Genomic DNA, 54,368 nt, shown 5'->3' with positions numbered 1-54,368 from the left:
AGTCCTACCGCGTCCGCCATGCCCTCATGCAGGAGGGCTAGCCGCTCAGAAAGCGTGCGCACTTCCGATGCTCAGGCTGCTCAATTTCCGATGCTCTTTTTGCTCAAATCCTCTTGACGAAACACAACTGGCTGTTCGACAATGCCTCTCCCGTAAGGTGCCCGATCCTCAGGACGAATAAGCGAGGACAGGTCAACGACGCCAACCGACTGAACAGGAATTCGATAGACCACCTGAGAAACGGCCTTCGCGAGAACGCGACCGCAGACGACATCGTCTCGAACCTAACGCTGGGCTTCTGGGCCCACATGACGGACCGCAGCCATGAACGCGATTTGTGGATCCCAATCATCCATAAGGCATGGCCAAAGGGAGCAGACCGAAACGACGTCAACGAACGGATAGCGGGAATCAACAAGATCCGCAATCGCGCCGCTCACCACGAACACCTCTTCGCACATGCGGGATGCGAATGCGGGACTTTGCGATCGTGCCGAGACGCCGCTTTGCTGTTCGCCCAGCTTGAGCAAATTGCACACAGCTATGTTTACAAGGAAAGCATCAATAGGTGCTCGGTCGACAACTACCTGGAGGAGCACCCAGCTCCTTGCGACGTTGCGATTTGAGGAAACCACGCGCGCAAGATCCTGTCAGAATCACCCCTCTTCAAGCCACCCGCTACGAATCCCTACGGAAACCTGGGAGTGATTGAAAGGGCGACCTGCGGTTTCGCGAATCAATTGAGTCATTCCCGAAATCGCGAATCAGGGGCCTGATTCGCCCAAGTTGCGCGCGCACGAGGCAGGGAGGTCCGCATGGAGACGGTCAACGTCACCGTATGCATGGAGAGGCAGGCGAGGGACGACACGGCGAAGCTCTTCTCGGAGCTCGGCGTCAGCACCACCCAGGCGATCAACATGTTCCTCAAGCTTCCGTGTCCGAAAGAACGATACAGGTACTACCTTTCAGTATGAGCGGCTCCTTGTGATGGCGGGAAAAGGGGACTCCACTACGCTATCGCAGCGGACAAAAATGGAAAGCAACGATCGCTAGCATTGGCTTGATCTGGGGGAATTACTCTTTCATTATTGATCAAAATAGGTGAGCAGGCGCGAGGCAAATGCCTGGTAGTTCTCATAGAGGAAGCGGTTGTATACAGAGTTCTTTACTCGCTGGGGGTACAAAAGCTCTGCCGCTCGAAGAGTTTTCAAGTGTTCAGAAATGGAGCTGGGGCCATGTCTAGCGCTTCTGCTAGCTCTTTGGTGGTTTTCGGAGAGTTATACAGCTCCTTGAGGATTTGGAATTTGGTAGAGCTGGAAATAGATTTCAGGAATTCCGCCAGTTCCTCTAGGCCTATGTCATCGGATCCCAGGTCGCCCACAGCAATTCTTTTGAAAAGGGTGAGAATGCCGTCGAACTTGTTCACAATAAGGCTTGATCCGCTGAAGGCGGTGAGAAGTACATCGATAGCCTCCGCATCGCTCAGCTGCCAAGAGCATTCTGGCACATCTATAACAGTAAGGCTGCCATGCACCACTTTTAGTCCCGGATGGCAGGTTTCCAAGTAGCTGCTTTCGCTCATGGCGGACAGCACCTTTTTCTCGACGCCCATACAGCCTATCTCGGCAGCACCGATGTTGCGCCAAATTTCTTCGAAAACATTATCCCAGTACCACTTCAAAAACCGTGCCATCCGCTCATGGATTTGGGCAGATTCTGCAACAATGCGCTGAGCAAGATCGATTCCTATGAAGTTATCTATCGTGCTATTCGACCAGGAGGAAATGGTTTGCGGCTGCTTGAGCAGTTTGCTTTGTCGGCATGCTGCTGTTCGTTCTCTCATTGCAGAATCTTTTGCAGAAGGAGCCAGGGGGCGATGGCATGTTCTGCTATGCCCAAAAGCTCTTCGGTCCTTTGGGCGAGTTTATGAGCGCCTGGGGCTACTGGATTTCCGGCTGGGTAGGCAACATTGCCTTTGCCACCATGATGATGATCGCTTTGGGTACCTTCTTCCCTGTGCTAGGAGATACTGGCACTATCTGGGGTTCCATTGCTATTGCTTCTGCCTTTATGTGGCTCATGTTCTTGCTCATTAGCAAGGGCGTCGAAAACGCTATGATTCTGAACGCCGCTGTCACTGTGGTGAAGGTCATCCCGCTTGTGGTGTTTATTGGCGTGACCGTGTTCTTCTTCAATTTCGATATATTTGCTACCGACTTTTGGTCCAATTTTGCCGGCAATGTTGATCTGGGTCAGGGCTTTGACCTTGGCTCGGTGTTCGGTCAAGTCACAGACTCTATGCTCTCTATTATCTGGCTGTTCATGGGCGTCGAATCTGCTGCTCTCATGTCCAAGCGCGCAAAGAGCAAGGCCGTGGCTTCCAAGGCAAGCATTATTGGCCTGTTTATTGGCACCGCACTGCTGTTCATTTGCGCCATGATTCCTTATGGCCTCATGAGTGCCGAGGAGTTTGTTGCCCTGGGCGAGCCTTCTATCGGCAAAATTCTGGAGTTGTACGTAGGCCCCATTGCGGCTCAGCTCGTTGAGGCATGCATCATCATTTCCATTGCTGGCGCATGGCTTGCCTACACCATCATGCCCACTGAATCCACTCAAATTTTGGCCGACGACCATTTGCTGCCAGCTCGCTGGGGTAAGACCAATCAAAACGGCACTGCCATGTTCTCTCTGTTTGTCACCACGCTCCTGGCGCAGTTGCTGCTTATCACCATGCATTTCACCGAGGATGCCTACAACTTCGGCTTCTCGCTCTCCAGCTCGGCCATTCTGGTCACCTGAGTCATGATTACTGCCTACAACACGGTGCGTTCTATTAAGCACCCTGAGGAACAGGGTCGCGTGCGCAATATAATCATCGGCGCCGTTGGCACTCTGTACATGCTCTACGCTATGTTCGTCTCCGGCATCGAATACATCATGCTGCTGTCCATTCCGTTCCTCATCGGTGTCATATTCCTCTATCAAGCTCGCAAAGAAGCCGGCCTAGAGAAGGTGTTCAACACTAAAGAGATCATTGCCATCGTAGTGCTTGCCGTGTTCGCTGCAGTCAGCTTGACCATGTTTGTTATGGGAATGGTATAGCCACAATCAACTGACAAGTAAGGTCAATCAAAAAGGGGAGGTACTTCGTTTCCCCCGACCAAGGTGCGCTTTTCGGGGGAATGCTGTAGACAACCCCGTGTCTGCCCCAGGTTAGATGGGGCGAAAAGCGAAGTAAGAAACAAGAAAAAGCGACAAAAGAGAAGGAGGTTTGAGCATGAGTACCATCGATGTTTACTTGGAGGTGGGCAAGGTGAAAAAAATCCTTGTCTCGCGTCCGGAGCTGTACTTTGACGCGGTTCGTCCCGACTCGCGGGAGTTTCAGCTGGTAGACGATGTTGTGTGGGCCGAACAGGCTGGCAAAGACCACGATGTGTTCACTCAGCACCTGCGTGACAATGGGGCAGAGGTGGTATACCTGGAGGACCTGTTCGAGCGCTCGTTGGGAAATGAGGCGGATCGTCGCAAGTTCCTGGACGAGTACATGACTGAGGACTTCATATACGACGACGCCAAGCGCGAGCAAATTGCTAACTATCTTATGCCTATGTCGGCCCACGATTTCGCCAGAACGGTGATGGCGGGCATAGAGAAGAAGGACCTGGAGGCGGTGACCAAGCCGTGGAGTCTCTCCGATGCGCTGCCGGATGACACCCCTGACGACCCGTACGCCATGCACACCTCGTGCAACTTCGTGATGTGTCGCGACCCTGGCTGCTCAGTAGGTTCCAATTTCACGCTGAATCGTTTTGTGCAAAACACACGCAATCTGGAAACAGTGGTGTGGAAGCATGTGTTCGAGAACGTGAAGGACTTTGCCTCTGAAGATGTGAAGCTGTTGCACACCAACAACCCCTACGGCGAGACCATCGAGGGCGGTGACATTTGCATCCTCTCTCCGGAAGTCATTGCCATTGGTCACAGCTGTCGTACATTGCCGCAGGCCATTGAGCAGTTTGCCAAGGCAACGCTGGCTAGTGGTGACAGCTTCAAGAAGGTAGTGGTTTTCGAAATTCCGAAGGGCCGCGCCTACATGCATCTGGACACGGTGTTTACCCAGGTAGATGTGGATAAGTTCACCTTTTATCCTGGCATTATAGGGGGCTTGAAGCTCTACGAGCTAACCCTTGCTGGTGACGGCAGCCTGCGGGCCGACTACGTTCAGGAAAGCCTGGAGGAGTGCTTAAAGCGTCTGTTGCACCTGCCGGCGGTGGATCTTATTCCCTGCGCGGGCGGCGACCCCTTCTGGGCCGATTACGAGCAGTGGTCCGATGGCTCTAACACCTTGGCTATAGCGCCTGGCGTTGTGGTCACCTACGACCGCAACCACCGCACCAACGATTGCCTTAATAGGCACGACGTGAAGGTGCTGACCGTTCCCTCCGGCGAGCTGTGCCGCGCCCGTGGCGGCCCGCGCTGCATGAGCATGCCGCTTGTTCGCGAAAGCCTGTAACGGCTGTTCCTTTTACCGGCGCGGGCGGGCAATCCCCTACGCCCGCGCCCTGTTTCAATCCGCAACTGCCAAGAGAAAGGGCGACCTATGATTACCAAGAAGGACTTTGTCGTTTCCGCGGCGCGCGGCCCATTTGAGGTGCGTGTCGCTGAGCACTTCGTAGTTGCAGGCGGTGAAGGCATGGCGTGCTTCGAGCGCTTCCGACGTGCGGTTTACCATGCGGTTCGCGCGTGTCTGCATGGCGGTCCAGGCGGAAAGCTCGCTTTCGACCTGGCGCGCGGCCGCTTCGCGTTTTGCCACCTGAACGGCCTTGTCATGCTGTTTGATGGCCTCACGGTCGGCCTCGGGCAGCGCCGAGATGTTGCGGTCGTCCACATGGACGGGCTGGTCAACCGCGGCTCGGGCTTCGTTGACCGCGCCGCTGAGGCGACTGCAAGTTTCCTCGCACACGGCTTGAACCTCTTTCGCCGTGTTCATGACGCGGCTCAGCTGGATTTCCTGGAGGCTCTGGTCGCTGCGGGCGGAGCCCTCGAGCTTCGAGAGGAAGGGCGAGTTGCAAACGTGGTCGGAGGTTTTCTGCTTGACCTGTTTCGACCACAGGATGCCGCTAATGGCGGTGGTCCACTTCTTCGGCGAGAAGATTGCCCTGCTTGTGATGCGTATGTTGCGGTCGAGCTTGTCGAGCTCAAGGTCAATCCACTCCAGAGCTTCTTCGCACTCCTTGATTGTCGTGATCGACGTTGGTTTTTTGGCTTTGCTCATGGCGCGCTCCTTTCCGGCGGGTGCTTGTTGGGTGAGCCGCTTTCGCATTTCGCCTTCTACATGGAAAACGGCGGCTGGTCTTTCTGGAAAACCAACGCCGCCTTGGTCGGCGGGTAAAGCACGGTTGCGTTGTCGCGGGGCCGTGCTTCGCGCTCTATTCCGGCGAGGCGGCGTGGGGCAGGTGGGGCGAGTGGGAAGTATGCCGTCGGGTGCGTTGCAGGCTCGGCCTCGTTCATCTTCGGCGGCCGATGTGCGTTGCGTGCCTGGCTTTGGGCCGCTTCTGCTCGCCCCGTCTCATTGTGGCCTAGTACGGATATGCTCTGCCTCCGCAGTGGGGGCATTGGGTCCACAGCACCTCGGTGGTGTGTTCCTTGTTGAAAACCTCGTAGCAGTTGCTGCATTCAAATGTTTGCTCGACCATGGCGGGCTCCTTTTCCGGCGGGGGATGCGTTTCGGACGCGCCGCCGTTCGCGCGTCTTGCCCTCTACATGGAAAAGTGCGGCTGCTTTTTCTGGAAAATGCGAAAGGCCTGGTGGGAGAGGCATTGGAGGTTTGGTGGACATGGAGTTGGGTATGAGGTTAGCGGCTTGGTGGGCGTGGCGTCGGCGTGCCGCTTGCGGCCTGGTGGGCGATGTGGGAAATGCCTGGTGTTCGAAATGCTGGCTGTGCTGGCGCGGCCTCGCGGTCGAGATGCTTAGGGCTTGGGTGCGCGGAAACGTAGCTGTGCCGCTTGTGATTTGGCGCGCGGGTCGGCTCTGGTTGCGGTCTGGCGGGTGAAATGATGCGCGTGCCGTCTGTGGCCTGGTAAACGGATTGTCGACCTCCCGTTCAAACCTTGCGTTGCGTCTTGTTGGGTCATTTCTGCCAGGAAATGCCACAAGGGGGCCTCATTGCAGGCATGTTGTCCGGACGAAATGGGGAATTCGGCGTTGAAGATATTTGCGACCTGCGGTTTTACGGTCGCAGTATCGGATTGCTCGTCATGGGAAGCCTAAAAAGAGGCCCCCTTGCGGCGTTTTCTGACAATTCGGAACGATTTCTCTGCAGGGAGGCCCCATTGTGGCATTTTCTGCCGGTTTTGATTTCTTTGCCGGGCGTTTCTTCTGCGTTGTTTTCTGCTGGGTGGCGATGATGTGGAATCAGATTCCACGTGCCAAGCGGGGAAGGCCGTCCGTTTGATAGCTAAAATATCCCGGTGATCCGCGCCTTCTCGAAAGGGTTTTAAGGATGCTCGATAATCGGCGGCGATGCGCTCGTGGAATCGTTATTTGTATGCTTGTAAGGAGTATACTCATGCCCACACGAGGCTTGATGTTGCCGACACGTGAAATTGGGCCGCGTCTCTCGGGTAAGAGTAAAAGCCTGGCGAGCTCAATCGCTTGCGTAGCCGCCTGTGTAGCAGGGCGGTTTCGAATGGTCGTTCTGAATGGGCGCAGGCATGTTGGCGAAACAATACGCAGGGGATTCGCGCGATTGTCGGGTCCTGCTATTTGCATGGGCATTGCCTCGTTGGACATGCTATGGCCGAAATTGAGTAGAGTACGGCCGGGCTTGAAGCTGTCGATGCTTTTTGAACTCGAGGTTCTGCTGACGTGGGCGTGCGAATTGCGCTTGGAATACGAGGTGAGCTCATGAAAACGCTGGTTGTGGGCGATTTGCATTTGAAGCAGCAATTTGTGCTGCCCCGTATCGATGGGATGCTGGCTGGTGATGCAGAAATTGGGCGTGTCGTATTTTTGGGCGACGCGTGCGATGACTGGGGCGCGAACGAAGCCGATGAGCTAAACGCTATGGAGTTTTATGCGAAATGGGTTCGCGAGCATCGCGGGCGCGGCATGCGAGTCGACGTGCTGCTGGGCAACCACGATTTTTGCTATGTGCGTGGCAAGCGCGGCCCAGGCTCGATCATGTCCATCATGCGCAATCTGCGAACGATTCTGGAAGATGCCCTGCAGGCAAAGGTCGCTTGTGCGGTTGGGCCGTATTTGTGCTCGCATGCGGGTGTGACGGGAGTGTGGGCGAAGCGGTTTTTGGCCGACGTGCCTGCTGATGCGGCAGCGATTGCCCAGCGCTTGAATGAGATGCTCGCCGATTCGTCGCATTGGGGCGATTTGGACAGCTGTCCGCCGTCGCGTGGGGGCTGGTCGCTGCCGGGGCCTTTGTGGGCCGACTTGCGCGATATGCTCGACGATGCGTTGCCCGGCGTGCCGCAAATTGTGGGTCATTCGCCGGTCGAGCGCGTGGAGAACTATGCTAGCGGTTGGATGACGGCAGGTCGCGACCCCCTGTGGGTATGCGATACTATGTCGCTCATGAGCTATGGTGCGCCCATCGGCGATGGGTCGATGTTGCTTGTTGACGAGCCGGGTGCAATGGATGGGTCAACCGGGTTGTGTGGCTCGTGTGGCTCGGGCGCTCCCGACGAGCTGTGCGGCCTGGGCGCATCGAATGGGGCAGATGATGCCGCCGAAACGCTTGAAGCGTGCGCGGTGCCGTTCCCGGGTGAGGGCACATTCGCCGAAGCGTGCAAGCGATATTGGGAAGCACGCTAGCCGGCGACGTTTTGGGCTGGTCCCGGCGCCGGCGGCTTCCTCCTTATTTCTTGCGGTAAAACGTCATGCACACGAGGGAAATAATGCAGAACGCCGCCGCGCACAGCAGCATGTGGAAGAAGCCCTGTGCGCCCGGCGTGGCAGAAACAAAACCAAGCAGCAGCGCTGGTGCCACGGTGGTGCCCACTTGACGAACCAGCGCAATGGTTGCGATTGCGGCTCCGCTTTCTGTGGGGCTCGTGTTTTCGAGCACCATGTAGTTGGTGGGCGCGCCCATCGCAAAACCCATACCCAAGCCCATAATAGACAAACCGACGATGAGCAGAATTGCGTTTGCGCTGTTCAGGCTTACGAACGCGAGGAATAAAAAGCCTGCGGCCGCCACGGAGAGGCCGCCCATCATAACGGGCTTAGGACCGAATTTATCGATAAGCTTGCCGCCAATCGGCGGGCCGAACATGCTCACGATGCCTACGGGCAAAATATACAAGCCGCCCGAGCCGACCGGCGCGCTCATGATGAACTCGGCGACTTCGGGGATGATTGTCATGGTGATAATGACGCAGCCCACAAAGAAACTCACCACCATGGTGATGACGATAGGCTTATTGCCGAGGTATTCCAAATGGAACACGGGGCTTTCCGCGCGGTGTTCCGTCAGCACAAACGCAGCGAGCGCCACAACGAAGCCTAAGGCGGGCGCAAGCACTTCCGCCGACGCGATTGACTGGCCGACGTGCCGCACATCGATGTGCTGAACTGCGAACAGGAACAACAGCACCGTGACGACGAGCAGTACTGAGCCGGGGATGTCGAGTGGCGTTGAGTCTTCGACGTTGTGGTTCGGAAGAGCGTGCAGGCTCGCGACAATGAGCGCCAAGCATACGGGAATGGCGAAGAAGAACAGCGCCGACCAGTGATCGTTTCCTACGATGCCCACGACCAGGCTGCCTACGGCGGCACCAATGACGTTCGCGATACCGGCAACGGCGGCGGCTATGCCGAGCGCCATGCCCTTCTTTTCTTGAGGGAACGTCGCCCCTATTTCGGCGTTCGCTACGGGAATAATGCCGCAGGCGCCAACGGCTTGCACCAAGCGGCCGGCGAGCAGGACGGGGAAGCTATCAAGCGTTTGCGACAGGCCGCAAATAAGCGAGCCTGCCATGAACACGAGCAAGCAACCGATGAAGACCGGCTTGCGGCCGCGGATGTCGGCGAGCTTGCCGATAACGGGGATACATGCGGCGTAGAACAGCGTGTAGATGTTCACCATCCAAATGCCCGCGGTGTCGCCTAGACCGAAATCTTGCTGGATCACGAGACGTACGGGTGAAATCATGCCCACGTATAGCCCGCCGAGCAAAAGGCCCAAAAGATATATGGCGAAAATGGCGCCAACGCCGCTTTGCGTGTTCGATTCGATATTTCCGCGCATGAAAGTCCCCCGTGAAGCGTTTGCAAAACCCCTCTATGGTAGCACTGGGAAATCGGGTTCGTGGTTTCTGCACGAGAGCTTAATGTGGAGGGTGCAAGGTGCAGGGGGAATGCGACGCGTGGAGTGCGAAACGTCATCCGGCTCGAGGCTTTTCTCGCTTCGTCCGTGAATTTCTTGGCTGAAAATGGCATGCTTTTCATCAGGCATCTTATTGATATTTGCGGTGCTAATTTGCGGTTGCCACGGGTGTGGAAGCTCTTTTTCGTGTCTGTTTACGCTCGTTTTTGTTTCTTGTTTAACCCTCGCGTTCCCACTTCGTTTCTCGACGCGCGAGTCATGCGTATGGGACAATGAAGGCAACGAAGAACTCAGCGGAAATTCGGGCGAAACGGAGGCGACCGTGGCGAAGCATATGACGAGGCGAACGTTCGTGGCGGCGGCATGTGGCGTCGTAGCCGCAGCGGCGTGCGGCCCTGTGGCTGCGACGATGCTTGGTTGCGCAAAACAGAATACAGACGACTCTGCGTGGACGTGGGAAGAAGACGCCGACTTGCCCGTGTTGTGCATGGAGGTCTCTGGCGGCGCAATCGTTGCCATGCCGGGTAATGGCTGGAAGCCGCAAGGCGAGTGGATCCAGCTGCAGCTTTCGGGCGGCTCGATTCCAGGCAAGGAAATTGAAGCCATAACCCAGGAGGGCTCAACGTTGGTTGTGCGCTTGAAGAAACCGAATAGCGACATGGAGACCATGGACTTGTGCCTTACCGAATATCGTGTGGCTGGCGGCGATGTCTCGAGCGTCGAATCGGTCGTGGTCGAAGACAAGGGCGAGCGCCTCGAGGCCCAGCTCGGTGTCGACGGCGAGGCCCGCGCCGTGCAGTAGGAGAAACGTTACGCGCCGCTTTCTTCGCTGACCCTTTTCGTCTTAAGGGCAAAACGTGCAGTTGTCGCAAAAAGAGCGGCGGCTGCATGTTTTCGTTTGTGCCGCTATGGTATATTTGCGAACAGACGTTTGTAGATTGATTCGTGGCATGCGCGGTTTTCGCCGCTTGTCGCTTGTGAGAGGTTGCCGATGATTGCATTCCTGAAAGGCACAATGGCCGGCCGAAGCGCTGATATGGCCTTCGTCGACGTGAACGGCGTCGGCTTTGCCGTGTACATGCCTGCGACCGATATTGTGAAACTCCCCGAGGCGGGCGCCGATGTGGCGCTGTTCACGCATCTTGCTGTGCGCGAAGATGCTATGACGTTGTATGGCTTCTTGTCTCAGGAAGAACATGCGTTGTTCCTGCGTCTTATTGGTGTGTCGGGCATTGGCCCGAAGGCGGCGCTGGCGGCGCTTTCCACGTTCAAGCCGGCCGAACTTATTTCCGCTATTCAATCAGAAGACGTGAAGGCGGTGTCAACCATTCCGGGCGTGGGCAAGAAAACCGCGCAGCGCCTTATTCTGGAATTGAAGGGCAATTTGGCGCAGGCGGGCGAGCAAGACCTGTTCAGCGCCGCGACGGCAGCCGCCACTGAACGCTTGCAGGGCGCGCGCGACGGTCTGCTTGCTATGGGCTTCACGCTGGCCGAGGCCGATTTGGCGCTGAAGGGTGCTCCCGAAGAATTGAATACCGAGGGCGCGCTGTTGCAGTATGCTTTAAAGCGACTTGGCTCGGTGGGGTAAAGGAAGTAATTCGTGGCTGAAGGCATTCAAATAGAAGGAATGGTGTTCGAGGCACCTTCGGGCGGTTCGGCGTCGGGGGGCGCGGGCTTCGCGCAGCAAACGCCGCGCGAGCGCGTGGTTTCGAGCGACCTCACCGAAGACGATTTGGCGCTCGATCGCTCGCTTCGCCCGAAATACCTGGACGATTATCTGGGCCAAACGCGCGTGAAAGACAGCTTGTCCATTCTTATTCAGGCGGCCAAGCAGCGCGGCGAATGCATGGACCACGTGCTGTTCAGCGGGCCTCCGGGTTTGGGCAAAACCACGCTCGCCACCGTTGTCGCCAACGAGTTAGGCGCGAACATTCGCACCACGAGCGGTCCGGCTATTGCGCGTCCAGGCGATTTGGCGGCAATTCTTACGAATCTCGAAGAAGGCGACGTGCTGTTCATCGACGAGATTCATCGCTTGAATCGCCAGGTGGAAGAGGTGCTGTATCCCGCGCTGGAAGATTGCGTGCTCGATATTGTGGTGGGCAAGGGGCCGGCGGCGCGCAGCATCCGCCTCGATTTGCCGCACTTCACGCTTATCGGCGCGACCACGCGCACGGGTTTGCTTACCGGGCCTTTGCGCGATCGATTCGGTATCGTGTTCCGCTTGGATTATTACACCCCTGAAGAGCTTGCTGACATCGTGAAGCGCTCGGCGGGCATTTTGGATGTGGCGGTCGATGAAGAAGGCGCCATTGAAATCGCGCGCCGAAGCCGCGGAACGCCTCGCTTGGCAAATCGCCTGCTCAAGCGCGTGCGCGACTGGGCACAGGTACGCGGCAACGGCGATATCGACGAAGATACCGCGGCAGCGGCATTGAGCTTTTTCGAGGTCGATTCGCTGGGGCTCGATGGCCTTGACAACAAAATCCTTGAGCTTTTATGCGACTCGTTTGCGGGGCGTCCTGTGGGCCTTACCACGCTTGCATCGGCGCTTTCTGAAGATCCGGGCACGGTGGAAGACGTATATGAGCCGTTCCTTATTCAACAAGGGCTCATTATGCGCACACCGAAGGGCCGCCAAGCAACTGCCAGGGCGTTTGACCATCTGGGCCTGAAGATGCCTGGGACAGAAGCATAAGCGAGCCCGAGCAAGCTCGTGGCGAGTTTTGGGCATACGCCAAAAGTCAGCAAACGGGAATCTGACGAGGCGGGCTCGTTTGAAAGAGAAGCGAAGCGTAGCAGCGCTATGCGAGCGACGAATGAAAGCGAAATCGTCCACCAGATTCCCGCGCAGCGTCGAGCGGGAACCCCGTTCGACAGAACGGGGTTCCTAACATGTTTCAGCAAGATTATTTGATGCGTTTGATCTGGCAATTCGTCGAGGCGATGCGTCGCACGGTTGAGAAAGACGACGACCCCGATGCGAAAGCTGCGTCGGTGGAAGACGCCATCGCGAATGCGCTCGAAATGGATGCGAATGTGGTACTGGGGCTGGCGCCCGAAAGCTTCGCGGGCATTCTGAGCGTATCGGGAACCGATCCGCATGTGGTCGAGTATTTGGTGCGCGGCATGGCCCTTGAGTCGTATTACCTTGAACAGGCCGGCAAGCAACAGGCGGCTCAGCTGCGATTCGATCAGGCTTGTGCGCTCGCGGCAGCATATGGCATCGAAGCGCCTGCGGCGGGTGAGATTCCCGTGATGAACGATTTCGACGAAATGCTCGAGGCTGACGGCATTGCGGGTGAGGAGTAGCTTTCGCCTCCATTTGATCTTCGGCTTACGTTTCCTAAGGGCAATTGAGTGGAACTTGCGCTCGTAAAATTAAGATTGCAAGGCGCTCGGGATTGGGCGAAATGCGTTTAATCATTCAAGCGCGGGTACGTTCGAGGTGCGGCGTGCGACGCTCGAGGATTTATCCTTTGCCGTAAGCGTTGCTCATAAATACGACATTGCTTTTAACAAAATATGCTTTTATTTCTTTAGATATTCGCTTTGAACAGGCATAATGCATTCATTACTGTACTGTTTTGACAATAGTATTAATAAAAAATAAGCTCGTATCGTTCGCTTTGCAAGAAGGGATTGCGAAAGAAAGGGATTGATATGAGCGCAGAAACCGAGTTCGAAAATCGAGGCATGAACGTGTCTCGCCGTGGGTTTATCGGTGGTCTTGCCGCCGCCGGCGCGTTTGTTGCGGGTGGATTGTCCGGATGCGCCGCTGGGAATTCCACTGAATCCAAATCCTCCAAGGGAGATAGCGACGCATCTCAAAGCAAGCCCCAGGATATTTCCGAAACGGTCGATTGCGACATCGTCGTTGTTGGCGCTGGAATTTCGGGCCTCGCTGCTGCTGTTCAGGCGGGCCAGAATGGCGACAAGGTTCTTTTGCTCGAAAAGGCCAGTGCGGTTGGCGGCAACGGTATGGGAACCGAGTGCGTGTTTGCAATTGGATCCCACTATCAGCAAGAACAGGGCATCGAAATTAATCCTGTCGATGTCATTGCTAAGGAGCTTGAAGAGTCCCAGTATCGCGTTGATGGGTCGCTGTGGATGGATTTGATCGAGCACTCTGCCGACAATATCGACTGGCTCGAGGAATGCGGCGTTGGATTCAACGGCACAGTCGACACGTACTCGCCTGGTGGTTTGTATGCGACCGCGCATTGGTTCGAAGGCGAGTGTGGTGCTGTCGGGTATGTTCCTGCCATGCAAGCTGCTGCCGAGGCTGAGGGCGTTGAAATCAGGTTCTCTACTTCAGCATCGCAGCTCATTATGAGCGATGGCAAAATATCGGGGCTTTATGCCAAGGATGGTAGCGGTAACGATATCCAGATAAATTGTCGTGCGGTCATTCTTGCTTCTGGTGGCATTGGCGGTAATAAGGAATTGCTACTGAAAGAAGGGTGGTCGCAGGCCCAGCTCGACGAAATGCTGTTCCAGTGCGTTCCGACCGTCGAGGGTGACGGTTATCAGATGGCGACGGCAATTGGCGCAAAGGATTACATTTCGCAGTGCGCCGACCAGGTGTTTAACGCCATTGAGGCATTTGGTACAGATACTTCCGCCCCGTATAACAGCCCGCTCAATGGAGGTTTCGGACTTACCTCGATGGGTCCGTGCCTTTGGGTCAATCAGGAAGGCGATCGATTTACGCCTGAAGATCTCGGTTATATCAACATGGCCGCGCAGGCAACCGCGTGCAAGGGTAACAGCGCGAGCTATGCCATTTTTGATCAGTCATTGCTCGACGCATGCACTCAAGATCCTGCTGACGCGGAAGTGGCGGCGGCGGCATTTGCGTCAGAAAATTCGAAATCGATTGTGAAGGCTGATACCGTTGCCGAACTCGCCGAGAATTTTGGAATTGATCCAAGTGTGTTGCAGATGACCGTTGACCGTTATAACGAGTTGTGCAGAAAGGGCTCCGACACCGACTTTGGCAAGAGAGCTGAGTTTATGACCCCTCTTGAAAATGGGCCATTCTATATGGGCAAGATGGTCAACCTTCTGGTGGTCATCGATGGCGGCCTCATGACTAATAAGCGCGCCGAGGTTCTCGATAGCGAGCATGCGCCGATTCCCGGACTGTATGCCGTTGGTCTTGACGGAGCGATGTTGTGGCGCAATGTCTACACTCAAAATATGCCAGGCACCCAAATGGGCAATAACATTAATTCGGGCCGCAATGCCGCGAATGCCGCCTCGAAGTATATAAAGGCGTAGCTTCGGTCTCTTTGTTGGCAATAATGCGGGTCGCGTCCCCTCCAGCGGCCCGCATTTTGCTATTGTGTTCGTGTCTTGCAAGGAGGGTCGAATGCATAAGGCGGATTCGATAGGGTATAGCACAGACCTTTGCGTATTCTTCTCGGTGCAGGGGCGGGTGTTGTCTGCGTATTTGAAAAGCACGGGCGAAGCGACGATGGGCGAATTGGCCTTGCTATTGGCGATTCGCGAAGCCGAAAGTCCCGTATCGGCGGAACAGCTCGCCGATTTTCTTTTTTACGGCATACGCACCGTTCGCAACATGCTGCTGTCTTTCGAAGATACTGGGCTCGTGCATAAAGATTCCAATCGACATGACGCGAGGGCATTTACGGTTGCTTTGACTGATGAAGGACTTGCGGTAACCGATCGCCTTGCTTCCGGTGTGTATGAAGTTCTTAAACGCTGCTTTTGGAAAGCCTTGCCCGAAGAAGATTTCCAGGAAGTTATGAAATCGGATATGCGGTTGTGCTTGAACTGCGTGCGAGGTTGCGCGGTCAATCCATTTGGCGATCACTCGAAAACCGTACTTCCAATTGAAGTGGACCACCTTGTTTTTTGGCGCGTCGTAAAGGATCGATGGGAAGCGATCGCTCGGGATAGGGCGGAAATATCTCTCATGGAGGCAAATATTCTTCATTATGTTTGCAAGCACGACGCATCAATCATAAGCGATATCGCCCAGGCGCTCATATCGCCAAAAAGCGCTATTTCTCTTGGCGTGAAGCGTTTGCGCGAGATTGGGCTTCTCGATAAAGCCGTCTGTGCGGGCGACCAAAGAAGCAACGAAATTTTCCCAACTGAACGCGGGGTGTCGATTGATCGCTCCTTATTCGCCTTGCTTGATGACGAAACGCGCGCCTTCCACATGGGCGTTAAAGATAGCGACCTTGGGGTTATCAAGGCGTGGTATGTACGCATGTTTGCAAACATGCGTAGAAACGACTGCTTGAGTTAGGTGCGTTTTGGGCTGCGTGGTCCATATGTGGCCGTTGTAGTCGTGTTTGCGAGTACGATGCTGGCCGAGTGCGCGTATTTTCTTGATGCACACTATTGCGGCGTCCGCGCTTTTTTAACCGCATGTCAACAGTTCGTCGGCGAATTGCAAGTTTTCAAAATTCATAAAGAAATGCCGCGCAATCTTACTAAAATGATAACAATCGCCGAAGTAAGACCGAATGGCACCCGTGCCGTCGTGGACGATGGAAGCGTTTTGTTCCATCGTAAACGGTGGGGCAGGTTTTGGTGGACCCAGAGCAATCTGGGCAGATTACATCCCCGGTAATTCGGGGAGAGAAAGAGGCCGAAAATGGCTGAAGGAACTGTCAAATGGTTCAACCCCGAGAAGGGCTACGGATTCATCTCCCAGGCCGATGGCGAAGATCTTTTCGTTCACTTCTCCGAGATCAAGATGGACGGTTATAAGACCCTCGACGAAGGCCAGCGTGTGTCCTTTGAGGTTACCACGGGTCAGAACGGCAAGCTGCAGGCCAGCGACGTTCATAAACTCTAAAGCGCAAAGCACCAAGCGCTCGCTCTAACAGAACCACGAATCGAAGGAGGCCGTCCTACGGGGCGGCCTCCTTGCATTGTGGGCCTCCGTTAGTGGGTGCGATTGGCGGGAATCACTCGGATAAAATCTTTTATCCGAGTGATTAAAAAAATGACACCAGAACAGGGCGTATAATTAAGCAATACAATGCAAAAGTTCTCAAAGGGGACAAGGGGCGGTGCGTTGTGGCCGATTTCAAAAACGATCGCACAAAGGGGAGCAGTTATTTGGATGTCTCGTCGAAAGAACTCTACGATATTCATATGGCGTTGCGCGACGACCCAAGCGTTGGGAGCGATCCTCTGAGGGCTGTTGTTGCCGATGATGACAGCATTTTTGTCGAAGGCATTGCCGCGCTCGTGCACGAATGGGATGAATTCGACCTGGTGGGCAAAGCGACGACGCTCGAAGGCGTGCGCGCGCAATGCCGCGAGAAAAAGCCCGCCGTTGTTATGATGGGCGCCACATTCCACGGCTCAGGCAGCGCCGATACTATTCGCAGCATTCTTGCCGATGATCCTAACATTCGCATTATGGTCGTGGCGTCGATGGGCGAGAGCGGCTTCGTGCTCGATGCGCTGCGCGCCGGCGCGAGCGGTTTTGGATCGCGCGACGAAATGACGGCCGATAGGCTCCGATCGCTGTTTTGGGCTTTGGCTTGCGGCGATATCGCCTTTTCCGGGTCGCTCGGCACGGTTCTTCAAGGTGCCCTAATGAACGATATGGCTGGTAAGGCGGCCGATTCCGTGGCAAGCGAACGCTTTGATTCCCTCGATGAACGCGAACGCACGGTGCTTGCGGCACTTGAAGAGGGGCTTTCGAATGCGGAAATTAGCGCACGTCTTTTTTTGAGCGAGCCAACGGTGAAGAAATGCATCGGCAGCATTATCCAAAAGCTCCACGTGAACAATCGCGTGCAGGCGGCGGTGCTTTCGGCAAAACGCGGCTTGTAGGCAATTTGGTCAAACGCGCTCGGTACCTGCATTCATGCGGGCTTAAGTGGCATTTTCCAGGCAGTAGTTTCTGCTCAGTGACGCTCTAATCTTATAAACGAACCTTATGGATTCCGTTCTATGCGGAATCCATTTTTTATTCTTTCAAGGTGTCGGTCGTATATTCGCCTGGTTCGAAATGCTTATTTTTACGAGCCAATGGCTACTCCTCATTATCCCCACAGAACGCGCCAACCCAGCAACAATAGCGGTGTCAAAGCGCGTTGATTTCGTTGCCAGTCATGCTGCTCAAGGGCGAGTTTGCAGCATTGGCGTTCCATAACGTGGCGCGCACGTCAAACGAAAGGGGATTCGTTATGAAAGCTCAACTGAATCGTATTGCCCTGCGCGCGGCAGATGCCGATAAGGCTGTCGCCGACCTGCATGCCCTTCTGGGCGTGACCTTCTATGGGCCGTATGACGATGAGCACATGGGCCTGCGCGTCGCTCTGCCCAAGACCGGCGGCATTGAGGTTATGGCTCCCATGCACGATCACGACGCCATTGGCGCGTACCAGCGCCTGCAGACCGAGGGTGAGGGTGTGAGCGGCATTGCCGTGCGCGTTGACGACTTTGAGGAAGCTCGCGCCGCATTTGCCGCAAAGGGACTTACGCCGATTTCCGAGTTCTGGCATGGCAAGTTCCACGAGATGATTTTCGCTCCCTGCCCCGAAACCCACGGCCTCGAGATTGCCGTGAATGAGTTCCCCGACGCCAATGGCGCGGCTATCCAGGTTGCCTTGGACATGGGCGCCGATTGGAAAGACGTTTGCGACGTGGACGCTGAGTAGAAGAACGGTTGGGGATATATGACAACGATTGCAATTTTCAAGTGGGCGATGGATCCGCATGACGAGAGGGTTGGTGTCGACGGCAACGTGAAGTGGTCCGCCAACAAGCCCGTCGCCGGTGACGACGATCATGAAGTCGTGAAGGTTGCGCTCGGCATTGCTGGTGAAGGCGAAGTCGTGGGCATGACGATGGCGGGTGGCGATACCGCTTTCGCGGCTGCTCGTGGCGCAAAGCGCACCATCGCCATCGAGGGCGTCGACGCGCTGGCACAGCCCGTCGAGCTCGCAGGCGCTTTGGCTGCTGCGGTTCGTGCGCAGGAAGGCGTGGACGCGGTTGTTATCGGCGATAGCGCCTGGGAGCCGATGGTGCCGAGCCTGCTCGCGAGCATGCTCGGATGGCCGTGCGTTCTTGCTGCCGATGGCGCCCGCCGCGAAGGCGATGCGTTGGTCGTGACTCGCCGTTTCGGCGCGGGTACGCAAGACGTGCAGGTTGATTCTCCTGCGGTTATCGCCGTGGCGGCTCGCCGTGAAGAGGAGAGCAAGCCCGGTATGCGCGCAGTGCTTGCAGCTCGCAAGCTCCCGGTTGAGAAAATCGCTGGTAGCGCAGAGGGCTTTGTGCATATGGATTCTCAGGGCACGCATGCTCCCGAAAGTGCTCCTGCGCGCATTTTCGACGGAACGAACCCCGAGGCAGCTGTCGAGCAGCTCGTGGCGGCCTTGAAGGCAGAGGGGGTGCTGTAATGAGCAGCGTATGGGCAATTATCACCGACGAAATGTCGGCCGCGGCAGTGGCGGGCGTGGCACTGCGCTCGGGCACTCCCACCAAAGCGCTCGTTTTCGGCTCCTCGGGGCTTGCGGGCCGTGTTGCGGGCTTCGGCGTTGAAAGCGTGACCTGGTATGATGCCGATAAGACTCTTCCCGAGGCCATGGCGGGCACCATTGCCAAACGTGCCGAGCAGGAAAAGCCTGTCGCGATTGTAGCATCCGATTCGGCGACGTCTCGCGCTCTGCTCGGGCCTGTTGCGGTTGTCTTGGGGGCAGCCGTTACGGGCAAAGTCATTGCCGTGAAAGTCGACGGCGACGCTGCGACTGTCGAGCGCTTGGTTGCCGACAGCGAAGCGGTTGACGTGCTTGCGGCGCCTGGCAGCGTGGTGTGCACGATCGCCGATGGCGTTGACGAGGCGGAAGCCTCTGAGCCGGTCGTCGTATCCGAAGGCGCATTTGACGAGGATGCTCGCATGAAGGTGCTTTCCACCAACGCTGAAGGCGAAGGCGGCGCGGGCCTGCAGCAAGCAGAACGCGTGGTCGGCGTTGGTTTGGGCATTGGCGCGAAGGAAAACCTCGCTCTCATCGACGAGCTTGCGGGCATCATGGGCGCCGAAGTCGCCTGCACGCTTCCGCTGTGCGACAACTATCACTGGTTCGAGCACAATCGCGTGGTGGGCACCTCTACCCAGAAAATCTCGCCTCGCTTGTATTTGAGCTTCGGTTCCTCGGGCGCGCCCCAGCACATGACGGGCGTGCGCGCATCGAAGGTCATTGCGGCAGTGAACAACGACCCCGAGGCTTCGATTTTCCGCGAGTGCACCTATGGCATCGTTGGCGATGTCCAAAAGATTCTCCCTGCATTTATTCAAGCTCTGAAGTAATCGCGGCTGCGATGGGCGCAGTCCTACGGGCTGTGCCCCTCAGCGGCGCGGTTTAGGCATACCAAGGAGGAAACAATGGCAGAATTCGACGTTGAATACGATCTCGTCGTTGTCGGCGGCGGCGCATCGGGCAAATCGGCAGCGCTTATTGCCGCGCGTGCGGGCAAAAATGTTGTCGTTATCGAGAAGATGCCCGAAACCGGCGGCTTGTCGGTGTTCGCCGAGGGCACGGCTGCATTTGAATCGAGCGTTCAGAAGGAGCTGGGAACGCCCCGCCTGAGCAAATACCATTTCCCCACCAAGCAAGAGGGCCTCGATAAAATCATGGGTTACAGCCACCAGCGCGCGAACTACGAAGTTGCCCGCGCATTTGTGGAGAACTCCGCCGAGACCATCGACATCTATCGCGACCTGGGCGTCGTGTATAAGACCTGCGACATCGCCGCGGAAGATGATCCCAATGAGGTTTGGACGTTCCATTTGCCCGAGGGTCTGGGCGCGCATTGCCAGGAGGTTCTGCTCGACGCCATTCAGAAACTCGAGGTAGACATCTTCACCGAGACCCCGGCCAAAGAACTCATCATCGAAGACGGCCGCGTCGTGGGCGTTGTGGCCGAATCGGATGGCGAACCGCTTCGCATTGGCGGCAAGGCAGTGATTCTGGCGACGGGCGGCATGGGCTCGAGCCCCGATCGCATTTTCAAGTACAGCTGGTTTGCGCCGGCAGCGTACAACATGAACGTGCTTACTCCTCTGCAGAACGTGGGCGACGGTCTCGACCTCGCGCTTTCTGCGGGCGCCGACCCCAACACCATTACCACCTGCCCGCTGCTCGCTGCGGGCGGCCGCGACATGACCATGGATTCCCAGGTCGGCGGTGCGGGCGTGAACCCGGGTGTGTGGATCAATAAAACTGGCCATCGCTTCGCGGCCGAATCGGTCGCTGAAAACCTCGGCGATATCGGAACGTATTACGGCAAGCAGCCTGGCGGCATTGTATGGTCCATCCTCTCCCAGGCAGACGTTGACCGCCTGGTGAGCGAAGGCTCCGAAATCGCCATCGGCGAGTTCGTGGTGTATCACAAGCCCATGACGGGCCTTCTGCCCGAGCTTGAGGCGCATTTGGAGTCGGGCCTGGTGAAGAAGGCCGATACCTTCGAAGAGCTCGCTGAACAGATGGGCGTGCCCACCGACGCGTTCGTTGAAACCATGGCTGCCTATAACGAGGCGTGCGAGAGGGGCGTCGATGAGGCGTACTTCAAGAAACCGCAATACCTGCGTGCGCTCGTCGAGCCGCCGTTCTATGGCATTCCTTTGGCAACTGGCACCATGGGTTCTGCCGGCGGCATTAAAGTCAACGGCGATATGCAGGTCATCACCTCTGACGGAGACGCGATTCCTGGCCTGTATGCAGTCGGCCTGGACGCCACGGGCCTGTATGGCGATTCCTACAACATGGAAATTCCTGGTTGCGCGAATGGTTTCGCCCACACTTCGGGCCGCATCGCCGCGCGCCACGCGATTGCAAACATGTAATTGTCCGCCGCGGCCCGTATGCCGTGCGGCCGCGGCGCCTCACCAACTCTCACAAGGACCTCATGGCGCGTAGTGGCGCCTGAGAATATGGCTTCCCGTGCGCGTGGGGCGCGCGGGCCAATGAAAGGGGAAACTCATGGCACAAGAGGTTAAGGCTCCGAAGATTTCCGGTGCTCCCGAATTCGGCAAGTGGATCTCTCCCGAAGAGTCGGTCGGCCAGCGTTTGAAGGGCAAGAAGATCTTGCTCACGGGCACTACGAAGGGCGTGGGCCACGTCGCGCAGGAATTGCTGTGTGCCCACGGCGCGTTCGTGTGCGGTTCTGGCCGTACCCCGGGTGCTGCCGCTGCTTACGCCGACGAGCTGAAGGCAAAGGGCTATAAGGCCGCCGGCTTCGATTGTGATTTGGCCGACTACGAGGCCGTGAAGAAGTGGGTTGCCCAGTGCGCCGAACTTATGGGCGGCATCGATGTCGTCATTAACAACGCTTCCCACCCGGGCATGGCACCGTTCGAGGCCATGGACGTTGAGACCTGGAACTACGGCATTCGCAATGAGCTCGACCTGGTGTACAACGTGTGCAATTGTGCGTGGCCGTATCTGAAGGAAGGCAACGGCGCGAACATTATTATCACCTCTTCCACGGTTGGTCTTCAGGGCTCCAACTCTCCGCAGGCATGCCACGCCGCCGCCAAGGGCGCATGCCTGGCGCTTGCCCGCCAGCTCGCCGCTGAAGGCGGCCCCTTCGGAATTCGCTGCAATTCCGTGACCCCCGGCCTGGTGTGGACCGAAGCCATGGCCAACATTCCGAAGGAAATGGCGTCGGGCCTTGTTGCCGCGCAAACCACGCAGCGAGCCATCGATCCCATCGACATCGCATACGCTTACCTGTTCCTGGCTTCCGATGAGGCCCGCCAGATCACTGCCGCCAATATCCCCGTTGACGGCGGCTGCTCTGGCGCCACGACGGGCGCTATGCAGGGCGAAATCGCCTAAAGCGCCTGCGTCGACGATTCGCGAAGCATTTGAAAAGGGCGTGCTGCGCTTTGCCGGAGCGCGCCCTTTCTCGTTGGCTCGCCTCGTCGTTGGGGCGAGCCTTGGAAAGGAAGGATACATTCCATGAAGGGTCCTCAAGGATATGCATTGATCATCAATGTGGCCATGAACATCATTTTGGGCGTGCTAATTACGGTTTGCTTTGACTTCACGCTCCAGGCAATGATTGGCGTTCAGTTCGTTACCCCCGCTTTGGTGGCCGGCACGGTTATTTCGAGCTTCTGCGTGGGTTTTACCGCGGGAACGCTTGTCCCCGCCATGCCGTGGGGCATGAAGCTGGCGGGCTTGCTGAAGGTTAAGCCGGGCGGTTTGGGCATGCACGTGTGCTGCTCGGTGATGCTCGGGCTGTGCATGGGCGTGTGCATTACGATCGGCAATTTCCTCATTGCCGATTTGGGAACGTCGGGCCTTGCCGGCGCTTTGAGCGACATTGCGGTTGGCCTGCCCATCATCGTTGCCTACGCGATTGTTCTCGTCCTTATTTTCCTCAAGCCTGTGCAGGCGCTTGCGGCGAAGATTTCGGGCTTCGATCCGGCGAAAGCTGCCTAGCGCATCTTCGCGCCACTCTTCAATCCTGTCTATGAAGAAGTAAGGAGTACAACAATGCAGCACGCGAAATACCCCCATTTGTTCTCGAAGGGCAAAGTGGGCAAGGTCACTACCAAGAACCGCGTTATTCGTAATTCCATGGGCACTTACCTTAATGTCGGCAAGCTGTGCGACGTGTCCGATCGCAACATCAAGCACGCTGCCGAGGCCGCCGAGGGCGGCCCGGGCATTGTGTTTCTGGACAATTGCCTTATTGTGGACGGCTATCACATGGGCCTTGCGGCATACGATGACACCTACATCCCCGGGCTTTCCATGATTGCCCAGGCCATGCACGATCACGGCGCGGTTGCGGGCATGCAGCTTGCGCATCCCGGTCGCGACATGGGCTTTGCCGGCGGCGACAACGTGGTTGCGCCCTCGGCAGTTCTTCCCGAAATTATGATTAACGCGGGCGCGACGGTTCCGCGTCCCTTGACCATCGACGAGATTCACGAAATCGAAGAGCAGTACGGCCAGGCCGCCGCGCGTGTGAAGCAGGCCGGCTTCGATATTGTTGAAGTTCATGGCGCATGCGGGTGCCTGCCCACGAACTTTCTTTCGCCGCACGACAACCAGCGAAACGACATTTACGGCGGCTCGCTGTTCAACCGCCAGCGCTTCCTTGTTGAAGTGATTCGCGTCATCAAACGCTACGTTGGCCCCGATTTCCCCGTAAGCGTGAAGCTTGATATGGACGACTGCGAGCCCGACGGCATTCGCCTGGAGGAATGCATCGACACCTGTCGCGTGCTGGAGCGTGAGGGCGTTGCCCTGTTGAACCTGGTTACCGCGACGCATGTGACGGCGAACTTCTCCACGAGTTTCTACCCGTGGTCGTATTGCGCCGATATGGCCGCCAAGGTGAAGGAACAGGTGCATATTCCCGTTATGGTGACCGGCGCCATTCAGTCGCCCGAAGCCGCCGAGAAGATTCTCGCCGATGGCAAGGTCGACTTCGTGGGCACCGCGCGCCAGTGTCTGGCCGACCAGGCATGGGTCGAGAAGGCTCGCACCGGCCACGAGGAAGATATTCGCCCCTGCATCCGTTGCCAAATCGGCTGCACCGACCGTGGCATTCTGGGACATCATCCCATTTCGTGCGCGACCAATCCCACGCTGTTCCATTATTACGAGGAGCTCTACCCCAAGGCTGAAACGCCGAAAAACGTTGCCGTCGTGGGCGCGGGCCCTGCGGGTTGCGAAGCTGCGCTCACGCTGAAGAAGCGCGGCCACAATGTGGTGGTGTTCGAGAAGCGCGAAATCGGCGGCACGATGATCGAAGCCGGCGCCGCGTGGTATAAGTCGGACATCAACCGCTTCATTGAATACTACCGCAAGCAGCTCAAGAAGCACAACATCGAGGTTCGCAAGCAGGAGGTCACGCCCGAGGATATCGCGGCGGGTGGCTTCGACGCCTGCATCGTTGCCATTGGCGGCGAGCCGCGCAAGCTGAACGTTCCTGGTATCGATAAGCCCATCGTAACCGAGGGTATCGATTTCCTGTACGGCTCCAAGAAGGTGGAAGGAAAATCGGCTGTCGTCGTGGGCGGCGCTACCACCACGGCTGAAATCGCCCTGGATTTGGCCGAGAAGGGAATGGACGTTACCATCGTGAAGCGCGGCACGAAATTCCTGAACCCCGCCGGGTGCCAGATGGACATTGAGTACACTATTCGCCTGCACCAGCTGGGCGTGAAGCTGATGACTGGCTACCGTCTCGATAGCGTGACCGACACCTCGGCCATCGCCATCGACCAGTACGGCGAAACCGTCGAGCTTCCCTGCGACAACGTGGTTATTTCCGCCGGCTTCCTCAATCGTCCTGGATTCGCCGAGAAGCTCGAGGAAATCAGCGACATGGACGTGTATATGGCGGGCGACTGCAAGAAGGTCGCGGAAATTCCTGACGCGACCCATGCCGGCTACGCCGTAGCGCGCATGGTGTAGGAAAACGCCTCACCTCATCGCCGTGTGGGCTTGCGCCTGCGCGGCGCCATTTCTCTCGCAAAAAAGAAGCCGCCCAATGGGACGGCTTCTTTTTTGCTCCACGGAGCAGGCAAAGGGAGAGAGAAAAGGACGCCGCTCCAGGAAGGAAGGGAAAACAAACGGGTTTGCGTTTTAAGCGATTTGCTGGCCTCCGTCGAGAGCGAGGGGTTCGCCCGTGCAGTACGACGCCATATCGCTTGCCAAGAACAGGATGCCGTTGGCGATTTCAGCCGGGTCGGCAGTGCGGGCCATGGGGCAGCAGCTCACGGTGTTGCGTCGACGCTGAAAACCAATGACGAGATCGATTGGCGATTCCACCGAGGAGTTGACAATCGCGGAAACGCTTTCGAAAGCCGTTGAGTATTTTGGCGATATTGGTGCTGTTGTTGCGGCCAGGGGCCGTTTGGTTTGCGGCGCTCCGTGTGGGTAAATTTCTCCTGCACAAATACCCTATCGGATGAGCTAATTAACCTATACGAACGTGGGAGAGTCAGCCTTCCCAAGGTACACTTTCAATGCTTGAGAGCATAGCCTGGCGGCAATGCGAGGGTCTGCGGGGTGGCGGGCGCTTGGTGGGGTTGCCGCACGGTTATGAGTCAACCCACATATCAAAGGGGGATATATGGCGAAACTGTCTGTTGAGCCGCGCGCGAAAGACGACGGCAAGTTCGGCTCGTTTGTCGAAGAGTATGAGCGACGCATTAAAGCGACGCCTCTGGGCATGTGCGCGGTGGCATTCCAGCTTGATTTGCTGCGCGCCGGCGGTTGCCAAACCTGTGGAAAATGCGTGCCGTGCCGTGAAGGCATCGGTCGCATTGAGGAACTACTTGAGGAAGTGCTTGCGTTTCAGGCCGAGCCTGGCGCGCTCGACGAGATTCGCGCGCAGGCGAACGTCGTGCGCGATACGGCCGATTGTGCCATCGGATGGCATGCGGCGGAAGTGCTTCTTGGCGGCCTTGACGCGTTCAAGGCTGAATTCGAAAGCCATGTGAATCAGGGCCAATGCCGAGAAGGCGTCGCCCAGACGGTGCCATGCGAAACGCTGTGCCCGGCGCACGTGAACGTGCCGGCGTACGTCGCGCTTGCGGGCGCGGGCGATTACGCCGGTGCCATTGGCATGATTCGCAAAGACAACCCGTTCCCCACGGCATGCGCATACGTGTGCGAGCACCCGTGTGAGAACCGCTGCCGCCGCACGCTCATCGATGCACCGGTGAATATTCGTGGCATTAAGAAGTTCGCGGTCGATCAGCTTGCCGCCGACAAGGTCGCAACGCCCGCGCCTGCTGCTGCGACGGGTAAGAAGGTCGCTATCGTGGGCGGCGGCCCGAGCGGCCTTACCTGCGCGTATTTCTGCGCGCTCATGGGTCATGAAGTGCACGTGTTCGAGATGCGCAAGCAGCTCGGCGGCATGATGCGCTACGGCATTCCCGCCTATCGCTTCCCGCGTGAGCGTCTTGATGAAGACGTGCGCGCCATTATGGGGGCGGGCAACATTTCCGTGCATTTTGAGTCGCGCATCGACGCCGAGGGCATGAAGCGCCTTTCCGTCGAATACGACGCGGTGTACGTGGCCATCGGTGCACAGGGCGGCAAAACGCTGAAGCTCGAAGGCGCCGACGTGCAGGGCGTGATGAGCGCCGTTGAACTGCTCACCAAGATCGGCGATAACGAATGCCCCGATTTCACGGGCAAAAACGTCGTGGTCATCGGCGGCGGCAACGTCGCTATGGACTGCGCGCGCACGAGCGTGCGTGCTGGCGCCGCAAGCGTAACGGTGGCCTATCGCCGCCGCCTGGAAGACATGACGGCACTTCGCGCTGAAATCGATTCCGCCATGCAGGAAGGCGTCGAGATGATGACGCTTCAGGCGCCCGACCATATCGAGGTCGAAGACGGGCATGTTACGGCACTTTATACGCAGCCGCAGTTCATCGGCCCGGTGAAGCGCGGCCGTCCTGCGCCGCAAACCGCCGACAAGCCGCTTGTGCGCATCGTGGCCGACGTGGTGCTTATTGCCGTGGGCCAGGATATTGAAAGCGCCCCGTTCGAAGAAGCGGGCATGCGGGCCGACCGCACCTATTTCGAAGCCGATGACGGCTTGAAGTCTATCGGTGAGCTGCCAAACGTGTTCGTGGGCGGCGATTGCCAGGTTGGCCCAAAAACGGTGATAATCGCCATTGGCGCCGGCAAGGTTGCTGCGCGCAATATCGACGATTTTCTCGGCTTCGACCACAAGCTTGATTGCGGCGTGGCGGTTCCGCCTGCTGCGGCGAACTGGCGTACGCCCTGTGGACGCGTGAACATCGTGGAGCGTCCCGCGCGTGAGCGCAAAGGCGATTTCGATGCCGTCGAGGTGGAAATGACCGCCGAAGAAGCGTTCCAGGAAGCACGCCGTTGCTTGCGTTGCGACCATTACGGCTGTGGAGTTCTCGATGAGGGAAGGGTCCAATATGTGTAAGGTTACCATCGACGGAATCACCGTCCAGGCGCCCGAGGGCTCGACTATCCTCGATGCAGCGAAACTTGCCGGCGTGGACATTCCCACGTTGTGCTTTATGAAGGAAATCAACGAAATCGGCTCATGCCGCGTATGCGTGGTGGAGGTTGAAGGCGAAGACGCCCTGGCCGCCGCGTGCAACACGTGCGTTTTCGACGGCATGGCGGCGCGCACGAGCACGCCGCGCGTAATTGCGGCGCGTCGCGCGAATGTGGAAACCATTTTGGCGACCCACCGCAGCGAATGCACCACGTGCAAGCGCAGCGGCACCTGCGCGTTGCAGGTCGTGGCGAACGGCTGCAACGCGACCGATTTGGAGCGCGACCCCGACTACAAGTTCGAGGCGTGGGACGAAACGTTCCCGCTGCAGCGCGACGCCACCAAGTGCATTCGCTGCATGCGCTGCGTTGCCGAATGCGCGAAGGTACAGCAATGCGCTGTGTGGGAGGTATCTGGTCCCGCTGCGCATCGTGGCGTGCGCGTCGCCGGCGGCGCCGACATTGCCAGCGCGAATTGCGCTTTGTGTGGCCAGTGCGTTACGCATTGCCCCACGGGTGCGCTTACCGCACGCGATGACACGTCCAAGGTGCTTGCGGCTTTGGCCGACCCTCAAGTAATAACTGTGGTTCAAGTTGCGCCTGCCATTCGTTCGGCATGGGGCGAGGGCGTGGGCGTGCCTCGAGAAGAGGCAACGCAAGGCCGCATGGTTTCCGCGCTGCGCGCGCTCGGCTTCGACCGCGTATACGACACCGATTTTGCCGCCGACCTTACCATCATGGAAGAGGCCAACGAATTCATCGAATGGGTAAAGTCTGAAAAGCCGCGCCCGATGTTCACGAGCTGCTGTCCGGGCTGGGTGCGTTTCGCTAAGCAGCATTACCCCCAATTCGTCGGCCAGCTTTCCACGAGCAAATCTCCGCACGAGATGCTTGGCGCCACGGCGAAGGCACTCATGTCGCAAGAGGCATATGAACAGGGTAAACGAGTATTCGTTGTTTCGGTCATGCCTTGTATTGCCAAAAAATACGAGGCGGGCGTGCCCCAGCTTTCGACCGAGGCGGGCCCCGATGTCGACGCGGTACTCACGACGCGCGAGTTCGACCGCATGCTGCGCATGCTCAACGTGAATTGCGCCGATTTACCCGAGGGCGACTTCGACGACCCGCTGGGACTGTCCACGGGTGCGGGCACTCTTTTCGGCCGCACGGGCGGCGTGATGGAAGCGGCGCTGCGTTCGGCGGCGTTCTTCCTCACGGGCGAGAAGCCCGATTTCAGCACGTGCGACACGACAGCGGCAACTCCCGAGCGACCCTGGGTCGATAAAACGCTCGATATCGCCGGAATGCAGCTTCGTATCGCCATCGCGAGCGGCCTTTCGAATACGGCTGTGTTGCTCGATGCGCTTGAAGCTGGCACGGCGAGCTACGATTTCGTCGAGATCATGGCGTGCCCAGGCGGCTGCGTGGGTGGTGGCGGTCAGCCCATTGCCTTCAACCAGGAGCTCGCGAGCGAGCGAGCCGCGGTGCTCAATGCGCTTGACGGCGCCGATACACTGCGCTTCTCGCACGAGAACCCTGATATTAAGGCTCTCTACGACCGCTTGCTCGGCGAGCCCCTTTCCGAGAAGGCCGAGGAGCTTTTGCATACCAACCAGGCGGAGTGGGACATCTAATATGCCAACAACGTGCGACATGACTTTGCTTGAACAGCTGGCGGACAAGCTGTCGAACAATCATGCTCTCACGTTTGAGGAATACGAGCGGCTCATCGCGCGGCGCACGCCCGCGATGGCCGCTGGCCTTGCGCGTCGCGCGGTTGCGGCGCGCAAAGCCGTGTATGGCGATGCGGTGTTCACCCGCGGCCTTATCGAAGCATCGAGCTGCTGCAAGAACGATTGCTTCTACTGCGGTATTCGCCGTTCGAACGGGGCCGCACGTCGCTATCGCCTTTCTGCCGATGAAATCGTCGAATGCGCGCATACGGGTTACGATCTAGGCTTTCGCACCTTTGTTTTGCAGGGTGGGGAAGATTCGTTCTTTTCAGACGACGTGCTGTGCGGCGTGGTGTCTCGCATTCGCGAGGCGCACCCCGATTGCGCGGTTACGCTTTCGTTTGGGGAACGCAGCCGCAAAAGCTACGAGCGGCTGTTTTCCGCGGGCGCCGAGCGCTATTTGCTGCGCCATGAAACGGCAAGCCGCGAGCTGTATGCGCGCTGGCACCCCGCCGATATGTCATTCGACGCTCGCATGCGCTGCCTTTCCGACTTGCGCGAGATTGGTTACGCGGTGGGCGTGGGCTTCATGGTTGGCGCCCCGTTCCAAACTTCGGCCGACTTCGCACGCGATTTGCGGTTCATCGAGACATTCCAGCCTGAAATGTGCGGCATTGGCCCGTTCGTGCCGCATCATGCAACGCCGTTCGCGGCGTATGGAGCGGGCACGGTGGAGCTTACGTGCTACTTGCTCTCGATTATCAGGCTCATTAAGCCCAATGTGCTTTTGCCTGCGACCACGGCTCTTGGCACTATTGCGCCTGATGGGCGGGAGCAGGGCATTCTTGCGGGGGCGAACGTGGTGATGCCGAACCTCTCACCTGTGGCCCATCGGAAAGACTACGACCTGTACGACAACAAGATTTGCACAGGCGAAGAAGCCGCGGAATGTCGTGGGTGCTTGGGCGCGCGCATGCTTTCCGTCGGCTATCGACTGGTGGTCGATCGCGGCGATATGGCGCCTGCGTCTTCCGCCTGCGTGTAATGTGTTTTATGAAGGAAGTGCCTCATGGGATATTCGTACAATCCGAAATCGTTATGCGCTGACGAATTCATCAACGACGAGGAAATTCAAGAGACGCTGGCGTATGCCGACGCGCACAAAAACGACCTGCAGCTGTGCTACGACATTCTCGAGAAGTGCAAGCCGCATTTGCATCCGGCGAACGAGCACGGCGCCATGATTACGCATCGCGAGGCGAGCGTGCTTCTGGCCTGCGAAAACAAGGGCGTCAACGATGCTATTAAAAAGCTCGCGCATGACATTAAGCAGGCATATTATGGCAATCGCATCGTGTTGTTCGCTCCGCTGTATTTGTCGAATTACTGCGTGAACGGGTGCTTGTATTGCCCCTACCACGCGAAGAATCGTGAGATTCCGCGCCGAAAGCTCACCCAGGACGAGATTCGCGCCGAGGTTATCGCGCTGCAAGACATGGGCCATAAACGCCTGGCGATTGAGGCCGGCGAAGACCCGAAGCACAACCCCATCGAGTATATTCTGGAATCGATGAACACCATCTATTCCATCAAGCATAAAAACGGCTCTATCCGCCGCGTGAACGTGAATATCGCCGCTACCACGGTCGACGAGTACCGCATGCTCAAAGAGGCCGAAATTGGCACGTATATCCTGTTCCAGGAAACGTATAACAAGGAAGGCTACAAGCGCTTGCACCCCACGGGGCCGAAGAGCGACTACAACTGGCATACCGAGGCCATGGATCGCGCCATGGAGGGCGGCATCGACGATGTGGGCCTCGGTGTGCTGTTTGGACTGGAGGGCTATCGCTATGAATTTGCGGGGCTCATCATGCACGCCGAGCACTTGGAGGCTGTGCATGGCGTGGGGCCGCACACCATTAGCGTGCCGCGCGTGAAGCCCGCCATGGATATCGATCCTGATGTGTTCGACAACGGCATTTCCGACGAGATGTTTGAGAAGATTATCGCGCTCATTCGCATTACCGTGCCGTATACGGGCATGATCATCTCCACGCGCGAGGGGCAAAAGGTGCGCGAGCATGCGCTGCAGTACGGCATCAGCCAAATCTCAGGCGGCAGTCGCACGAGCGTGGGCGGCTATACGGAAGCTGCACGCCCGCACGATACCGAGCAGTTCGACGTGAGCGACCAGCGCACGCTCGATGAGATTATTTCGTGGCTCATCGAACAAGAGCACGTGCCGAGCTTCTGCACGGCGTGCTATCGCGCGGGGCGCACGGGCGATAGGTTCATGAGCTTCTGCAAGAACGGGCAGATCCTGAACTATTGTCACCCCAATGCCCTCATCACGCTGGCGGAGTACTTGGTCGACTACGCGACGCCCGAGACGTTCCAGAAGGGCTTCGAATTGCTTGAGCGTGAGATGTACAAGATCAAAGACGACAATCGCCGACACCAGTGCGTGGAAGCAATTTATGCAATCGTGCACGAGGGCAAACGCGACCAAAGGTTTTAAAGTGGGTCGTGGGACGTTGTGATACTACGGAAAGCGCAGGTGACGGCTGTGTGGCGAAAGGAATGATGCTGGCATGGGTTTGAACGAGACGCCTTCGGGCGAGCGCGTGCGCATTGGTTTTTTCGGCGTGCGCAATGCGGGCAAGTCGAGCTTGGTGAACGCCGTGTGTGGCCAGCAGGTCGCGCTCGCAAGCGATGTGGCCGGCACCACGACCGATCCAGTGAAAAAGGCCATGGAGCTTTTGCCCTTAGGGCCAGTCGATGTTATTGATACCCCCGGCATCGATGACGAAGGCGATTTGGGCGAGCGCCGCGTTTCCCGCGCGCGCGAGGTGCTGCGCACATGCGATGTGGCGGTACTGGTGACCGACGCCGCGCGTGAGCCCGTGCAGGCCGAGCGAGAGCTCGCGGCGCTGTTCGCCGAGCGCGGCCTGTCGTGCGTTATTGCGCGCAACAAGGTCGACCTGCTTGGCGATGCGGCCGCTGGCGGGGAGCTGCGCGATTTGGGCGCTCTTCGCATGGATGAAGGGGACTCGCGCGATGCTCGGGCTCGTGCGGTTGCGCATGCCTGCGTCGATGGCGTGCCGGGTGATGCTGGGTCAAATGGTATCGCAATGCGGGACGATGGTTTGATTGATGACGCAGCGTCAGCGGATGGCGGGCAAGATGGTGCTTCGCCGCGTAATGCCAATCCTGCCGCCTTCGCGCCTCGTGTTGAGGTGCTCGTGAGTGCTCACACGGGGCAGGGCGTTGTTGAGCTAAAAGAGGCCATCGCCCGCTTGGGAAGCGCGGCCGTGAGTGAGCGCCGCGTGGTGGCCGATTTGCTATCGTCGGACGATAAGGTTGTGCTCGTGGTGCCTATCGATTCGTCGGCGCCGAAGGGGCGCATTATTTTGCCGCAGCAACTCGTGCTGCGCGACGTGCTCGATGCTCATGCGAGTGCCGTGGTGTGCCAGCCCGAAGAACTCGACGGCGTGCTCGCGTCGGTGGGCGACGTGCGTCTCGTGATAACCGACTCCCAAGTGTTCGGCCGGGTATCGCGCATTGTTCCAGAAACGTGCCCGCTCACGTCGTTTTCCATTCTTATGGCGCGCTATAAGGGCAATTTGAGAACGCTCGTCGAAGGTGCGTCGGCGCTTGGCATCCTGACCGACGAAAGCCGCGTGCTTATCTCTGAGGGGTGCACGCACCATAGGCAATGCGAAGACATCGGCACCGTGAAAATGCCCGCATGGATTCGCCAGCATTGCGGTGCAAGTCCGTCGTTCGAATTCACCCAGGGCAACGATTTCCCTGAAGACGTGAGCGACTACGACGTGGTGGTGCATTGCGGTGCCTGTATGCTCAACGGAAAAGAAATGCAGCGGCGGCTATCGGTGGCCGCGGCAAGCGGTACGCCCATGGTGAACTACGGCGTGGCGATCGCCTGCATGCACGGCATCCTCGAGCGCAGCCTGCAGCCTTTGCGCGGCTTCGGGATTTAAGTTCTCTGAGATTGGCGTGTCTGCGTCGATTCGCCCCCGACCTGCTCAATGCTTGTAGCATTGAGCAGGTTTTGAGAAGGGACGCGCAGGGTGGCCGCGGAGCTTCCCGCGGGGACAGCACGTTAAATGCTCGCAGCGTTTAACATGTTTTGGGAATGGGGAAAGGGCGCAGGCCGTCGCGGTAATTCTCGAGACTCAGGGCGGCGACAACTTTTGCGATGGGGACGGACTGCGACAACCGTCGTGGCGAATGCGGATCGTGGAATTCTTACGACGACGCTGGCGCCGCATGAGTTTTGGCATCCTTCAGCACCTGCGCAATGTTCCTGCTAAGTGCTCGTAGCATTGAGCAGGCAGGAATGTGTTAAATGCTGCGAGCATTTAACAGGTACAGGAGTCAAAGCGGGCGTTCATTTAAAATTCGCTCATAAAAATGCGAAAAACTCGGGAAATTCGCTCATAAAAGTGTAGAGAAACTCGAAAAACTCGCTCATAAAAATGTATAATGCCTGGTGAAAGAGTTATTATTAAAAGGGGAGCGAAGAATGACATATCTGAGACGCAAAATCGATGCTTTTCTTGAACAGTGGAAGAACGATTCAGACAAAAAACCTCTCGTTGTAAAAGGGCCAAGGCAGGTTGGGAAAACCGAATCTATTCGTCGATTCGGCTTCGCCAACTACGATTCCGTGATAGAAATAAATTTCGTCGAAGAGTCTAAATACAAATCGATTATCGAAGATGGCTATTCAGCGGCGAGCATTGTGCGCAACATTAGCCTTTTGGACCCTGCAAAACGGTTCATTGAAGGAAGAACGCTCTTATTCTTTGACGAACTGCAGGAGTTCCCCGAAATTGCGACGGCGCTGAAATTCTTTAAACAAGATGCCCGCTTTGACGTGATATGCAGCGGTTCGATGCCTGGGATTAACTACCAGAGAATCGAGAGTAATAGCGTAGGCTACAAAACTGATTTCGAAATGCGCTCCCTCGATTTTGAGGAGTTCCTGTGGGCGAAGGGGTATGACAATTCGCTCGCCGGCGAGATGCTCGCGCACCTTATCGAGGCGCGGCCATTTACGAATATACAGCACAAGGTGCTTATGGATGTCTTTTTGGACTATTGCGCTCTTGGCGGTATGCCCGATGTTGTGCGCTCGTATATCGATCAGAATACATTCGAAGGATCGCTTCAGACTCAGCGACAATTGGTGCTTGACTATCGCGAAGATATCCAAAAATACGCCGAAGGTCTGGACAAAGGGCGTATATTGAACGTTTTCAATCACATTCCCGCGCAGCTCGCGAAGGAAAACAAGAAGTTCCAAATGAGCAAGGTGGCGAAAAACGCCCGGTTCAAAGACTATAACGGCTGCGTCGAATGGCTTGAAATGGCGGGCATGGTCAACGTGTGCCGATGCCTTTCTTTTCCCGAGCTGCCGTTGAAGGGGAATTACGAAGAGAACAAATACAAGCTCTATTTTGGCGATACGGGCTTGTTCATCGCGATGCTCGATGACGAGGCGAGCGAAGACTTTCGGACGAATCGCAATTTAGGCGTGTACAAAGGCGCGCTCTATGAATGTATCGTCGGCGAAGCTCTCGTGAAGAGCGGCTGTCCGCTGTTCTACTACAAGCGCGAGAATTCGACGCTTGAAGAGGATTTTTTTGTGAGGACCCAGTCGAGCCTCGTGCCGGTTGAAGTGAAGGCGAAGAATGGCACTTCGAAATCGCTTCGCACGCTTATTGCGTCGGATTCGTATCCCGATATTCATTTCGGCTTGAAATTGACTTCGGGCAACGTCGGCTTCGAGAACAGCATTTTCACGATGCCGTATTTTGCTGCCTTTCTTCTGAAACGCCTGCTGGGTGCGTGTGACAAGGGCGAAGTGGCCTGGTTTGAAAAAGGTCAGTGGTGAGAGCCCTAGTGTATTATGGTTCTTGGCCGTTTGCGCTTTAAAACCTGCTAAATGCTCGTAGCGTTTAGCAGGTTTTGGGAAGGTGGCGCGGGTCGGCCGCGACGATTCTCGCGACAATGGACTACGAAAGTCATTTCGATGCGCGCTGATCGCGTCGATTTTTGCGGCGACGGCGGCTGCGCGTTGGGCCTGGCGTCTTTCGGCGCCTGCTCAACGCTACGAGCATTTAGCGGGCGGGAATGTGTTAAATGCTGCGAGCATTTAACAGGTGTGATGGTCAAACCCGGGCGCCTGAAACTCGCTCATAAAAGTGCGAGAATCTCTGAAAAGTCGCTCATAAAAGTGTAGCCTTGCGTTGAAAACTCGCTCATGAAAATGTATAACACCTGGTGAAGTGGTCGTTGTGTTTATTGAATACAAAGAAGCCCGCTCAGTGGTGGAAACACTGAGCGGGCTTCTTGGTGCAATGTGTTGGTAGAGCGTCTGCATTCATGGGCGTTCGCGATACTGCCGTTTGCTTAAAACTTTTGTCGTCGTTATCGGAAAATCCGAGCATGAAGCTGCTGGGCGTATCCTAATGTGAAAATCTGCTCTGTGGTAAGATATTAGGCTGCCAGACTCGGGTCCTGGTTTTCATTTCGGCTCCTCTTGCGGCAATCGAGATGTGCGAGATGAAGTACGTGGGCATGAACAATCATGTGAACAGAGGGGATTTCTACAAATGTCTAGCATGGGCTTGATGCAGCATAGTATTTCGCAAAGCGAAGGCTCTTGGAAGACTCCTCTGATGACCCTGTTTGCCCTTGCGCTCTATTGGCCGCTCTTTATGCTGCCTCTTTTCCCGGGAGAATTTTTTCCTCAACTCCCATACGCCTCATCGAATTTTACGTATTCTCTTCTCTTATTTCTTGTAATGCTCGCCGGATCGTTGGTGCTGGCTAGACGCCCCAATGGGCTCATATCTTTTTCTAGGAGTGCACAGGTGGCGTTGTGCATGCTCGCGCTTATTTTGCTCGCATTTGTGGTTTTGCTCCTGGTGTTTCGGAAGGTGGGTGCTAACCCTCCTTTGATTTTATTCTGGCTCTATCCTGTTGTCGTCGGGTTGTATGGTGTGTTTCTCGGCGTTCGCATGATGTTTGCACTTGCATGTTGCGAAGAGCGGCTTCATGCGGCAATTGTGCTGGGATCACTGCTCGTATCGTTCGTTGTTGGCGCGATAATTCCTTCTGTGCTTCAAGCGTGCGGGCTTCCTTATGCTGGTGCGAATTATCCGATGCTTCTTGCCGCGGGGGGCTTTGCTCAGATTTTGCCTAAACCAGATGCGAAGATGTTCAATGTGGGCTTGCGATCGTATACGAAGCGTGCTTTCGCTCGGAATATGCTGCTCGTACTCATGTTTGTGTGTTATCTGTTCGTGAGTGGCATGTTTATGGGTTCGTATGTTTCTAGGTCCAGCGGGGTTTGGTTTATCGGTGACGCATTGCATCTGATCATAGGGTTTGCGCTCTATGCCGTTTGCTCTATTGGCATATTTGTTGAATACCGCAAGGAACGTTCCTCTTTATTACGCAGCGCAAGTGGAGCAAGTTCTTTCTTTTGGGGATCATTTATGCTGCTGCTTACTATATTCCTCTATTGCATAGCACTGCTTAATCCTGTCCATGTTGGCTTGTGCGCTGAAATAGTGTTGCCAAGTCTGCCGCTTGCCATGGTGCTTCTTTGGCTTTTGGGTTTCGAATGGGCAAGACGGTCTGATCGAAAGATAGCGCAATATATTACGGTCGCGATCCCATTGAGCATTGTTGGTATGAACGTGGTGGCAGACGCATTTGGGACGATGCCTTTTGGCGACAGCGGTTTTATGGCAAATACCATGAACGCCGTCGCGTTAGCCATGGCGTTTCTTATGGCGTTTTTCTTCTTCTTGTGGATGATCTTGGGCGTTGACGGAATTAATCCGCAACATGGCATCGAAGGGGCAAGCGACGAGCAAGAGGAAGCTGTCCGTCGGCTTTCCTCGCAATATGACTTAACGCAGCGCGAATGCGATGTAATGCGTTTACTTTCAAAGGGTCATACGCAAAAACGCATTGCTCAGGATTTGGGCCTGTCGATTAACAGCGTCCAGACGTATGCGAAAAGCCTCTATCGAAAGATGGGCGTACATTCGCGACAAGACCTGATTGACCTTGTGTGCGATGCGAAAGAAAACGAATAGACAAGTGCAAAAGTGTTCTGATTGGTATGTGCCAGGGGGCCAAGAGTAAGCTCTTGGCCCCCTGCAGGAACGTAAGAGTAGAGGCGTCTACCAAACGCTGATGGCCGTGGCGCAATCAGGGCTTTCCCACATATATGACCCGTCTTCGCCTGCGAAATATTCTTTCAAGTCATCAAATCCACTGGGATTTTTAGGTGTCATGTCGCCGGTCAGCGCGTGAATCACCGTATAACGCCCTGCGGTGAAGATATGGGAATTCGAAAAGCCTCCGGGCATGCTCCAGTTGATGCCGCCGCATGGGTTGCCTGCATCAACGCCGGCAGCGTATAGCCCCGGAATGGGATTGCTGTCTTCATCGATAACGCGATAGCGGTCGTCCACCATGACGCCAGCGTTAATTGCCGACATACCCACATCGCCCTTGATGCAGTAATACGGCGGAGTGTCCATTGCCACCAGATGACTGCCGGGCACACCGAAGTCGTCATCTCGCCCTTGTGCGCACATTTCGTTATAGCGTTTGATGCTTGCAACGCCTTCATCAACGGGAATGCCTGCATTTTCGCACAGCTCCTCGAGGGTGTTTCCCGATACCACAATTTCGGGATCCATCCAGGCGGATCCTTTGCCAACTAGGGCCACGGGAGGAATGCCCAGGCTGCTCGGATAAAATCCTTCGGTTTTGGAATCAAACAGCCTGAAATGCCTTCCTGCGTCTTCCGGCTTGGTGGTGTAAGACATGGGGATGTTGAGGCTACTCATACCAACTGTCTCATTGCAGAAGCGTTTGCCTTCGAGGCTCAGTGCGAGGAAGGGGAAGAACATGAAGGGGCCGATGTAGTTGGAATGGATTTGACGCGCATGTCCAAGCGGGGCAATGCGTCCACCGGCAAGAATGCCAAGGATGTGGCCGTCGCCAGTGCGGTTTTCCAGTACCCTTGGATACATAAACGAATCATGCAGATTGCGGTCGACCATTGAGTCGTTGTTCATGTAGTCGCCCGCCGCCAAGATGACCGCTTTTGAGGCGTTGAGTTTGATGTACTTTCCGTCTTTGGTTTTGCCAATTGCTCCGGTTACGGTACCGTCTTCAGACTGCACAAGCTGAACGCAGGGCGTTTCGTAGTAAAATTTGGCGCCGTTTTGTTCAGCGCGATTTGCGAGGGCAACCATGAGACTCTGATTGGATTCTTGGGTTGCGTCGCATACGGCGACAAGGCTTCCGTCGTCATAGCGGATTGAGCTGTCGGTTAAGAACTCGATAGGGGTAATGCCCTCTTCGATACCGCGAGATATAACCCACGGTACCGCTTCTTCGGCATAGTCCACGTAATACTGGAACAGGGCAGGATTGATTCGCCAATCACTGAGTTTTGCCCAGTCGCTGCGCCAGCGTGCAATGCCCGACAAGTTGGAAGCTTCTTTAACTACGAAAGAGCAGCCGTTTCCGTTGGCGGCAACAGTGGCCTCTTTCTGGAGGCATGCGACGGTCGCGCCCTCTTCAACGGCGGTAAGCACTGCGGGAACGCCGGCGCATCCGGCTCCGACCACCACAATGTCGTAGGTTTCTTCGGAGGCGAAGCTGGTTATAGGGTCGGTTTCCACCACGCTGTATTTAAAATCTGACGCGCGTAGGTCAGCGGGGAGATCAGATTTTGCCGCTGGGGCGTTTTCCGCATCTTTTCGCGGGGAACAAGCCGAAGCGCCGAGCAGAGTTGCGGCCGCGGCAAATGCCGCACCGCCTTTAATGAGATTTCTGCGGGAGATATTCGTTTCCATGCCACCCATTCCTTGTTTTTGTGTTTATGAGTTACCCGGGTTGTTTGAGAATTGTGCTGCAGGGTTGAGCATTTGTCTTCACAGGAAACAGGGACTTTTCGTTTTTTTCTTCATAGGAAACAGGGGGCTTTTCGTTTTTTCTTCCCACATGAAATATGGATATGAGGTTCATTGTCGAAGTTTCGGCGCTTGAAACGGGTGGGGCTCAATTTGAAAGGAATCGAAGAGACCAATTGGCCCGCAGACGAAGGCCGCCCGAACGCGGCATAAAAGGCGTCAATGGAATCGGGACAGATACCGTTATCGCGAAGCTTGAGTTCAAATAAGGCCGACGCGAAAACGATATACCCGAAGCCGCTTTCCCTCCCGTGCGGCGTTCCTTTAGGGGCCCTGGCGTAAAGCCAGGGCCTTTCTGCAGAGGTTTACACGGAGAGAATGATTCAATGGAGGCTGACCCTAGCTCGGCCGCCTGTCACCGCGCTTACACGCGTTCCGCGAACTTGTATCCCACGCGCCATACCGTGAGCAGGTATTTCGGCTGCGAGGGATTGTCTTCGATCTTCTCGCGAATTTTGCGCATGAATACGGTGATGCTGCTTTCGTCCACGTTGCTGTCGCGGCCCCAAATGTGCTCGTAGATTTGACCGCGTGTGAACGCCTGGCCGGGGTTCGACGCGAGCAGCGCCAGAATCTCGAATTCCTTTGCGGTGAGGTCGATTTTCTTGCCGCGCAAATACACCTCATAGCGATTGAAGAAAATCTCGAGGTTGCCAGTTTTGTTCGATCCCTCGCGCTGAGTCGCCTTCGCGTACGCCAAATTAGCTTTGTGGCGACGCAGATGCGCCTCGATGCGCAATAACAGCTCTTCGGAAGAGAACGGCTTCACCACGTAATCGTCGCCGCCGGCTTTGAAGCCAATCGACTTGTCGACGATGTCGCCTTTTGCGGAAAGGAACACGACGGGGATTCGGCGTCCCTTTTCGCGAATGGACTTGCACACGTCAAAGCCGTTCATGCCAGGCATCATCACGTCGAGCAGCAACAGGTCGGGGTGCTCGGTCGACAGCATTTCCAATCCTTCTTCGCCGCCGTATGCGCCGCAATATGAATACCCCGCATCTTCCAAAATGCGCTTAATGAGCGTGTGCACGCCGCAATCGTCATCGATGAGCATCACTTTATACGGTTCGGCCATGTCGCTATTCCTCCTTTACCGCTTGGCGAATCGGTAGACGCACCGTAAACGCCGACCCGTGCCCTAGTTCGCTTTCGAGCGTTATGTCTCCGCCGTGCATCTCGACGTATTCCTTCGCCAAAGCAAGGCCCAGGCCCGTTCCCCGATATTTGCGGGATACCGATGAATCGGCCTGCGCGAATCGCTCGAATATGCGCTCCCGATCGGCTTTCGCCACGCCGATGCCCGTATCCGCCACGCAAATCCATGCCTGCTCGCACTCGGGATGATAGCTCACCGTTACGCGCACCTTTCCGCCTTCGGGCGTGAATTTCATCGCATTGCCGACGAGGTTTTCAACCACATGGCGAATTTTCTCGAAATCGGCTTCGATGAGCGGCACGTCGGCATCGATGGAGCACGAGAAGTCGATGCCGTTGTGCTCGGCAAGAGGACGCATGACCGATTCCACCATGCCCACTACATCGCCGAGCTCTACTGGCTCGCATGAAAGCTCAGTCTTGCCTGCGTCGACGCGGCTCATTTCCAAGATGTCGTTAATCATGAGCAGAAGTACGCGCGAATTCGTTTCAATCTCCTGGCGCACCTGGGCTTCGCGCGCATCGCGGGGCGCTCCTTCACTGTTGAGTATTTCGGAAAATGCCAAAATCGAGGTGAGCGGCGTGCGAAGCTCATGGCTCATCATCGATAAGAAGTCCGATTTGTACTGGTTGTCTTGGGCTAGACGCTCATTAGCCTCTTCCAGCTGGGCACGTTGCCGCTCAAGGACGGCGTTAGCTTGGGCGAGCTGTGCCGTGCGGTCAGCGACCTGGGATTCGAGACTGTCATAGAGGTCGGAGAGCTCGCGCGTCATTTTATTGAATTCGTCGACCAGCGAATTCAATTCGGGCGACGATTCGACCCGTTCGAGTTTCGCGTCGAGTTCGCCCGACTGAATCTTCTCAACGCCGCCGCGGATGCGTGCAAGTGGTCGCGTGACCAGGTACGATAGTGCGGCGTATACGATAAGCAGACATGCAACGAGTACTGCGACGAAGAATTCCACATTGTGCGCAACGTTGTCGCGTTCGGCTTGAATGTAGATATCCATAGGAATCACGATGGAGATGGCTCCACCCACATCGCCCACGCTCCAGCCTTCCTTCGCGTGGCCCGTAACGTCGAGTTCGCCTGCTGGCTCGCCATGGCATTCCAAGCAGCTCTTCTTGATTTCCATGGGCGCCATGTACCGGTATACCTGCGATCCATCGTACTGCGTGACGTTCGCATAATACGTAAGCGTCGGGTCGGCATAGAGCGCATCGAGACCCGCTGCTTCGAATTCGTCGGGCTCGTCTTCGGAATTGCGCGGATTGAAGTTCACGAAGCGCGTGGTGTAACCCGATTCGATGGAGAACAGCCGGCCTATGCTTCGGCCGACGACGGCGCAATGCAGGCCCTGATAGCTGCCCGTGCTGCCATATGCGGCAGCTTCGAGCTTCTCTTGGTTCGCCGACATGAAATCCCACATGGCGGTCATTTGCTGCGAGAGCACCAAACCCTTTTCCTGCAGTTCACTCTCGGTTTGTTGACGCTGGGCTTCTGTCGTCCACACGACGTTTACCGCCAAGGCGACGGCGAACAGCGTCACCATGAGCACGGCGAACTTTGTACGCAGTTTCACTTTTCGAACGTTTGATTCCAGTTTCCCCATCGCGCCTTCCCCCCTAAGGCGAGCTGTTGCCCGTGCTATTTCGGGCATGCCTCCAAAAGCTCCGCTGTTGCGGTTGCATCAGCCTTGCACAAGACAGCGGCCAGATTTGCGGCGTGAACGTAGAAGCTGCTGGCACTTTTCGGCAAGTGGCTAGTCAGACGTTGGGCAAATTCGCCCACCCAACAACCTAGATGCTCGGCTAGAAACATCGCCTGACGGCCGAGCGCGACCTTTGCGCCAGGCATATCGTCCGAAGAGGCGCACGCCTTCGCTTCGTCGCACAACGCTGCCATGAACGCGAGTTCGGTTGCGATATGGTCGTCGGGGACGTGCGGGTAGCCTGCCGCGGCGAACCCAGCGGCGTGGTATGCGGCACGAACGTCGAGCGTGCTTTGCTGAAATACCAGTTCTTCGCCACATGCATATACCGATTCCCAAGGCGATGCAGGAAGTTTCCCCGGGCCGATAAACAGGCGCGTATATTCGTTTGCCAGGCTCGAAGCGTTTGCATCGAGCGCCAATGCCGCCTGAAGTTCGACGCAGAGCGCCGTGAACTCTTCCATTTCTGGCGAGTCGGCGCCAAAGAACAGTTCGAACTGTTCGCGCGCTGCGCCGAGCGTGGTCTCGATGAGCGTCTCATCAGGCACATCGCTAAACACACGCCATAAATATTGATAGATGAACGCGCGGTTTGCGCATGCGTTCGCAATGATCTCGTTTGCTTCCATAGCGGTTCCTTCCCTTCGAACTATGATACGCGAAAGCCGCGCCAGCTGGGAGGGATACTGGCGCGGCTTGTTGGAGGGCGTGTGCTTTTACAGGATAACCTTGCGGAAATCGTTCTCGAGCGCCGCCGGGCGAGCGTCGATGAGGGTATGCGGGCCCGTTTGGGAAGAATCGGGCAGAATCGCAATTTGGTCGACGGCATCGGGATGCGCTGCAACCAGGTCATCGTAGACGCCGAATTCGAGTGCGCGCATGGGGCATGCGGCCACGCAAGCGGGCTGCTCGCCGTTCTGGCGCAGCACGTAGCACGCGTCGCACTTGTGCACCATTTTCTGCTCTTCGAGGTACTGAGGCACGCTGTAAGGGCACGACTGCACGCAATATTGGCAGCCGATGCACTTCTCGTCGTCGTGCTGTACGGTGCCGTCGGTCTCGTCGATATACATGGCCTCGGTCGGGCAGGCCTCGACGCATGCGGGGTTCTCGCAATGGTTGCACGTCGCTGCGTAATGGTACGACTTCACCGAGGGGAACTCGCCAACCTCGAAGTCGACCACGTGGCGGAACAGGGTACCAACTTCGAGATCGTTTTTATCTTTGCAGGCGACTTGGCAGGTCTTGCAGCCAACGCAAGAATTTTGATCGAAATAGAAGCCCATTCGCTTGGTTTCTTCAGTTGCCATGATTATTCACCATCTTTCAGGGGCATGCGAGCAGGCAGGTCGGCGTCGGCTCCCAAAGCGGTGCCCGTGTATTTTTCAATCTTGCAAAGGGCGGAGTTATAGCCAGATACCGCAGCGCCTGTCGGGGTTTGCGCGATGAGGTAGTTGTCCGCACCGGCCTGGTCGATGCCTGTTTCTTCGTCGACCTGCACCCACGCGCCATGAGGCAGGGCGACAACGCCTGGGCGCACGCGTGCGGTAACGGTTGCAGGGCGCACGCATTTGCCTACCGGGCTCGTAAGGAGCACCGTATCTCCATCGGCAATACCGGCCGCTGCTGCGTCTTCGCGAGAAATGAAAACCGGATTGGTCCATGCTTCGCGCAGCCACGATACGTTGTCGAATGCGGTGTGTGCGCGGCGCAGGTAATGCGGATTGATTACCTGCAGCGGATATTCGCCGGGGGTCTTGCTGCCCCAATCGGCGAAGCTGCTTTCGTAGCCGTTTGCAACGGGGATATAGGTAGGAATCGGCTCAATGGTGCTCCAGCCAATGGCATTGACCATGTCGGCCCACGATTGGCTGTAGATTTCGAGCTTGCCGGACGGGGTGTCGACGGGATTCTTCTCGGGGTCTTTACAGAAATCCTCGAGGGCAATGTAGCCGTAGTTGTCGCCCACGTGGCGTTCCACCTGGTATACGCCGCGCTTCATGAGCTCGGTGTATTCGAGCTCGCCATCTTGTGCAGATCCGTCAACGCCGAGCGCCTTGATGTCATCGTCGGTGACTTTTACGGCGTTCTTTTCGGTTTTTCCGTCGGCGTCGATGACCTTCATCGAGGTGAGCACGTTGAAGAACTGCTGCTCAGCGTCGAACGGATAGATGTCTTCCTTCTTTAAACCGAGCTTCTCGCCGAGCTCGCAGGCGATATCCTGGTCAGATTTGCTCTCGAACAGCGGGTCGATGATGCGCTCGTATGCCTGTACCATTTCGCGATTGCTCTTGTGGACGAGGTTGCCGCCGATAAGACCATGGGCGCGCTCCCATTCCGTGGAAATGGGGAGCACGATGTCGGAGTAGCGGGCCGACGTCGTGTAGAACTGCGCGTGGCTTACTACCATGTCGACCTTGCGGAAGGCCTCGATGCCCTTCGCCATGCCAACATTGGTCTGCAGCTTGTTGCCGCCGTTGCTGTAAATGACGTGAATGTCGATGTCGCGCTGCTCAGCGGGATCGTAGTGGCCCGTGCCGGTGAACTTGTAGTGGCCGTTCAGAATCGCATCCCAAATCTCGTTGCCGTTGATGGCGTCGTCAACGGGGTTCTCAATTTTAGGAAGGCCGTCTTTGCCGTTCGTGACCAACGCATAGCCGCCATTGCCCGACGTGCAGTGCATGGTCGTGCCAGTCATGTGGCCCGATTTGCCCATATGGCCGCCCATGGCGCCAATCGTCATTACGAGTTGCGGCAGGCTGTCCACGTTGTTCACGCGGGCATTCGCTGCGGAGCTCAAGAAGGCGACCTTGTTCTTCTTGCCCATGGTAACTGCGAGTTTGCGAATCGCATCGGCTTCGATGCCGCAAATCTCGCTTGCCCATTCGGGCGTTTTCGGCGTGCCGTCATAGGTGCCCATGACGTAGTCTTTGAAGTTTTTATTATCCTTGGCGTCGGCCGGCATGTGGTCGGCGTCGAAACCGACTGTGCACTTATTCAGGAAGTCCCAATCGATGATGCCTTCCTTGTCGTCTTGCTCGAGCATCGCATATGCCAAGCCGAACATGAAGGGCATGTCGGTTGCGGGGCGAATAGGCAGCCATTCCGCGTCGAGCGCTGCGGCGCTTTCGCAATACATCGGGTCGATGTAGATGAATTTTGCGCCAGCCTTTTTGGCTTCAAGATAGTTGAGCATTTGGCTGCCCGCGGCCGACCATGCGGGATTCATTGCCATCATCACGATGGTTTCGCAATTGCGCAAATCGTAGCGGTCGTTAATGGTTTGGTCGGGCGTTTTGTTTACATTGAAGCCGATAATGTTGGGGCATTTGTCCCATGAGCCGTAAGAATTGGTGTCCCAGAAGTTAGTGAAACCACCGAACAGGCCGAGCGTACGGGTGAGCTCTGAATTCCAGCCCTTGAGCAGCAGGATGGAGCGGTTGCCGTATTGCTCTTTGGCCTTCTGCAGCCCATCGGCGATGTATTTGTAAGCTTCATCCCAGCTGATGCGCTCCCACTCGTCGATGCCGCGTAAATCGCCGTTCGGATTGTCGGGCGACCAATTCTTGCGCTTCATGGGGTATTTCAGGCGATCTGCCGCGAAAACCTGTTTGCGTTGGGCGTGTCCGCGCAGGCATGAGCGCTGCTGCGGATAGTCGGCGCTGTCCTCGTGGCTGTCGTCGGTTTTTTGGCGAACAACGACGCCATCTTTTACCAGTACTTTGTTAACGCAGCGGCCGCCGCAGTTGTGCCAGCACGCCGCCGCCTTCCATTCGCCGCTGATGATATCGCGGCCGTCGGAGCCTGTCGTTACCGCCGCTTCTTCGGTCTTTTCGACCTTGTTGGTGGAACATCCCGCCAAGCTCGTTGCCGCCAACGCAGCCGTAGCAGCAGCGGTCGTCGCCACGAAGCCGCGACGGCTCATCTGCGTTGCTTGCTGCACGCGATCGAGATAGCTCATTGTTTCCCCCTTCTTCAATTCCCCCTCGAGCGCTTCGCGCTCGCCTTTCTAGTCTTTCGACCTAATATCAGGTTACGAATCGCGCCGATTAATGACAATGCAGCTTTTATTGAGTGTTTCTTACCGAAATCTTTCCGAATTATTAATCATCGTTGAGGAGTGAATTATTTTCGGTACAAATAACAATTATTGCCCACCCCTCTCTGCGCTAAACTCGTCTCTGACCTCAACTTATTCTCATTCGAGAATTATTCTTAACAAAAAATTGATTGACCCTGTTTTTGTTAAGAATTAAAATTTCTATCGAGGGAGAACTCTTCAGGGGGAAGAGTTCCAATTGAATAAAGGGGGAGAGATGGGTATCACCGATACCGGCATCAGCCGCCGCAAGTTTATGCAGGGGAGCATGGCGGTTGCCGCCGGCGCCGCTGCGCTTTCTGCGTTTGGCTGTGCCCCAAATGCCGAGGTCAAGAAAACCGATAAGACCGAGGCAGTGAACCCGGAAGAAGGCGGAACGTGGGTTAACGCAGCTTGCTGGCACAATTGCGGCGGCCGTTGCGTGAACAAGGTCATGGTGAAAGACGGCGCTGTCGTTCGTCAGAAGACCGACGACAGCCACGAAGATAGCCCTGACTACCCGCAGCAGCGTGGCTGTGTGCGCGGCAAGGCACAGCAACAGCAGTGCTTCGGCGCCGACCGCATTATGCACCCGCTTAAGCGCAAGGGCTGGCAGCCTGGCGGCGGCAGCAACTCCAATGGTGAGAACCGCGGCAAAGACGAGTGGGAAGTCATTAGCTGGGACGAGGCAATCGACCTTGCGTGTCAGGAAATCAAGCGCATCTCCGACGAATACGGCCCCACGGGCTTCTATTGCAAATCTCCCGATCCCAGCATTAACGTGATGTGCGGCTGCGTGCGCGGCTGGGATACCACCTCGCACGGCACCTACACGCTTGGTGCGGAAATGATCGGCCTGCCGAGCTGCGGCCTTGGCAACGCCAACGATCGCTTCGACATGAAGAATGCCGAATACATCATTATGTACGCTTCGAACCCGACGTGGTCTGCCGCCGGCACCCCGACGTATTATTACATTCAGGCCCACGAGGCCGGCGCGAAGTTCATCTGCGTTGACCCGCTGTACAACGCTTCTGCTCAAATGCTCGACGCCGACTGGCTGCCCGTTCGCAACGGCACCGACATGGCCTTCCTGTTGGCCACGGCCTACGAGATGCTTCGCCTCGACGAGGCCGAAGGCGATATCGTCGACTGGGACTTCCTGCATACCTACACGGTTGGCTTCGACGCCGAGAGCATGCCTTCCGACGCTAAGGTGAACGAGAACCTGAAAGATTACATCTTGGGCACCTACGACGGCACGCCGAAGACTCCCGAATGGGCATATCCCATTTGCGGCATAGAGCCCGAGAAGATCACCGCGTTCGCGCGCATCATGGGCAAGAACAACAAGACCATGCTGCTGCACAACTACGGCATGGCCCGTTGCAACGGCGCCGAAATGATTCCTCAGATGATTGTCGCTTTGGGCGCCATGGGCGGCCACATGGGCAAGTCGGGCCACGCAACTGGCTCCGCCTACCATGCGAACTGCGGCAACGCGGGCCCGGTGCTCGTGAAGGCAGGCAGCGCAACCATGCCCAAGACGAAGAACCCCTGCTCGACGGGCGTGCGCCAGCCGCAGCTCTACGAACTCATCAAGAACGGCGGCGGCGACGTGCTCGACGTCTCCAACGCGTATGGCAGCTTCCACGAGGGCATTCCTACCACGCTTGGTCCCATCAAGGGCATCTTCCACTCCACCGACGCAACGCTTCAGACGTCGCTCAATCAGAAGGAAGGCATCGAGGCCCATCGCGCGGTCGACTTCGTGCTTACTCGCGCGCAGTTCATGACCACGAACGCCCGCTATTCCGACATTATTCTGCCGGTCACCACTGAGTGGGAGCGCGTTGGCGGCGTGACTTCTTCGAACCGCGAATTCGTGTACTGCTACTCCCAGGTCACCGAGCCTATCGGCGAAGCCAAAACCGACCAGGAAATTGGCACGCTGCTGCTCCAGGGCATGGGCATGGATCCTGCGCTTGCCTACGATAAGTCGGAAACCCAGCAGTTCTTCGAGCAGATTGCCGGCTGCCAGGTGCTTGGCGACGATGGCGAAATGAAGCCCCTCGTTACCATCACCGCCGACGACATTCAGAAGATGGGCGTGGAAGGCGAGGCCCAAGAGGGCGTCATTTCCATGGACGAGTTCATCACCAACGGCGGTTACCAGTACGAGCGCACTTCCGATGACGGCCATGGCTTCATCGGCTGGAAGAGCTTCGTGGACGACCCCGCGGGCAAGCCGCTTAAGAGCAACTCCGGCAAGATTGAAATCTACTGCCAGCAGCGCTACGACCTCATGGCTTCCTACGGGTATCCGGGCGTTGAGCAGTACAAGCCGTACCCGACGTATGTCACTCCGTGCGTTGGCTACGAATCCACGTTCAAGGACGGCAAAATCGGTGGCGAGAAGGGCGATTACCCCTTCATCATGTACAACCCCCACTACCTGCGTCGTTCCCATACGGTATTCGACAACTGCCCGTGGCTGCGTGAGACGTGGGCGAACCCCGTGTTCGTCAGCCGCGAAGATGCGAAGGCCAAGGGTATTTCCGACGGCGACACCGTGCTCATTAGCACGCCTGCCGGAAAGGGCCTGCGCCGCGCTGCGGTTCTCGACATTTTGCTGCCTGGTGTTGTGGGCGTGCCCCATGGCGCTTGGGTCGACGTCGACGAGAAAACCGGCATCGACCGCGCCGGTTCCGACAACTACCTGATTGGTGCGGAGTACGGCGGTTTTGGCGTTTCTGGCTACAACAACCAGATTTGCAACATTGAGAAGTACACCGGTGACGCGCTTGAGCCTGACTGCGAGTGGCCGCAGCGCATCGTGAACGCCTAACGGCGCAAGGGGGATACCATGTCCATTGGATTTTACTTTGATATGAGCAGGTGCACTGGTTGCCGTGCATGCCAGATCGCTTGCAAAGACAAGAATCGTCTTGAGGTTGGCACCATCTACCGCAACGCGCACACGTTCTCGGTTGGGTCGTTTCCCGAGGTGAAGTGCTACAGCTACTCGGCGAGCTGCAACCACTGCGAGTCGCCCGCATGCATGGCCGCATGCCCCACGGGCGCAATTGACAAGCGCGAAGACGGCGCGGTTATTCTCGACCGCGAAGTGTGCAAGGGCGATGGCGCCTGCGTTGAGGCTTGCCCCTATGGCGTTCCGAAGCTGTGGGAAGACGGCAAGGCTGGCAAGTGCGACAGCTGCTACCTTATTCGCGAGGCTGGCGGCACTCCCGCATGCGTTGCGGCGTGTCCGAATCGCGCACTCGATTTTGGCGAGGTTGAAGAGCTCAAGAAGAAGTACGGCGATGCTCTGGTGAGCGATATCGCGGTTCTTCCTTCGTCTGACAAGACCAAGCCCAATGTATACATCAACGCGAAGGAAACGGCGACCGAAACCGGCTTCACCGAGGTTGATTGGTAAAACAAGGCGTGCCTGGAGCCCGGGAGGCTTGTCTTCCCGGGCTTTTTTCGCATAAGGGAGGAAAACGGTGCCCAACATTAGCCTGAGCTCGCGATGCAACCTGCATTGTCCGTATTGCTTTGCGCGCGGTTCAATGCTTCGGTATGTCGGCGTTCGAGAAGGTCGGCATTCGCGACTACGCCAGCGTCGACGACCTCGCGGCGCATTTCATGAGGCGAATCGATCGGCCCGCATACCGCATTAAGGTGATGTCCGAATGCGAGAATTGCCATTTGCGCCGCACGTGGTTGTGCTGCCAGGGCTGCATGGGCTATAAAATGGTCGAGATTGGGAAAATGAACGCCGAGCGGGGAGAATGAATCGGCTTCGCAAGGAGGGAACCTATGAACGAGAACACGATCGAGCGCATCGGCATGGCGCTTGCCGACAGGGCGTACGCCTACCGATTGTTCCACGTTGCGCTTGGCGCGGAACCGAACGCGGAAGAGCTGGGCGTTCTTTCGAGCGAGCAAACGCGCACGGTGTTCGGTCGCTTGGCTAAGGCCGACGTGGCGAATGCGAAGCGCCTTGCGACCTGGGATGAAGGGCTTAAGATCGATTCGACGTGTTCGGATGCCCTTACGCGCATGGCGGAATTGTGCGCCGTTTTAGGCGAGCGCCAGGCGAATGATCCGGCATACGCTGACGCGATGAAAGTCGCATTCAACAAGCTGTTTATGGTGCCTGGCGGTTCGTACGTATACCCGTGGGAGTCGCCCTATTTGGGCAAAGACGCGACGCTTTTCAAGGAAAGCACGCTCGATGTGCGCGAGCGTTACGCGAAATACGGCTTTGAGGCCGAAATGAAGGGCCATTTCCCCGAGGATCATATTGCCATGATGATGCAGTTTCTTGCGTGCTTGGCCGACGAGTCGTACGAGGCGTTTGCCGATGGGGATGACGCCCGCGTGCGCGAATTGCTCGGCGCCCAGCAGGCGTTTGTGTTGGCGCATGTGGGCGAATGGCTCGAATCGTTCAACGAGGAACTCTATCGCAAAGACGAATCGGGCGTGTTCTTCCAGATTGTCGAATCGCTGCGCGCGTTTGTCGCGTGCGACGTCGATTTCGTAGGCGAGTTGGTTGCTTCGGGCGAGCTGGAGGGCTAACGCTGTGGATGCGAAGGAGTACATTGTCGCATTTGACGAGGTGAAAGCCGATTTTGAGAAATCGGTCGCGGAATTCGGTTTGCCGTTTGAGGCGAAGGAGACGCAGCTTCGTGAGACGCGCGTGTGCGTGGCGGAGCAATGCGGCTGTCATTGCGAAAACGGGAATGCGAGCTTGTGGCGGAACTGGATTTCGCCTGCGTGCGTTGCATGCCGCACAGGCGAGCGAACGGCGACGTTCTTCACCTCGCTCAAGTGCTCGCGGCATTGCTATTTCTGCTTCAATCCCAACCAGGAAGACTACGAGTATTGGCTTTCGCATAAGCGCGACATTGCGGGCGAGCTGCGTGAGGCGCATGCCGCGGGTGCCGGTTTCGATTGCTTGGCGATTACCGGTGGCGAGCCGCTGCTGTTCAAAAGCGATGTGTATGCGTTTCTCGATGCGGCGCGCGAGCTGTACCCGCAGGCGCACGTGCGCCTGTATACGTGCGGCGATTTTCTTGACGATGCGTGTTTGGCAGAGCTGCGCGATCACGGCTTGGACGAGATTCGCTTTAGCGTGAAGCTCGATGGCGATGAGGCCCTTGCGCCCGAGCACGCGCGCACGCTCGACGCGATTGAGCGCGCGGTTGCCTTCATCCCCGATGTTATGGTCGAAATGCCTGTTGGTCCGCATGATGGGCTGGCGATGAAAGAACTTCTGGTGCGTCTTGACGCGATGGGCGTTCGCGGCGTGAACTTGCTGGAATTCGGCTTTCCGCTGTGCAATGCCGAGGCGTTTGCCGAGCGCGGCTTGGAGCTTCGCCAAAACCCGTATCCCATTCTGTACAACTATTGGTATGCGGGCGGGCTGCCCATCGCGGGCAGCGAGGCGGAATGCCTGGAGCTTATGCGGTTTGCGGACGAGCGTGGCCTGCGCCTGGGTGTGCATTATTGCTCGCTCGATAATAAGAACACAGGACAGATTTACCAGCAAAACAAGGGCTTCCTGCTCGATAAGGCGTTCGCGGCAGCGCATGGCTGGCTCCATTTTGACGAGGGGGATTATTTCCTGAAGTGCGCGAAGGTCGTTGGTGATGATGCGAGCTCGGTTCTCGGCTGGGCTTTGGGGGAGGACCTTGTCGCGGCGGAGCGAGATGCGACGAGCGAGCAGGTCGCGGCTGGTGAGCAGAGCGCGCCAGGCGAGCAGGGCGAGACGGCAGAACCCGATATGAAGAGCGAGCGGGTTGTAACGGTCGAGCAGGCTGTGGAAAACGAACGAAACACAGCGGGCGAGCGGGCTATGACGAATGAAGCGCCCTCGGCGGCTGTGCGCTTTGTTGATTACGACGAGTCGACGCAGGTGGTGGCGTTCCCTTGCGCATGGCTGCCTGACGCGCGAAACGCGTTTCCGGCCGTCGATTTCATCGAGAGCCTGAATGTGGTTGAACTGGACGACTCGGGTATGCCCGTTGTGCGCGAGGTGGATGCTCGAATCGTGTTGTAATAAGTCAGAATTTCGATGCAATAATTATTACGTTCGCGATAATGCTGTTTTATTGCTCATAATTATCATGTTCGCTATAATTTATCCCGTAAAACCATGAATTATTACGGACGTGATAATATGAAAATTTACGATGCGGCCGATTTTGGGCGGGCGGTAAGGACGTTCCGCAAAGCGAAAGGCTACACGCAGCAGCAAATTGCCGACCTGTCGGGGTGCAGTCTTATGTTCGTCTCGAACCTCGAGCGCGGAAAGGAAACGGCCGAGCTGGGTAAGGCGCTCGCTGTTCTTGCGACGATTGGCGTCGACGTTCGCGCCGACGCGAGGGGTGGTGCGAAATGAGGTTGGGCATCGGGGTCGAATTCGACGACGGTTTATCCCGAACTGACTACTGCCATGGCTTGTATGCTGGCGAAAAGAAGCGACTCGAAGCTGTCGAACGGGCGGATTTTGTTGAATTGGGGCATTCCATGGGATTGAGTCGTAGGGCGGCTGAAACGCGCATCGATATGTTGCGTGATCGCGTTGTCGCGGCGTTTGAAGCGCAAGCCGCCGACAGCGCCGATAGTGAAATCGCGCGGGCGATTGCATGACAGTCGAAAAAGCGCATCGATAAGCTGGCCGTGGTATAAGGGCAACGCAAGTGCGCTCGTCAAGCTTCGTAGGCACGTCGTCCGCCTGCGTTCATCGGTTTCGCTAGTACCAGGACAGTGTACTCGATTGCTCCAGCTTGCCTGCGCGGTTCATGCGCCTGACATGCGCGAGCATCTGGCCCGTGCACATGCCGTCGTCATCGGGGGACTTTTCAATGACCGAAGCCTCGCCTGTAATTCGGTTGATAGATGCCAGACCTGCTCGATTCGCGCCATTGGGCAGGTATTCGTACGTGGCCGTTGTGCCACCGTCCGTTTTCTTCGCAAACGTCAGCATCGATTGTCCATTCGACTATCGCGCGATCAGCATTCGGTCGCTTTTCAGCAATTGTATCGTGACTCGTCTTGGGCGTTTCTCTTTTATTTGAATTGAGGGAGGGGTGAGCAGTTCCTTGTATTCGCGTCGTTGCTGTAGGCGCCTATGTGTTGGCGTGGGGATGTTATAGGAGCCCTTCGATCAGGTCGATGAGCTCTTGCTGCGAATGGATGGCAAGTTTGCGGTATATGTTTGCGGCGTGCGTCTTCACCGTCTCGCGGGCGAGGTGAAGCTCCTCTGCCGCACGTTCCTTGTTTCGCCCTTTTGCCAGAATTAGTGTCACGTCGACCTCGCGCGGCGTCAGTGCGAATTCCGACGAAAGCCTTTTCGCGATGGTGGACCTTTCGTCGGTATCGTCTTGTCCCGGGCATATTGCGCCCCAGCCCGATGAGGAGTTCTTTTCGTCGAGGAATACTAGCGAGCACATCGGTAGGGCAAACGCCATGATGGCGGATATTTCTGCTGTGGGCGCGTCTGCGCTGGCGAGCCAAATGACCGAATCAAACAGGAGCATTGCCGCTATTTGGCCAGCGACCAGAAAAAAAGTCGAAAGCGCCACAATCCATCCCGGCGAACATCCCAGATCGTGTGAGAAGTGCGCGTTGAGGCACGTCATGATGATGTAGACGTAGCAATATCCGGCGGTGAATATAAAGCCGCAGATCGTCGCGTTGCTCGGGACGCAGCATAGCAACAGGAATCCTATGGCCATAAGGGGATGGCCCACCTTATAGAGTAGGTGGTTGAAATCGAGCTTGAGCGGGATGGCGGTCAAGGCCAGCAGCACCGCGCCTGCTAGAAAAGCGATGGAGCACAAAACAGGAAGTGCGATGGACCCTTGGCGGCTTACCGACGACACCGTGTCGGCCATAAATCCGAAGGCCAAACCCTGCACGAGACATGTGACGGCATAGCGTGGCGGAAAATTCGGTCTGCTGTTCAAACCATGGGTATAGTAGCGGTCTTTCCGAAAGTCCCTTTGGGCTGTCGCGAGAAGCGCACACGCGATTGCGGGGGAAACCGTCAACAGTGCGTCGGACACTGCGGTTGGTAGCATATTGCATAGGGAGAGTAGCATCGTGCCGCATATCGCGCCGGCTATACCAGTGCTCAGAGCGCTTCTGGTTCCAGTTTTCGCGAAGAACCTCCCCATTTCTACGACGAACGCCGCCGACCCCACGCCGATGAGGCAGCTTGTGTGTTTCGTCAAGAGGATTTGAGCAAAAAGAGCATCGGAAATTGAGCAGCCTGAGCATCGGAAGTGCGCACGCTTTCTGAGCGGCTAGCCCTCCTGCATGAGGGCATGGCGGACGCGGTAGGACT

At 56.8% G+C, this 54,368-nt stretch carries 47 protein-coding genes; 34 read left to right on the top strand and 13 right to left on the bottom strand.

Annotated features, from left to right (window positions below; translation table 11 throughout):
- Positions 1–284 precede the first annotated feature (284 nt).
- Positions 285–599, bottom strand: coding sequence for a hypothetical protein (locus DMP05_RS08575; RefSeq protein ID WP_123220052.1), 315 nt, complete (start codon positions 597–599; stop codon positions 285–287).
- 216 nt (positions 600–815) lie between these two features.
- On the opposite strand from DMP05_RS08575, the gene DMP05_RS09860 reads away from it, so the two are divergent.
- Entirely contained in the window at positions 816–974 is a 159-nt protein-coding gene (locus DMP05_RS09860) for a hypothetical protein (RefSeq protein WP_161957515.1), read from the top strand.
- Positions 975–1,207: 233 nt separating this feature from the next.
- Here DMP05_RS09860 and DMP05_RS08570 read toward each other — a convergent pair whose 3' ends face one another.
- The gene (locus DMP05_RS08570) at positions 1,208–1,843 is read right to left on the bottom strand and encodes a helix-turn-helix domain-containing protein (RefSeq protein WP_148039721.1); all 636 of its coding nucleotides are present in this window, start codon (positions 1,841–1,843) and stop codon (positions 1,208–1,210) included.
- On the opposite strand from DMP05_RS08570, the gene DMP05_RS08565 reads away from it, so the two are divergent.
- The 3 genes from DMP05_RS08565 to DMP05_RS08560 all read left to right on the top strand — a co-directional run bounded on the left by DMP05_RS08565 (position 1,822) and on the right by DMP05_RS08560 (position 4,513).
- Positions 1,822–2,799, top strand: a complete 978-nt coding sequence (locus tag DMP05_RS08565; RefSeq protein WP_244595110.1) for an amino acid permease — start codon at positions 1,822–1,824, stop codon at positions 2,797–2,799. The two genes, DMP05_RS08570 and DMP05_RS08565, sit on opposite strands and share 22 nt — an antisense overlap.
- A 60-nt stretch (positions 2,800–2,859) precedes the next feature.
- A complete protein-coding gene (locus tag DMP05_RS10215) occupies positions 2,860–3,102 on the top strand; it encodes a hypothetical protein (protein ID WP_244595109.1) in 243 nt (80 codons plus the stop codon).
- Between the two features lie 175 nt (positions 3,103–3,277).
- Positions 3,278–4,513 carry an arginine deiminase gene (locus DMP05_RS08560; RefSeq protein WP_123220050.1) on the top strand — a complete coding sequence of 412 codons (1,236 nt, stop codon included), beginning with the start codon at positions 3,278–3,280 and terminating at the stop codon, positions 4,511–4,513.
- 54 nt (positions 4,514–4,567) lie between these two features.
- Here DMP05_RS08560 and DMP05_RS10010 read toward each other — a convergent pair whose 3' ends face one another.
- Positions 4,568–5,275: a hypothetical protein gene (locus DMP05_RS10010; RefSeq protein WP_123220049.1), complete on the bottom strand. Its 708-nt coding sequence runs from the start codon at positions 5,273–5,275 to the stop codon at positions 4,568–4,570.
- A gap of 1,631 nt (positions 5,276–6,906) precedes the next feature.
- Here DMP05_RS10010 and DMP05_RS08540 point away from each other — a divergent pair.
- Positions 6,907–7,827, top strand: a complete 921-nt coding sequence (locus tag DMP05_RS08540; protein ID WP_123220046.1) for a metallophosphoesterase — start codon at positions 6,907–6,909, stop codon at positions 7,825–7,827.
- Positions 7,828–7,870: 43 nt separating this feature from the next.
- On the opposite strand, the gene DMP05_RS08535 is transcribed toward DMP05_RS08540, so the two are convergent.
- Complete coding sequence (locus DMP05_RS08535) at positions 7,871–9,262, bottom strand: MFS transporter (RefSeq protein ID WP_123220045.1); 1,392 nt, start codon at positions 9,260–9,262, stop codon at positions 7,871–7,873.
- A gap of 400 nt (positions 9,263–9,662) precedes the next feature.
- On the opposite strand from DMP05_RS08535, the gene DMP05_RS08530 reads away from it, so the two are divergent.
- The 15 genes from DMP05_RS08530 to dzr all read left to right on the top strand — a co-directional run bounded on the left by DMP05_RS08530 (position 9,663) and on the right by dzr (position 24,774).
- Complete coding sequence (locus DMP05_RS08530) at positions 9,663–10,142, top strand: hypothetical protein (RefSeq protein ID WP_123220044.1); 480 nt, start codon at positions 9,663–9,665, stop codon at positions 10,140–10,142.
- Positions 10,143–10,331: 189 nt separating this feature from the next.
- Positions 10,332–10,928, top strand: a complete 597-nt coding sequence (ruvA, locus tag DMP05_RS08525) for a Holliday junction branch migration protein RuvA (RefSeq protein WP_123220043.1) — start codon at positions 10,332–10,334, stop codon at positions 10,926–10,928.
- Positions 10,929–10,967: 39 nt separating this feature from the next.
- On the top strand, positions 10,968–12,038 hold the full coding sequence (gene ruvB, locus DMP05_RS08520) for a Holliday junction branch migration DNA helicase RuvB (protein ID WP_123220058.1): 1,071 nt from the start codon (positions 10,968–10,970) through the stop codon (positions 12,036–12,038).
- A gap of 218 nt (positions 12,039–12,256) precedes the next feature.
- Positions 12,257–12,652 (top strand): hypothetical protein, encoded by a 396-nt coding sequence (locus DMP05_RS08515; RefSeq protein ID WP_123220042.1) that lies wholly within the window; start codon positions 12,257–12,259, stop codon positions 12,650–12,652.
- 351 nt (positions 12,653–13,003) lie between these two features.
- Positions 13,004–14,623 (top strand): FAD-dependent oxidoreductase, encoded by a 1,620-nt coding sequence (locus tag DMP05_RS08510; protein ID WP_123220041.1) that lies wholly within the window; start codon positions 13,004–13,006, stop codon positions 14,621–14,623.
- A gap of 91 nt (positions 14,624–14,714) precedes the next feature.
- The gene (locus DMP05_RS08505; protein WP_123220040.1) at positions 14,715–15,620 is read left to right on the top strand and encodes a MarR family winged helix-turn-helix transcriptional regulator; all 906 of its coding nucleotides are present in this window, start codon (positions 14,715–14,717) and stop codon (positions 15,618–15,620) included.
- A gap of 351 nt (positions 15,621–15,971) precedes the next feature.
- On the top strand, positions 15,972–16,175 hold the full coding sequence (locus DMP05_RS08500) for a cold-shock protein (RefSeq protein ID WP_114615674.1): 204 nt from the start codon (positions 15,972–15,974) through the stop codon (positions 16,173–16,175).
- Positions 16,176–16,399: 224 nt separating this feature from the next.
- Positions 16,400–17,167, top strand: a complete 768-nt coding sequence (locus tag DMP05_RS08495; protein ID WP_244595108.1) for a response regulator transcription factor — start codon at positions 16,400–16,402, stop codon at positions 17,165–17,167.
- A 356-nt stretch (positions 17,168–17,523) separates the two neighbouring features.
- Positions 17,524–17,997, top strand: coding sequence for a dihydrodaizein racemase (ifcA) (gene ddrc / locus DMP05_RS08490; protein WP_123220056.1), 474 nt, complete (start codon positions 17,524–17,526; stop codon positions 17,995–17,997).
- 18 nt (positions 17,998–18,015) lie between these two features.
- Positions 18,016–18,738, top strand: coding sequence for a putative electron transfer flavoprotein beta subunit IfcB (gene ifcB / locus DMP05_RS08485; RefSeq protein ID WP_123220039.1), 723 nt, complete (start codon positions 18,016–18,018; stop codon positions 18,736–18,738).
- Positions 18,738–19,646: a putative electron transfer flavoprotein alpha subunit IfcC gene (gene ifcC / locus DMP05_RS08480; RefSeq protein WP_123220038.1), complete on the top strand. Its 909-nt coding sequence runs from the start codon at positions 18,738–18,740 to the stop codon at positions 19,644–19,646. The genes ifcB and ifcC overlap by 1 nt, the downstream gene beginning before the upstream one ends.
- Before the next feature lie 75 nt (positions 19,647–19,721).
- Positions 19,722–21,182 (top strand): tetrahydrodaidzein reductase, encoded by a 1,461-nt coding sequence (gene tdr / locus DMP05_RS08475; protein WP_123220037.1) that lies wholly within the window; start codon positions 19,722–19,724, stop codon positions 21,180–21,182.
- 136 nt (positions 21,183–21,318) lie between these two features.
- Positions 21,319–22,176 carry a dihydrodaidzein reductase gene (gene ddr / locus DMP05_RS08470; RefSeq protein ID WP_123220036.1) on the top strand — a complete coding sequence of 286 codons (858 nt, stop codon included), beginning with the start codon at positions 21,319–21,321 and terminating at the stop codon, positions 22,174–22,176.
- Between the two features lie 123 nt (positions 22,177–22,299).
- On the top strand, positions 22,300–22,785 hold the full coding sequence (gene ifcD, locus DMP05_RS08465; protein ID WP_123220035.1) for a protein IfcD: 486 nt from the start codon (positions 22,300–22,302) through the stop codon (positions 22,783–22,785).
- Between the two features lie 54 nt (positions 22,786–22,839).
- Positions 22,840–24,774 (top strand): daidzein reductase, encoded by a 1,935-nt coding sequence (gene dzr, locus DMP05_RS08460; protein ID WP_123220034.1) that lies wholly within the window; start codon positions 22,840–22,842, stop codon positions 24,772–24,774.
- A gap of 171 nt (positions 24,775–24,945) precedes the next feature.
- Here the strand turns inward: dzr and DMP05_RS10005 are convergent, their stop codons facing one another.
- A complete protein-coding gene (locus DMP05_RS10005) occupies positions 24,946–25,131 on the bottom strand; it encodes an SDR family oxidoreductase (RefSeq protein WP_211326873.1) in 186 nt (61 codons plus the stop codon).
- Between the two features lie 304 nt (positions 25,132–25,435).
- Between DMP05_RS10005 and ifcE the strand changes: the two genes are divergently transcribed.
- The 7 genes from ifcE (at position 25,436) to DMP05_RS08420 (ending at position 37,165) form a co-directional block, all read left to right on the top strand.
- Entirely contained in the window at positions 25,436–27,274 is a 1,839-nt protein-coding gene (gene ifcE, locus DMP05_RS08450) for a putative FAD-dependent oxidoreductase IfcE (protein ID WP_183907167.1), read from the top strand.
- Complete coding sequence (locus DMP05_RS08445; RefSeq protein WP_123220032.1) at positions 27,267–28,985, top strand: [FeFe] hydrogenase, group A; 1,719 nt, start codon at positions 27,267–27,269, stop codon at positions 28,983–28,985. The genes ifcE and DMP05_RS08445 overlap by 8 nt, the downstream gene beginning before the upstream one ends.
- Positions 28,986–29,004: 19 nt before the next feature.
- Positions 29,005–30,069, top strand: a complete 1,065-nt coding sequence (gene hydE / locus DMP05_RS08440; protein WP_123220054.1) for a [FeFe] hydrogenase H-cluster radical SAM maturase HydE — start codon at positions 29,005–29,007, stop codon at positions 30,067–30,069.
- Between the two features lie 24 nt (positions 30,070–30,093).
- The gene (gene hydG / locus DMP05_RS08435) at positions 30,094–31,545 is read left to right on the top strand and encodes a [FeFe] hydrogenase H-cluster radical SAM maturase HydG (RefSeq protein ID WP_123220031.1); all 1,452 of its coding nucleotides are present in this window, start codon (positions 30,094–30,096) and stop codon (positions 31,543–31,545) included.
- Between the two features lie 73 nt (positions 31,546–31,618).
- Entirely contained in the window at positions 31,619–33,028 is a 1,410-nt protein-coding gene (hydF, locus tag DMP05_RS08430; RefSeq protein ID WP_123220030.1) for a [FeFe] hydrogenase H-cluster maturation GTPase HydF, read from the top strand.
- 545 nt (positions 33,029–33,573) lie between these two features.
- Complete coding sequence (locus tag DMP05_RS08425; protein WP_123220029.1) at positions 33,574–34,947, top strand: ATP-binding protein; 1,374 nt, start codon at positions 33,574–33,576, stop codon at positions 34,945–34,947.
- Between the two features lie 721 nt (positions 34,948–35,668).
- Complete coding sequence (locus tag DMP05_RS08420; RefSeq protein WP_123220028.1) at positions 35,669–37,165, top strand: helix-turn-helix transcriptional regulator; 1,497 nt, start codon at positions 35,669–35,671, stop codon at positions 37,163–37,165.
- An 87-nt stretch (positions 37,166–37,252) separates the two neighbouring features.
- Here the strand turns inward: DMP05_RS08420 and DMP05_RS08415 are convergent, their stop codons facing one another.
- The 6 genes from DMP05_RS08415 to DMP05_RS08390 form a co-directional block, all read right to left on the bottom strand.
- Positions 37,253–38,944 carry an FAD-dependent oxidoreductase gene (locus tag DMP05_RS08415; RefSeq protein ID WP_161957513.1) on the bottom strand — a complete coding sequence of 564 codons (1,692 nt, stop codon included), beginning with the start codon at positions 38,942–38,944 and terminating at the stop codon, positions 37,253–37,255.
- 481 nt (positions 38,945–39,425) lie between these two features.
- Positions 39,426–40,139 carry a response regulator transcription factor gene (locus tag DMP05_RS08410; RefSeq protein ID WP_170151670.1) on the bottom strand — a complete coding sequence of 238 codons (714 nt, stop codon included), beginning with the start codon at positions 40,137–40,139 and terminating at the stop codon, positions 39,426–39,428.
- A 4-nt stretch (positions 40,140–40,143) separates the two neighbouring features.
- Complete coding sequence (locus DMP05_RS08405; RefSeq protein ID WP_244595107.1) at positions 40,144–41,802, bottom strand: ATP-binding protein; 1,659 nt, start codon at positions 41,800–41,802, stop codon at positions 40,144–40,146.
- 65 nt (positions 41,803–41,867) lie between these two features.
- Positions 41,868–42,560 carry a TorD/DmsD family molecular chaperone gene (locus DMP05_RS08400; protein ID WP_123220025.1) on the bottom strand — a complete coding sequence of 231 codons (693 nt, stop codon included), beginning with the start codon at positions 42,558–42,560 and terminating at the stop codon, positions 41,868–41,870.
- Between the two features lie 87 nt (positions 42,561–42,647).
- On the bottom strand, positions 42,648–43,241 hold the full coding sequence (locus DMP05_RS08395) for a 4Fe-4S dicluster domain-containing protein (RefSeq protein ID WP_114615690.1): 594 nt from the start codon (positions 43,239–43,241) through the stop codon (positions 42,648–42,650).
- Between the two features lie 2 nt (positions 43,242–43,243).
- Positions 43,244–45,892, bottom strand: a complete 2,649-nt coding sequence (locus DMP05_RS08390; RefSeq protein WP_123220024.1) for a molybdopterin-dependent oxidoreductase — start codon at positions 45,890–45,892, stop codon at positions 43,244–43,246.
- A gap of 355 nt (positions 45,893–46,247) precedes the next feature.
- On the opposite strand from DMP05_RS08390, the gene DMP05_RS08385 reads away from it, so the two are divergent.
- The 7 genes from DMP05_RS08385 (at position 46,248) to DMP05_RS08355 (ending at position 52,669) form a co-directional block, all read left to right on the top strand.
- Positions 46,248–48,857 (top strand): molybdopterin-dependent oxidoreductase, encoded by a 2,610-nt coding sequence (locus DMP05_RS08385; RefSeq protein ID WP_123220023.1) that lies wholly within the window; start codon positions 46,248–46,250, stop codon positions 48,855–48,857.
- An 18-nt stretch (positions 48,858–48,875) separates the two neighbouring features.
- Positions 48,876–49,448 (top strand): 4Fe-4S dicluster domain-containing protein, encoded by a 573-nt coding sequence (locus DMP05_RS08380; RefSeq protein WP_123220022.1) that lies wholly within the window; start codon positions 48,876–48,878, stop codon positions 49,446–49,448.
- 143 nt (positions 49,449–49,591) lie between these two features.
- Positions 49,592–49,807: a hypothetical protein gene (locus DMP05_RS08375; RefSeq protein ID WP_123220021.1), complete on the top strand. Its 216-nt coding sequence runs from the start codon at positions 49,592–49,594 to the stop codon at positions 49,805–49,807.
- A gap of 24 nt (positions 49,808–49,831) precedes the next feature.
- Entirely contained in the window at positions 49,832–50,593 is a 762-nt protein-coding gene (locus DMP05_RS08370; protein WP_123220020.1) for a TorD/DmsD family molecular chaperone, read from the top strand.
- A 4-nt stretch (positions 50,594–50,597) separates the two neighbouring features.
- Positions 50,598–52,076 carry a radical SAM protein gene (locus tag DMP05_RS08365; RefSeq protein WP_123220019.1) on the top strand — a complete coding sequence of 493 codons (1,479 nt, stop codon included), beginning with the start codon at positions 50,598–50,600 and terminating at the stop codon, positions 52,074–52,076.
- Between the two features lie 120 nt (positions 52,077–52,196).
- A complete protein-coding gene (locus DMP05_RS08360) occupies positions 52,197–52,418 on the top strand; it encodes a helix-turn-helix domain-containing protein (protein ID WP_114615698.1) in 222 nt (73 codons plus the stop codon).
- Entirely contained in the window at positions 52,415–52,669 is a 255-nt protein-coding gene (locus DMP05_RS08355; protein WP_123220018.1) for a hypothetical protein, read from the top strand. The genes DMP05_RS08360 and DMP05_RS08355 overlap by 4 nt, the downstream gene beginning before the upstream one ends.
- 103 nt (positions 52,670–52,772) lie before the next feature.
- Here DMP05_RS08355 and DMP05_RS08350 read toward each other — a convergent pair whose 3' ends face one another.
- Complete coding sequence (locus DMP05_RS08350; RefSeq protein ID WP_123220017.1) at positions 52,773–53,006, bottom strand: hypothetical protein; 234 nt, start codon at positions 53,004–53,006, stop codon at positions 52,773–52,775.
- A 163-nt stretch (positions 53,007–53,169) separates the two neighbouring features.
- Positions 53,170–53,931: a response regulator transcription factor gene (locus tag DMP05_RS08345; protein ID WP_161957512.1), complete on the bottom strand. Its 762-nt coding sequence runs from the start codon at positions 53,929–53,931 to the stop codon at positions 53,170–53,172.
- Positions 53,932–54,368 lie beyond the last annotated feature (437 nt).

Source organism: Slackia isoflavoniconvertens, from assembly GCF_003725955.1.
Taxonomy (GTDB): Bacteria; Actinomycetota; Coriobacteriia; order Coriobacteriales; family Eggerthellaceae; genus Slackia; species Slackia isoflavoniconvertens.
This window is presented reverse-complemented; position numbering and strand designations above follow the sequence as displayed.

Excerpts from the sequence above, each read along its gene's own strand:
- hydG (WP_123220031.1), top strand. The coding sequence starts at position 30,094 with ATGGGATATTCGTACAATCCGAAATCGTTATGCGCTGACGAATTCATC.
- DMP05_RS08445 (WP_123220032.1), top strand. The coding sequence starts at position 27,267 with ATGTGTAAGGTTACCATCGACGGAATCACCGTCCAGGCGCCCGAGGGC.
- ddr (WP_123220036.1), top strand. The coding sequence starts at position 21,319 with ATGGCACAAGAGGTTAAGGCTCCGAAGATTTCCGGTGCTCCCGAATTC.
- ruvA (WP_123220043.1), top strand. The coding sequence starts at position 10,332 with ATGATTGCATTCCTGAAAGGCACAATGGCCGGCCGAAGCGCTGATATG.
- DMP05_RS08505 (WP_123220040.1), top strand. The coding sequence starts at position 14,715 with ATGCATAAGGCGGATTCGATAGGGTATAGCACAGACCTTTGCGTATTC.
- ifcB (WP_123220039.1), top strand. The coding sequence starts at position 18,016 with ATGACAACGATTGCAATTTTCAAGTGGGCGATGGATCCGCATGACGAG.
- DMP05_RS08390 (WP_123220024.1), bottom strand. The coding sequence starts at position 45,892 with ATGAGCTATCTCGATCGCGTGCAGCAAGCAACGCAGATGAGCCGTCGC.
- DMP05_RS08500 (WP_114615674.1), top strand. The coding sequence starts at position 15,972 with ATGGCTGAAGGAACTGTCAAATGGTTCAACCCCGAGAAGGGCTACGGA.
- DMP05_RS08355 (WP_123220018.1), top strand. The coding sequence starts at position 52,415 with ATGAGGTTGGGCATCGGGGTCGAATTCGACGACGGTTTATCCCGAACT.
- DMP05_RS08385 (WP_123220023.1), top strand. The coding sequence starts at position 46,248 with ATGGGTATCACCGATACCGGCATCAGCCGCCGCAAGTTTATGCAGGGG.
- dzr (WP_123220034.1), top strand. The coding sequence starts at position 22,840 with ATGCAGCACGCGAAATACCCCCATTTGTTCTCGAAGGGCAAAGTGGGC.
- DMP05_RS08400 (WP_123220025.1), bottom strand. The coding sequence starts at position 42,560 with ATGGAAGCAAACGAGATCATTGCGAACGCATGCGCAAACCGCGCGTTC.
- DMP05_RS08565 (WP_244595110.1), top strand. The coding sequence starts at position 1,822 with ATGCTGCTGTTCGTTCTCTCATTGCAGAATCTTTTGCAGAAGGAGCCA.
- ruvB (WP_123220058.1), top strand. The coding sequence starts at position 10,968 with ATGGTGTTCGAGGCACCTTCGGGCGGTTCGGCGTCGGGGGGCGCGGGC.
- DMP05_RS08350 (WP_123220017.1), bottom strand. The coding sequence starts at position 53,006 with ATGCTGACGTTTGCGAAGAAAACGGACGGTGGCACAACGGCCACGTAC.
- DMP05_RS08370 (WP_123220020.1), top strand. The coding sequence starts at position 49,832 with ATGAACGAGAACACGATCGAGCGCATCGGCATGGCGCTTGCCGACAGG.
- DMP05_RS08570 (WP_148039721.1), bottom strand. The coding sequence starts at position 1,843 with ATGAGAGAACGAACAGCAGCATGCCGACAAAGCAAACTGCTCAAGCAG.
- DMP05_RS08535 (WP_123220045.1), bottom strand. The coding sequence starts at position 9,262 with ATGCGCGGAAATATCGAATCGAACACGCAAAGCGGCGTTGGCGCCATT.
- hydE (WP_123220054.1), top strand. The coding sequence starts at position 29,005 with ATGACTTTGCTTGAACAGCTGGCGGACAAGCTGTCGAACAATCATGCT.
- DMP05_RS08420 (WP_123220028.1), top strand. The coding sequence starts at position 35,669 with ATGTCTAGCATGGGCTTGATGCAGCATAGTATTTCGCAAAGCGAAGGC.
- DMP05_RS10010 (WP_123220049.1), bottom strand. The coding sequence starts at position 5,275 with ATGAGCAAAGCCAAAAAACCAACGTCGATCACGACAATCAAGGAGTGC.
- DMP05_RS08560 (WP_123220050.1), top strand. The coding sequence starts at position 3,278 with ATGAGTACCATCGATGTTTACTTGGAGGTGGGCAAGGTGAAAAAAATC.
- ddrc (WP_123220056.1), top strand. The coding sequence starts at position 17,524 with ATGAAAGCTCAACTGAATCGTATTGCCCTGCGCGCGGCAGATGCCGAT.
- DMP05_RS08375 (WP_123220021.1), top strand. The coding sequence starts at position 49,592 with ATGTCGGCGTTCGAGAAGGTCGGCATTCGCGACTACGCCAGCGTCGAC.
- DMP05_RS08380 (WP_123220022.1), top strand. The coding sequence starts at position 48,876 with ATGTCCATTGGATTTTACTTTGATATGAGCAGGTGCACTGGTTGCCGT.
- DMP05_RS08415 (WP_161957513.1), bottom strand. The coding sequence starts at position 38,944 with ATGGAAACGAATATCTCCCGCAGAAATCTCATTAAAGGCGGTGCGGCA.
- DMP05_RS08515 (WP_123220042.1), top strand. The coding sequence starts at position 12,257 with ATGCGTTTGATCTGGCAATTCGTCGAGGCGATGCGTCGCACGGTTGAG.
- DMP05_RS08360 (WP_114615698.1), top strand. The coding sequence starts at position 52,197 with ATGAAAATTTACGATGCGGCCGATTTTGGGCGGGCGGTAAGGACGTTC.
- ifcC (WP_123220038.1), top strand. The coding sequence starts at position 18,738 with ATGAGCAGCGTATGGGCAATTATCACCGACGAAATGTCGGCCGCGGCA.
- hydF (WP_123220030.1), top strand. The coding sequence starts at position 31,619 with ATGGGTTTGAACGAGACGCCTTCGGGCGAGCGCGTGCGCATTGGTTTT.
- DMP05_RS08410 (WP_170151670.1), bottom strand. The coding sequence starts at position 40,139 with ATGGCCGAACCGTATAAAGTGATGCTCATCGATGACGATTGCGGCGTG.
- DMP05_RS08540 (WP_123220046.1), top strand. The coding sequence starts at position 6,907 with ATGAAAACGCTGGTTGTGGGCGATTTGCATTTGAAGCAGCAATTTGTG.
- tdr (WP_123220037.1), top strand. The coding sequence starts at position 19,722 with ATGGCAGAATTCGACGTTGAATACGATCTCGTCGTTGTCGGCGGCGGC.
- DMP05_RS08425 (WP_123220029.1), top strand. The coding sequence starts at position 33,574 with ATGACATATCTGAGACGCAAAATCGATGCTTTTCTTGAACAGTGGAAG.
- ifcE (WP_183907167.1), top strand. The coding sequence starts at position 25,436 with ATGGCGAAACTGTCTGTTGAGCCGCGCGCGAAAGACGACGGCAAGTTC.
- ifcD (WP_123220035.1), top strand. The coding sequence starts at position 22,300 with ATGAAGGGTCCTCAAGGATATGCATTGATCATCAATGTGGCCATGAAC.
- DMP05_RS08510 (WP_123220041.1), top strand. The coding sequence starts at position 13,004 with ATGAGCGCAGAAACCGAGTTCGAAAATCGAGGCATGAACGTGTCTCGC.
- DMP05_RS08395 (WP_114615690.1), bottom strand. The coding sequence starts at position 43,241 with ATGGCAACTGAAGAAACCAAGCGAATGGGCTTCTATTTCGATCAAAAT.
- DMP05_RS09860 (WP_161957515.1), top strand. The coding sequence starts at position 816 with ATGGAGACGGTCAACGTCACCGTATGCATGGAGAGGCAGGCGAGGGAC.